The 57387-nt window shown below is 60.8% G+C and carries 56 protein-coding genes and 2 pseudogenes (1 of these 58 only partly in view); 41 read left to right on the top strand and 17 right to left on the bottom strand.

The window, feature by feature from the left end:
* The 3 genes from Q2941_RS01590 to Q2941_RS01580 form a co-directional block, all read right to left on the bottom strand.
* Positions 1–187: the beginning of a sensor histidine kinase gene (locus Q2941_RS01590; protein WP_458191376.1), read on the bottom strand. 1409 nt of this gene lie to the left of the window's left edge; only the first 187 of its 1596 coding nucleotides appear in the window; its start codon is at positions 185–187; its stop codon lies beyond the left edge, outside the window.
* A gap of 148 nt (positions 188–335) precedes the next feature.
* Positions 336–1613 (bottom strand): sodium:proton antiporter NhaD, encoded by a 1278-nt coding sequence (gene nhaD / locus Q2941_RS01585; RefSeq protein WP_458191375.1) that lies wholly within the window; start codon positions 1611–1613, stop codon positions 336–338.
* A gap of 24 nt (positions 1614–1637) precedes the next feature.
* Positions 1638–2507 carry an NAD(P)-dependent oxidoreductase gene (locus Q2941_RS01580; protein WP_458191374.1) on the bottom strand — a complete coding sequence of 290 codons (870 nt, stop codon included), beginning with the start codon at positions 2505–2507 and terminating at the stop codon, positions 1638–1640.
* 238 nt (positions 2508–2745) lie between these two features.
* On the opposite strand from Q2941_RS01580, the gene Q2941_RS01575 reads away from it, so the two are divergent.
* From Q2941_RS01575 to Q2941_RS01550, 6 genes are all read left to right on the top strand, one after another.
* Positions 2746–3183 (top strand): VOC family protein, encoded by a 438-nt coding sequence (locus tag Q2941_RS01575; RefSeq protein WP_458191373.1) that lies wholly within the window; start codon positions 2746–2748, stop codon positions 3181–3183.
* A 142-nt stretch (positions 3184–3325) separates the two neighbouring features.
* The gene (locus tag Q2941_RS01570; RefSeq protein ID WP_458191372.1) at positions 3326–4456 is read left to right on the top strand and encodes an Mrp/NBP35 family ATP-binding protein; all 1131 of its coding nucleotides are present in this window, start codon (positions 3326–3328) and stop codon (positions 4454–4456) included.
* A gap of 192 nt (positions 4457–4648) precedes the next feature.
* Positions 4649–5737 carry a TRAP transporter substrate-binding protein gene (locus Q2941_RS01565; RefSeq protein ID WP_458191371.1) on the top strand — a complete coding sequence of 363 codons (1089 nt, stop codon included), beginning with the start codon at positions 4649–4651 and terminating at the stop codon, positions 5735–5737.
* A 175-nt stretch (positions 5738–5912) separates the two neighbouring features.
* A complete protein-coding gene (locus Q2941_RS01560; protein ID WP_458191370.1) occupies positions 5913–7001 on the top strand; it encodes a TRAP transporter substrate-binding protein in 1089 nt (362 codons plus the stop codon).
* 482 nt (positions 7002–7483) lie between these two features.
* Positions 7484–8140: a VIT1/CCC1 transporter family protein gene (locus tag Q2941_RS01555; RefSeq protein ID WP_027526608.1), complete on the top strand. Its 657-nt coding sequence runs from the start codon at positions 7484–7486 to the stop codon at positions 8138–8140.
* A 39-nt stretch (positions 8141–8179) separates the two neighbouring features.
* On the top strand, positions 8180–9094 hold the full coding sequence (locus tag Q2941_RS01550; protein WP_458191369.1) for a TorF family putative porin: 915 nt from the start codon (positions 8180–8182) through the stop codon (positions 9092–9094).
* A 20-nt stretch (positions 9095–9114) separates the two neighbouring features.
* Here the strand turns inward: Q2941_RS01550 and Q2941_RS01545 are convergent, their stop codons facing one another.
* Complete coding sequence (locus tag Q2941_RS01545) at positions 9115–9420, bottom strand: hypothetical protein (RefSeq protein ID WP_458191368.1); 306 nt, start codon at positions 9418–9420, stop codon at positions 9115–9117.
* 166 nt (positions 9421–9586) lie between these two features.
* Here Q2941_RS01545 and Q2941_RS01540 point away from each other — a divergent pair, with 166 nt between their 5' ends.
* Positions 9587–12850, top strand: coding sequence for an AAA family ATPase (locus Q2941_RS01540; protein ID WP_458191367.1), 3264 nt, complete (start codon positions 9587–9589; stop codon positions 12848–12850).
* On the top strand, positions 12799–13194 hold the full coding sequence (locus Q2941_RS01535; RefSeq protein ID WP_458191366.1) for an NUDIX domain-containing protein: 396 nt from the start codon (positions 12799–12801) through the stop codon (positions 13192–13194). Before Q2941_RS01540 ends, Q2941_RS01535 begins: the two co-directional genes overlap by 52 nt.
* Before the next feature lie 115 nt (positions 13195–13309).
* Here Q2941_RS01535 and Q2941_RS01530 read toward each other — a convergent pair whose 3' ends face one another.
* Positions 13310–13792: a GNAT family N-acetyltransferase gene (locus Q2941_RS01530; RefSeq protein WP_458191365.1), complete on the bottom strand. Its 483-nt coding sequence runs from the start codon at positions 13790–13792 to the stop codon at positions 13310–13312.
* 279 nt (positions 13793–14071) lie between these two features.
* Positions 14072–14407 (bottom strand): GYD domain-containing protein, encoded by a 336-nt coding sequence (locus Q2941_RS01525; RefSeq protein ID WP_027526612.1) that lies wholly within the window; start codon positions 14405–14407, stop codon positions 14072–14074.
* Between the two features lie 1117 nt (positions 14408–15524).
* Between Q2941_RS01525 and Q2941_RS01520 the strand changes: the two genes are divergently transcribed.
* The gene (locus tag Q2941_RS01520; RefSeq protein ID WP_458191364.1) at positions 15525–16118 is read left to right on the top strand and encodes a DUF6647 family protein; all 594 of its coding nucleotides are present in this window, start codon (positions 15525–15527) and stop codon (positions 16116–16118) included.
* 275 nt (positions 16119–16393) lie between these two features.
* Here the strand turns inward: Q2941_RS01520 and Q2941_RS01515 are convergent.
* Positions 16394–17643: pseudogene (locus tag Q2941_RS01515) on the bottom strand (acyltransferase family protein).
* Positions 17644–18006: 363 nt separating this feature from the next.
* Between Q2941_RS01515 and Q2941_RS01510 the strand changes: the two are divergent.
* The 3 genes from Q2941_RS01510 (at position 18007) to Q2941_RS01500 (ending at position 21498) form a co-directional block, all read left to right on the top strand.
* Positions 18007–18681, top strand: coding sequence for a response regulator transcription factor (locus Q2941_RS01510; protein ID WP_254112947.1), 675 nt, complete (start codon positions 18007–18009; stop codon positions 18679–18681).
* Between the two features lies 1 nt (position 18682).
* On the top strand, positions 18683–20038 hold the full coding sequence (locus tag Q2941_RS01505) for a sensor histidine kinase (protein ID WP_458191363.1): 1356 nt from the start codon (positions 18683–18685) through the stop codon (positions 20036–20038).
* 188 nt (positions 20039–20226) lie between these two features.
* Complete coding sequence (locus Q2941_RS01500) at positions 20227–21498, top strand: site-specific integrase (RefSeq protein ID WP_458191362.1); 1272 nt, start codon at positions 20227–20229, stop codon at positions 21496–21498.
* 131 nt (positions 21499–21629) lie between these two features.
* Here the strand turns inward: Q2941_RS01500 and Q2941_RS01495 are convergent, their stop codons facing one another.
* Together Q2941_RS01495 and Q2941_RS01490 are read right to left on the bottom strand one after the other, a co-directional pair.
* A complete protein-coding gene (locus Q2941_RS01495) occupies positions 21630–22655 on the bottom strand; it encodes a Cj0069 family protein (RefSeq protein WP_458191361.1) in 1026 nt (341 codons plus the stop codon).
* Between the two features lie 78 nt (positions 22656–22733).
* Entirely contained in the window at positions 22734–23465 is a 732-nt protein-coding gene (locus tag Q2941_RS01490) for a sulfite exporter TauE/SafE family protein (protein ID WP_458191360.1), read from the bottom strand.
* 297 nt (positions 23466–23762) lie between these two features.
* Between Q2941_RS01490 and Q2941_RS01485 the strand changes: the two genes are divergently transcribed.
* The 4 genes from Q2941_RS01485 to Q2941_RS01470 all read left to right on the top strand — a co-directional run bounded on the left by Q2941_RS01485 (position 23763) and on the right by Q2941_RS01470 (position 29092).
* Positions 23763–24707 (top strand): hypothetical protein, encoded by a 945-nt coding sequence (locus Q2941_RS01485; protein ID WP_458191359.1) that lies wholly within the window; start codon positions 23763–23765, stop codon positions 24705–24707.
* A 179-nt stretch (positions 24708–24886) separates the two neighbouring features.
* Positions 24887–25540 carry a DUF6064 family protein gene (locus Q2941_RS01480; RefSeq protein WP_458191358.1) on the top strand — a complete coding sequence of 218 codons (654 nt, stop codon included), beginning with the start codon at positions 24887–24889 and terminating at the stop codon, positions 25538–25540.
* Between the two features lie 673 nt (positions 25541–26213).
* The gene (locus Q2941_RS01475) at positions 26214–26357 is read left to right on the top strand and encodes a hypothetical protein (RefSeq protein WP_458191357.1); all 144 of its coding nucleotides are present in this window, start codon (positions 26214–26216) and stop codon (positions 26355–26357) included.
* 362 nt (positions 26358–26719) lie between these two features.
* Positions 26720–29092 (top strand): 3-keto-alpha-glucoside-1,2-lyase-like domain-containing protein, encoded by a 2373-nt coding sequence (locus tag Q2941_RS01470; protein ID WP_458191356.1) that lies wholly within the window; start codon positions 26720–26722, stop codon positions 29090–29092.
* A 53-nt stretch (positions 29093–29145) separates the two neighbouring features.
* Here Q2941_RS01470 and Q2941_RS01465 read toward each other — a convergent pair whose 3' ends face one another.
* From Q2941_RS01465 to Q2941_RS01450, 4 genes are all read right to left on the bottom strand, one after another.
* Positions 29146–29610: a chromate resistance protein ChrB domain-containing protein gene (locus Q2941_RS01465; RefSeq protein WP_458191355.1), complete on the bottom strand. Its 465-nt coding sequence runs from the start codon at positions 29608–29610 to the stop codon at positions 29146–29148.
* Between the two features lie 34 nt (positions 29611–29644).
* Entirely contained in the window at positions 29645–30541 is an 897-nt protein-coding gene (locus Q2941_RS01460; protein ID WP_458191354.1) for a YncE family protein, read from the bottom strand.
* 207 nt (positions 30542–30748) lie between these two features.
* Positions 30749–31441, bottom strand: a complete 693-nt coding sequence (locus Q2941_RS01455) for a glutathione S-transferase family protein (RefSeq protein ID WP_458191353.1) — start codon at positions 31439–31441, stop codon at positions 30749–30751.
* A gap of 45 nt (positions 31442–31486) precedes the next feature.
* Positions 31487–31768 (bottom strand): DUF1127 domain-containing protein, encoded by a 282-nt coding sequence (locus tag Q2941_RS01450; RefSeq protein WP_458191352.1) that lies wholly within the window; start codon positions 31766–31768, stop codon positions 31487–31489.
* A gap of 83 nt (positions 31769–31851) precedes the next feature.
* Between Q2941_RS01450 and Q2941_RS01445 the strand changes: the two genes are divergently transcribed.
* The 5 genes from Q2941_RS01445 to Q2941_RS01425 all read left to right on the top strand — a co-directional run bounded on the left by Q2941_RS01445 (position 31852) and on the right by Q2941_RS01425 (position 35234).
* Positions 31852–32844, top strand: coding sequence for a transcriptional regulator GcvA (locus Q2941_RS01445; protein ID WP_458191566.1), 993 nt, complete (start codon positions 31852–31854; stop codon positions 32842–32844).
* Positions 32845–32942: 98 nt separating this feature from the next.
* Positions 32943–33266 (top strand): hypothetical protein, encoded by a 324-nt coding sequence (locus Q2941_RS01440; RefSeq protein WP_458191351.1) that lies wholly within the window; start codon positions 32943–32945, stop codon positions 33264–33266.
* Positions 33267–33370: 104 nt separating this feature from the next.
* Entirely contained in the window at positions 33371–33670 is a 300-nt protein-coding gene (locus Q2941_RS01435; RefSeq protein ID WP_458191350.1) for a hypothetical protein, read from the top strand.
* A gap of 274 nt (positions 33671–33944) precedes the next feature.
* The gene (locus Q2941_RS01430; protein WP_458191349.1) at positions 33945–34241 is read left to right on the top strand and encodes a hypothetical protein; all 297 of its coding nucleotides are present in this window, start codon (positions 33945–33947) and stop codon (positions 34239–34241) included.
* 402 nt (positions 34242–34643) lie between these two features.
* Positions 34644–35234, top strand: a complete 591-nt coding sequence (locus tag Q2941_RS01425; protein ID WP_458191348.1) for a superoxide dismutase — start codon at positions 34644–34646, stop codon at positions 35232–35234.
* Positions 35235–35463: 229 nt separating this feature from the next.
* Here the strand turns inward: Q2941_RS01425 and Q2941_RS01420 are convergent, their stop codons facing one another.
* On the bottom strand, positions 35464–35592 hold the full coding sequence (locus tag Q2941_RS01420; RefSeq protein ID WP_458191347.1) for a hypothetical protein: 129 nt from the start codon (positions 35590–35592) through the stop codon (positions 35464–35466).
* A gap of 126 nt (positions 35593–35718) precedes the next feature.
* On the opposite strand from Q2941_RS01420, the gene Q2941_RS01415 reads away from it, so the two are divergent.
* From Q2941_RS01415 to Q2941_RS01380, 8 genes and pseudogenes are all read left to right on the top strand, one after another.
* Positions 35719–36594 carry a DUF1259 domain-containing protein gene (locus tag Q2941_RS01415; RefSeq protein WP_458191565.1) on the top strand — a complete coding sequence of 292 codons (876 nt, stop codon included), beginning with the start codon at positions 35719–35721 and terminating at the stop codon, positions 36592–36594.
* Positions 36595–36856: 262 nt separating this feature from the next.
* Positions 36857–37243, top strand: a complete 387-nt coding sequence (locus tag Q2941_RS01410) for a hypothetical protein (protein ID WP_458191346.1) — start codon at positions 36857–36859, stop codon at positions 37241–37243.
* A 9-nt stretch (positions 37244–37252) separates the two neighbouring features.
* Positions 37253–38478, top strand: a pseudogene (locus tag Q2941_RS01405) (cytochrome b); the annotation flags it as partial.
* A gap of 72 nt (positions 38479–38550) precedes the next feature.
* Positions 38551–39729: a chromate efflux transporter gene (gene chrA, locus Q2941_RS01400; RefSeq protein ID WP_458191345.1), complete on the top strand. Its 1179-nt coding sequence runs from the start codon at positions 38551–38553 to the stop codon at positions 39727–39729.
* 21 nt (positions 39730–39750) lie between these two features.
* Positions 39751–39972: a hypothetical protein gene (locus Q2941_RS01395; RefSeq protein WP_458191344.1), complete on the top strand. Its 222-nt coding sequence runs from the start codon at positions 39751–39753 to the stop codon at positions 39970–39972.
* 13 nt (positions 39973–39985) lie between these two features.
* A complete protein-coding gene (locus Q2941_RS01390; RefSeq protein WP_458191343.1) occupies positions 39986–40405 on the top strand; it encodes a hypothetical protein in 420 nt (139 codons plus the stop codon).
* Positions 40396–41427, top strand: coding sequence for a YncE family protein (locus tag Q2941_RS01385; protein ID WP_458191342.1), 1032 nt, complete (start codon positions 40396–40398; stop codon positions 41425–41427). Before Q2941_RS01390 ends, Q2941_RS01385 begins: the two co-directional genes overlap by 10 nt.
* Before the next feature lie 497 nt (positions 41428–41924).
* Positions 41925–42215 carry a hypothetical protein gene (locus tag Q2941_RS01380; protein WP_458191341.1) on the top strand — a complete coding sequence of 97 codons (291 nt, stop codon included), beginning with the start codon at positions 41925–41927 and terminating at the stop codon, positions 42213–42215.
* 59 nt (positions 42216–42274) lie between these two features.
* Here Q2941_RS01380 and Q2941_RS01375 read toward each other — a convergent pair whose 3' ends face one another.
* Both Q2941_RS01375 and Q2941_RS01370 read right to left on the bottom strand, forming a co-directional pair.
* On the bottom strand, positions 42275–43690 hold the full coding sequence (locus Q2941_RS01375) for a sensor histidine kinase (protein WP_458191340.1): 1416 nt from the start codon (positions 43688–43690) through the stop codon (positions 42275–42277).
* The gene (locus Q2941_RS01370; RefSeq protein ID WP_458191339.1) at positions 43687–44370 is read right to left on the bottom strand and encodes a response regulator; all 684 of its coding nucleotides are present in this window, start codon (positions 44368–44370) and stop codon (positions 43687–43689) included. The genes Q2941_RS01375 and Q2941_RS01370 overlap by 4 nt, the downstream gene beginning before the upstream one ends.
* A 306-nt stretch (positions 44371–44676) precedes the next feature.
* Here Q2941_RS01370 and Q2941_RS01365 point away from each other — a divergent pair, with 306 nt between their 5' ends.
* From Q2941_RS01365 to Q2941_RS01345, 5 genes are all read left to right on the top strand, one after another.
* Positions 44677–45225: a hypothetical protein gene (locus tag Q2941_RS01365; RefSeq protein ID WP_458191338.1), complete on the top strand. Its 549-nt coding sequence runs from the start codon at positions 44677–44679 to the stop codon at positions 45223–45225.
* An 84-nt stretch (positions 45226–45309) separates the two neighbouring features.
* On the top strand, positions 45310–45678 hold the full coding sequence (locus Q2941_RS01360; protein ID WP_458191337.1) for a hypothetical protein: 369 nt from the start codon (positions 45310–45312) through the stop codon (positions 45676–45678).
* A gap of 8 nt (positions 45679–45686) precedes the next feature.
* Positions 45687–47084 carry a hypothetical protein gene (locus Q2941_RS01355; RefSeq protein ID WP_458191336.1) on the top strand — a complete coding sequence of 466 codons (1398 nt, stop codon included), beginning with the start codon at positions 45687–45689 and terminating at the stop codon, positions 47082–47084.
* A gap of 5 nt (positions 47085–47089) precedes the next feature.
* On the top strand, positions 47090–48340 hold the full coding sequence (locus tag Q2941_RS01350; protein WP_458191335.1) for an ABC transporter permease: 1251 nt from the start codon (positions 47090–47092) through the stop codon (positions 48338–48340).
* Positions 48337–49041: an ABC transporter ATP-binding protein gene (locus tag Q2941_RS01345; RefSeq protein WP_458191334.1), complete on the top strand. Its 705-nt coding sequence runs from the start codon at positions 48337–48339 to the stop codon at positions 49039–49041. Before Q2941_RS01350 ends, Q2941_RS01345 begins: the two co-directional genes overlap by 4 nt.
* Positions 49042–49145: 104 nt before the next feature.
* Here the strand turns inward: Q2941_RS01345 and Q2941_RS01340 are convergent, their stop codons facing one another.
* Positions 49146–50249 carry a DUF3182 family protein gene (locus Q2941_RS01340; RefSeq protein ID WP_458191333.1) on the bottom strand — a complete coding sequence of 368 codons (1104 nt, stop codon included), beginning with the start codon at positions 50247–50249 and terminating at the stop codon, positions 49146–49148.
* 226 nt (positions 50250–50475) lie between these two features.
* On the opposite strand from Q2941_RS01340, the gene Q2941_RS01335 reads away from it, so the two are divergent.
* The 7 genes from Q2941_RS01335 to Q2941_RS01305 all read left to right on the top strand — a co-directional run bounded on the left by Q2941_RS01335 (position 50476) and on the right by Q2941_RS01305 (position 57210).
* A complete protein-coding gene (locus Q2941_RS01335; RefSeq protein WP_458191564.1) occupies positions 50476–51069 on the top strand; it encodes an ABC transporter ATP-binding protein in 594 nt (197 codons plus the stop codon).
* Entirely contained in the window at positions 51066–51866 is an 801-nt protein-coding gene (locus Q2941_RS01330; protein ID WP_458191332.1) for an ABC transporter permease, read from the top strand. The genes Q2941_RS01335 and Q2941_RS01330 overlap by 4 nt, the downstream gene beginning before the upstream one ends.
* A gap of 799 nt (positions 51867–52665) precedes the next feature.
* Entirely contained in the window at positions 52666–52914 is a 249-nt protein-coding gene (locus Q2941_RS01325) for a DUF2933 domain-containing protein (RefSeq protein WP_458191331.1), read from the top strand.
* Positions 52911–53588 carry a methyltransferase family protein gene (locus tag Q2941_RS01320; protein ID WP_458191330.1) on the top strand — a complete coding sequence of 226 codons (678 nt, stop codon included), beginning with the start codon at positions 52911–52913 and terminating at the stop codon, positions 53586–53588. The genes Q2941_RS01325 and Q2941_RS01320 overlap by 4 nt, the downstream gene beginning before the upstream one ends.
* Positions 53589–53602: 14 nt before the next feature.
* A complete protein-coding gene (locus Q2941_RS01315) occupies positions 53603–54076 on the top strand; it encodes a hypothetical protein (protein WP_458191329.1) in 474 nt (157 codons plus the stop codon).
* A 58-nt stretch (positions 54077–54134) separates the two neighbouring features.
* Entirely contained in the window at positions 54135–54842 is a 708-nt protein-coding gene (locus tag Q2941_RS01310) for an ABC transporter ATP-binding protein (RefSeq protein ID WP_458191328.1), read from the top strand.
* A 4-nt stretch (positions 54843–54846) separates the two neighbouring features.
* The gene (locus Q2941_RS01305; RefSeq protein WP_458191327.1) at positions 54847–57210 is read left to right on the top strand and encodes an ABC transporter permease; all 2364 of its coding nucleotides are present in this window, start codon (positions 54847–54849) and stop codon (positions 57208–57210) included.
* Positions 57211–57387 lie beyond the last annotated feature (177 nt).

Raw genomic sequence — 57387 nt, 5'->3', positions numbered from 1 at the left:
GCCGCGTCTGCGCATATTGGCGCAGCATTTCGCTGTCGAAGGCGGGCCTTGTTCCGCTGGTCGACGTTAACTTGTCGCGCGCCTCGCGCACCCGCTGCGCTGCAGCTCGGCGACTGCTCGCCGATGGCACGCTCGCCGGCTCGGCCGGAAGCTGCACGACCTCGGGCTTTTCAGCGGGGTTACTCATCAAGCAACACGAATTCCTGCCCACGCCGACGCGGGCCTTCTGCATTCTCTATCTCTGGCAATAAATCCTTAAGAGCTGACTTAAGGAGCTAAAGAATTGCGTTAACGGGGAGTTAATTCGGCGGATCGAAGTGCGGCGAAAGGCCGGCTCAGTGCACCACCGCGTGCTGCGCGATATAAACCACGGCCCCGGCCAGATATCCGGCAAGCGCCGGTCCCGCGATGCGGCGGGCGTACCAGAAGAACTCGATCTTCTCGAGCCCCATGGCGGCAACCCCGGCGGCCGAGCCGATGATCAGGATCGAGCCGCCGGTGCCGGCGCAATAGGCGATGAACTCCCAGATGAAGCTGTCGGGCGGGTAGTGCGCGAGGCCGTACATGCCCATCGTCGCGGCGACGAGCGGCACATTGTCGATGATGGCGCTGAGCAGGCCGAGCAGGACGACGATGATGTCCTGCCGGCCGACGGTCGTATCCAGCCATCGGGCGAGCGTCGCCAGCAGGCCGGCATGTTCGAGACAGGCGACCGCGAGCAGGATGCCGACGAAGAACACGACCGAGGCCATATCGATCCGGGTTAGTGCATGCACCAGGGTGAGGGGACGTCGCACGTGCTCGTCCTTGTGGCGGTGGATGATCTCGCCGACCATCCAGAGGATGCCGAGCCCGAACAGGATGCCCATGAAGGGCGCAAGATGCGTGACCGCCTTGAATGCGGGCACCGCGATCAGCGTGCCGAGCCCGAGATAGAACATCAGGTTTCGTTCAAACAACTCGACGCCTTGCAGCCGATCTTCCCGCGGCGGCGGGGCGATGACCTTGCCGCGCACTGCAAAGCTGATGATGAGCAGGGGAACGAGGAGATTGACGAGGGCCGCCGGAAACACCGCCCACATGATGCTCAGCGGCGAAACCTGGCCGCCGATCCAGAGCATTGTGGTCGTGACGTCGCCGATCACGGTCCAGGCGCCGCCGGCATTGGCCGCAATGACGATCAGGGAGGCGAACAGCAGCCGGTCGGCGCGCCGGCCTATCAGCTTCTGGATCAGCGAGATCATGACGATGGTGGTCGTCAGATTATCCAGGATCGCGCTGAGGAAAAACGTCACGAAGCCGACCAGCCACATGAGGCGTGCCTGGCTCGTGGTGCGGATCAGCGAGGTGATGACCTCGAAACCGTCATGGGCGTCGATCACCTCGACGATCGTCATGGCGCCGATCAGGAAAAATACGATCTGTGCAGTGGAGGAGACGGATTCGTCGAGTTGCCGGCTGATCAGCGCGTGATCGCCGGTCATGGCCGCGTAGGCGGTCCAGAGCAGGCCGGCGCCGACGAGCGCGGTCGCGCTCTTGTTGATGCCGAGCGGATGTTCGAGCGCGATCGCCGCGTAGGCAACGACGAAAATGGCGGCGATCGCGATCAGCAAGACAGGTCCGGGTTTAAGCGGCCATCAGCGTTGCAGCCGCGCCAGCAGGCTCGAGGTATCCCAGCGCTTGCCGCCCATCTTCTCGACTTCGGCATAGAACTGGTCGACCAGCGCGGTGACCGGCAGGTTGGCGCCGTTGCGGCGGGCTTCCGCGATGCAGATCGAGAGGTCCTTGCGCATCCATTCGACGGCGAAGCCGAAATCGTACTTGTCGTCGTTCATGGTCTTGTAGCGGTTCTCCATCTGCCAGGACTGCGCCGCGCCCTTGGAGATGGTGTCGATCACCGCCGCAACGTCGAGGCCCGACTTCTTGGCGAAGTGAATGCCTTCGGAGAGGCCCTGGACGAGGCCTGCGATGCAGATCTGGTTGACCATCTTGGTGAGCTGTCCGGAGCCCGCAGGTCCCAGCAGTTTGCACATCCGCGCATAGGCCGCGATGATCGGCTCGGCGCCGGCATAGGCGTCCTGGGCGCCGCCGCACATCACGGTCAGGACGCCGTTCTCGGCGCCGGCCTGTCCGCCCGAGACGGGGGCGTCGACGAATTTGAAGCTGCCCTTTGTGGCGGCCGCATCAAGCTCCCGCGCGACTTCGGCGGAGGCGGTGGTGTGGTCGACGAAGGTTGCGCCCTTCTTCATGCCGGCAAACGCGCCGTCGGGACCGATCGTCACCGCGCGCAGGTCGTTGTCGTTGCCGACGCAGCACAACACGAAGTCCTGGCCTTCCGCGGCCGCCTTCGGGGTCGGTGCGGTCTTGCCGCCGAACTTGTCCGCCCATTCCTTCGCCTTGGCCGCGGTGCGGTTGTAGACGGTGACCTCATGGCCCCCCTTCTTGACGAGGTGGCCGGCCATGGGGAAGCCCATGACGCCGAGACCGAGGAAAGCGACTTTAGCCATATGGGTGACCTTGCTTGTGCTTGGGGTGTTCTTGCGGTTTTGACCGGCGTTTGAGGCGGCCGGGCCAGGATTTCAAGAGGTTTGGTCTCAAGAGGTTTTGGCGGTTCCGCCCCCAACGGGGCGGATCGGAGGCGCACCATAAACCCTTGAGGCCGGAGGGCAACGGCTTCGTTTGAAGGTCACCTGTGCTAGGATGATGAGCGAACAAGGACGCAAAAAAGAAAAGGGAGTGCAAGGCATGGCCGTGAGCGTCGGGGTGCTCGATCATTTCAACATCCGGACCCGGAAACTGGCCGAGACCGTCCGCTTCTATGAGGACGTGCTGGGTCTCGAGAACGGTCCGCGGCCCAATTTCGCTTTCCCGGGTGCCTGGATGTACAGCGAGGGCAAGCCGGTGGTGCATCTCGTCGATATTTCCGTGACAGACGAGGCTCAAAAGCCCGATTCAGGCGTTGTCCATCACGTTGCCTTCGTCAGTCGCGGTTTCGACGGCATGAGGCAGCGGCTGAGCGGCAAGGGCATGAAATTCGACTCCCGGCAGGTGCCCGGCGGCGACCTCTGGCAGATCTTCGTGCACGACCCCAACGGGGTCATGATCGAGCTGAACTACGAGGCGGCCAGAGAGCAGGGGGCAGCGGCCCCGGTCGAGACGGCCGGCGATATCGGCAGGCAGTAGCCTTTTGGGCGTTTCCGCTCTAATGGGTCGCATCGCCCTGAGGCGCGATCAGGATCGCGCGTTAGGGTCTTATAGTTGAGCATGATCTTACCGGAAACCGCTGCACGCTTTTCCGGATCATGCTCCGTTCAGGAGATGCGCTTTGAGCGTGACGCAGCAGCAGGTTCTCGACAGCCTCAGCCGGATCAAGTCGCCGCGCGGGGTCGCGCTCACCAATGCCAATGTGCTGAGCGCGATCAGTGCCAGTGACGGCAAGGTGTTCTTTTCGATCAATGTCGATGCCGCGGAGGCGCGGGCCTGGGAGCAGGTCCGGGCCGAGGCCGAGGCGGCCGTGCGTGCCATTCCCGGCGTCACCACCGCCATGGTGGCGCTGACCGCCGAGCGCAAGCCGGGCAGCGCACCACCACCGCCGCCGAGCCGCGGCGCGCCGGGGGTACAGCCGGCCCATGCCCATCGGCCGCCGCAGGGCGGCACCTCGCCGATGTCGCGGCAGTCCGAGATTCCCGGTGTCGCCGCCGTCATCGCGGTTGCCTCGGGCAAGGGCGGGGTCGGCAAATCGACCACCGCGCTCAACCTCGCGCTGGGCCTGCGCGATCTCGGCCTGAAGGTCGGGCTGCTCGATGCCGATATCTACGGTCCCTCGGTGCCCCGGCTGACGGGCCTGCGCGACAAGCCCGAGCTGAACGCGGAGCGGAAGATGATTCCGCTGAAGCGTTTTGGTCTGTCGATCATGTCGATCGGATTCCTGGTCGAGGAAGAGACCGCGATGATCTGGCGCGGGCCGATGGTGATGTCGGCGGTGACGCAGATGCTGCGCGACGTCGAGTGGGGCAAGCTCGACGTCCTGGTCGTCGACATGCCGCCGGGCACCGGCGATGCGCAGCTCACGCTCGCGCAGAACGTGCCCCTGAAGGGTGCCGTCATCGTGTCGACCCCGCAGGACCTATCGCTGATCGACGCGCGGCGGGGCCTTGCCATGTTTAAGAAGGTGAACGTCCCCGTGCTCGGCATCGTCGAGAACATGAGCTATTTCCAATGCCCGCAGTGCGGCACGAAATCGGACATTTTCGGCCATGGCGGAGCGCGACACGAGGCCGAGAAGCTCGCCGTCCCGTTCCTGGGCGAAATCCCGCTGCACATGGCGATTCGCGAGACCTCGGATGCCGGAAAACCGGTGGTCGACAGCGAGCCGAATGGGCCCCATGCGGCGATCTATTGCGCCATCGCGGGCCAGATCCGGGACCAGCTCAAGTCCGTAATTTCCACGGGCTGAAGCCTCCCGCGGAAGGCATGCGACTTTCGTACAGTTCCGTCATGCCATTGTCGCGTTCCGAAAGCTGGGCTTCCGTGCTAAAGGCCCCGGCAGTCAAGCGCCTTCGGTTCGACGCGGCCATCACGCATCGCCGAGACTAGCGGCGGCAGAAGAGACGTCGGGGAAAACGCCCCAGCAAGGAGAGACCTGAAGATGAAGCGTCGTGATTTCTTGAAAGTGTCGGCAGCAGGGGCAGCGGCAACTGCGGTGGCCTCGCCGGCGATTGCGCAGTCCTCGCCCGAGGTGAAGTGGCGCCTGACGTCGAGCTTTCCGAAATCGCTCGATACCATCTATGGCGGCGCCGAGCAGGTGGCGAAGTACGTCGCCGAGATGACCGACAACAAGTTCCAGATCCAGGTGTTCGCGGCCGGCGAAGTCGTCCCGGGCCTGCAGGCGCTGGATGCGACCTCCAACGGCACGGTCGAGATGAGCCACACCGTGTCCTACTATTACGTCGGCAAGGACCCGACGTTTGCGATCTACGCCTCGGTGCCGTTCGGCCTCAACGCGCGCCAGCAGAACTCCTGGTGGTACCAGGGCGGCGGCGCCGAGCTCGGCAACGAGTTCTTCAAGAAGTCGAACGTGATCGGCTTCCCCTGCGGCAACACCGGCACCCAGATGGGCGGCTGGTTCCGCAAGGAGATCAAGACGGTCGCCGATCTCTCGGGCCTGAAATTCCGCATCGGCGGCATCGCCGGCCAGGTGCTCCAGAAGGTCGGCGTGGTGCCGCAGCAGCTCGCCGGCGGCGACATCTATCCGGCGCTGGAGAAGGGCACCATCGACGCGGCCGAGTGGGTCGGCCCCTATGACGACGAGAAGCTCGGCTTCGCCAAGGTCGCCAAGTACTACTACTATCCGGGCTTCTGGGAGGGCGGGCCGATGGTCCACGCCTTCGCGAACCTGGACAAGTGGAATGCGCTGCCGAAGAGCTACCAGGCGATCCTGACCAACGCGACCGCGAACGCCAACAGCTGGATGGCTGCGCGTTACGACATGCAGAATCCGGCCGCGCTGAAGCGCCTGGTCGCCGGCGGCACCCAGCTTCGTCCCTTCACCAACGAAGTGCTCGAAGCCTGCCTCAAGGCCACCAACGAGCTGTGGACCGAGATCTCGGCCAAGAATCCCGACTTCAAGAAGTCGATCGACGCCATGCAGGCCTACCGCTCGGATGAATATCTGTGGTGGCAGGTCGCCGAATACACCTACGACAGCTTCATGATCCGCTCGCGCACCCGCGGCTGATCAGGGCAGAGGCCCCCCGGGGCCCAGTCCTAAGTCCTAAGTCTTAGTCGGGAAGCCCGGCCTCGTTCGCGAGGCCGGGCTTTTGCGTATGGAAATCGGTAACGGGTTGTTCCATGCTGGCCGGAAGGCCTCGTCAAGAAGGCGCGCACAGTCACAACCGTCAGGGTAGGAAATCATGAAAAGACGAGACTTCATCAAGGTCACCGGACTTGGCGCCGCCGGCGCCGCCACGCTTGCCACTCCCGCCATCGCGCAATCGATGCCGGAGATCAAATGGCGCATGCCGACGAGCTGGCCGAAATCGCTCGATACGCTCTATGGCGGCGCCGAGATGATGTGCAAGATGGTCGCGGAGGCGACCGACAACAAATTCCAGATCCAGATCTTCGCGGCCGGCGAGATCGTGCCGGGCCTGCAGGTGCTCGACGCCGTTCAGAACGCGACCTGCGAGATTGGCCACACCGCGTCCTACTATTACTTCGGCAAGGACCCGACCTTCACCTTCGGCTCGTCGGTGCCGTTCGGTCCCAACATGCGTATCAACCAGGCCTGGTACATGCTGGGTGGCGGCCGTGAAGTGCTGAACGACTTCTACAAGAGCTACAACGTGATCTCGCTGCTGGCGGGGAATACCGGCTGCCAGATGGGCGGCTGGTTCAGGAAAGAGGTCAACACGCCCGACGACCTCAAGGGCATGAAATTCCGCATCGGCGGCTTTGCCGGCCGCGCGCTGCAGAAGCTCGGCGTGGTGCCGCAGCAGCTTGCCGGCGGCGACATCTATCCGGCGCTGGAGAAGGGCACCATCGACGCCGCCGAATGGGTCGGTCCCTACGACGACGAGAAGCTCGGCTTCTACAAGATCGCGCCGCACTACTACTATCCCGGCTGGTGGGAAGGCGGCCCGATGCTGCTCGCCTTCGTCAACCTCGACAAATGGAATGCGCTGCCGAAGTACTATCAGAGCGTTCTGGAGCAGGCCGGCCACTACGCCAACAACTACATGATGGCGCGCTACGACCAGGCCAATCCGATGGCGCTGCGCAAGCTGCTTGCCAACAACACCAAGCTGCACGCCTTCCCGCCGCCGATCATGGACGCCTGCTTCAAGGCCGCGAAGGAGCTGCACGCCGAGGTCAGCGCGACCAACCCCAACTTCAAGAAGGTCTACGAGTCCCTGACCAAGTTCTCGAACGACGGCTATGCCTGGTTCCAGGTCGCCGAGGTTGGCTACGACATCTTCATGGCGCGTCACGCGCAGGGCTGATCACGCTCGCGCGTTGAGGCGCGATCATCCATCAAACAGCGAAAACCCGGTCTCGCATGGCGAGGCCGGGTTTTTGCATTGGGAGAGACCAGCCTGACGCGCGTAGCGGACGTCCATCAATAATCCCGAAAACAACCCCATGCAAAGTAGAGGATTGCGGCATGGTGCCCGTCTGCCTTCTGCGAAATCATTTGACACGTCGGGCAAACCAGTGGCAAAAGATTATTATCGAATAATCCGAAATCGACGAACGTCGCGCCGGCAGTTGCGCAACAGAACTGCAGGATGGGTCAAGCGAAGCGAAACCCATCATCCCTCCCAGGGTGAGCAAGCGCGCAACGACCAGCGTCGTCCGGGTCCGACCGCGCGATGAGTTTCGCTTCGCCTTACAGATCGTACGAGCTTCGATCGTGCACGCGATACTTCGCTTTGCGATCATGTCGAGAAAGGTCTGCTTACTCTAGTCAGTGAGGTCGACCCTGATGTCAGCAGATATTCGTTTTGGCCGCGTGCTGGATCCGATGGAACGGATCTCCGAGGCTTTGTTCGGTCTCATCATGGTGCTCACCTTCGTCTGCAGCCTCGGTGTCGCGACCGCGGACGATATCAGGAGTCAAACGATGCTGGTCGGCGCTCTCGGATGCAACCTGGCTTGGGGCATCGTTGACGGAGGTCTTTATCTGTTGGCCCGCATCAACGATCGGGGAATCAATATCCTGACAATGCGCGCATTACGGCAGTCGCCGGATCCCGAAACGGCGCGGCGCGTCATCACCGACGCGTTGCCACCGGAATTGGTGTCGGTCCTGCCTCTGGAGCAACTGGAACTGACACCGCAACAGTTGCGGCAGCTGCCCGAGCCCCCCGAACGTCCGAGGTTGACGAAACACGATTGGATCGGAGCACTTGCTCTTTGCTTGCTGAGCTTCGCTTCCACCTTTCCGATCGTAATCCCTTTCATATTCCTGAGCGACGCCAAAATGGCGCTGCGGGTTTCCTACGCCGTTGCCATCGTGATGCTGTTTTGTTGTGGTTACGCGTTCGGATATCGTAGCGGACTTCGGCCTTGGGCGGCCGGCCTTTCGATGGTGGCCATGGGTGGTGTACTGGTCAGTGTGGCGGTAGCTCTCGGAGGATAGGCAACGGTGCGGCGAAGAGGCGCAGCAACGGATTGGCAGTTGGGCGGCGTCTCGATTGCAGCGTTCGTTGGATTGTGGCTGGCACCGGTGGCCGGCAACGTGGCGCGCGCCGAGACCGCCGAGACCAGCGCTAGCGGCGCGATCGGCCTTGGCAATCGCGCCTGGTCCGCAGCCGAAACGAGTCACGCAACGTCTGTCAATGAGCTCGAATTCAGCGCCCGCGCGGGGGTTGCATCCGACTATGTCTATCGCGGGACGACGCTGTCCGGTCGCGAGCCCGCGGCCGGAGCCGCCTTTGAGGCAAGGTTTGGCTCTCTATACGCCGGCGCCACGATGGCCACCGTCAGGCTGCCCACCGAACCAGTCGGAGAGTTTACGGTGGCAGGCGGTATCCGCCCGAAGATCGCAGATATCAATTTCGATCTCGGCGTGACCTATTTCGCCTATCCCGGAGAAAAGTTTCCCGGCGTGACGAACGGCATCAATTATTGGGAGGCGGCGGTTCGCGGCGACAGAAGCATCGGCGAGTCCTTTCGCATCGCCGCCGGTTACGCCTATTCTCCGAACGTCTCGAACACCGGCGCCTGGAGTCAATATTTGGCAGCCGGGCTGGGTTGTGCCAACCCGCCAGCTTCCGAAGAACCTGGGCGTGTCGTTCACGACGGCTGTCGGCTATTCCTGGTTCGGCAATCAGGCTCCGCAACTCGGCAGCTTCCCGTTACCTGCCTATCTCAACTGGCAAGCGGGCGTGACCTTTACCTACAAGGCCGTCAACTTCGATCTGCGCTACTACGACACCAATCTGTCGAAAGAAAACTGCTTCGTCTTTACTGGCGATCCAAATGCGCGGGCGGGTGGCCGCGTTTGATCCCATTACCAACCCCGCTGGCCTGGTCTCGAACTGGTGTGGTCCGACGATCGTCGCCAAAGCCTGGTTCGCTTTTTAAACTGTAGGACGGGTAGGGCGAAATCCATCATCCCTCCCGGGGGGCGAGCGGCGTGACAACCAGCGTCGTCTGGGTCTGACCGCGCGATGGCTTTCGCTCCCGCCTTCGCTCTTCGAGCCACGGCGGACGGTCGTTGTTGATGCGCAGATCTGCCTGCTGGACGGCGCACCCAGGCACGATTTGCCGTGCGTCGTTGATCGCATCAATTTGCTCTCTGAGAAGGTTCGGAACGAGAGGGGTAATGTCATCTGCAGCCGACGCTGCGGTAACGTAGGCGATGGATTTGAGCGAGACACAATGGGTTAGGAGTGTCTCACCGAATTGGTTCGACATACCAGTGATATCCTAGTCGAGAAGACCTTGAGCGATCTGTACGTCGGTACCTGCGATCGCAACAGAAGTTTTAGCTTGCCTACGGGAACATCCATGCGCAGGATAATCGCGCAGTCTCGCCGTGCCCGGTCGGCGGATCTTGGCGCGGCCGCCTGAAGCGTTCGGGTTGTATGCCAAGATGACCGATCTACAGCACTGGCTGGAAGAGATTGGACTGGCTCAATATTCCGAGTTGTTTGCCAGGAATGATATTGATTGGGAAATCCTGCCGGATCTGACCGAGAGCGAGTTGGAAAAACTCGGCGTTTCTCTGGGGCACCGGAAAAAACTGGTTAAGGCGGTACGGGCTCGTTGCGACTCGTTGCAAGTGTCCAACCGGTCGACTGATGCCCGGTCGACGCCGGCGACAGCCCAGAGTGCTGAGAGGCGCCACCTCACTGTGCTCTTTTGTGACCTCGTAGGTTCGACTTTCTTGTCTGCGCAGCTCGATCCCGAGGAGATGCGTAAGATCCTTTTTGATTTCCAGCGCTGTTGTGGTGACGCCATTCGTCGCTATGACGGGCACATAGCGCGTCTTATGGGAGATGGAGTTCTCGCCTATTTCGGCTTTCCATCGGCCCATGAGGATGATGCCGAACGTGCGGTGAAGGCGGCTTTGGAGATAGTTGAATCAGTTCCAGCCGTAGCCATACCGATCGCCGGAAAGCTCGAGGTCCGGATCGGTATTGCAAGTGGCCTGGTGGTTGTCGGTGATCTGATCGGAGAGGGGCCTTCGCGCGAGTTCGCGCTCGTCGGCGATGCACCAAACCTGGCGTCGCGCTTGCAGGCCTTGGCCGAGCCCAGCCAGATATTGATCGCTCCACGCACTCGGCTCCTGCTTGGCGGGCTGTTTGAATTTGCCGACCTTGGTGATCGCGATTTAAAGGGAGTTGAGCGGCCGGTTCGTGTGTGGCGAGTCGTCGCGCCGGGGTCGCTATCGAGCCGCTTTGAGGCGCGCACCTCTTCGCACCTGACGCCCCTGATCGGTCGGCAGGATGAGGTGCGCCTGTTGCACAAACAGTACAGCAAGGCGAAGCAGGGCAAGGGCCAGATGGTCCTGATCTCTGGCGAGCCTGGAATAGGCAAGTCTCGACTCATCCTGGCCCTGCGACACCGACTGGCCGAAGAGAGATACGGTTTCCTGCAATTTCAGTGCTCGTCGTATCATACGAGCAGCGCGCTGCATCCAGTCATTCATTACCTGGAGCATGCCGCGGATATAACTCGCGATACCTCGCCTGCGGTTCGATTGAACAAGTTGGAGGACCTGGTACGCCGGACGACCGAACAAGCCAGATCAATCGTTCCGCTGTTGGCCGCGTTGCTGTCGATTCCAATCGGAGATCGCGCCCCCCAACGAGAGCTCACGCCCGAGCAGCTAAAGGGCCAAACCTTCAGTGCTCTCCTCGCTTTGCTGCGGGCCGGTGCCGAGCAGCAACCGGTTGTCCTCGTATTCGAAGACATACATTGGGCGGATCCGACCTCCCTGGAGCTACTTCAGCGCATCCGCGACAACGTAAAGAACTGGCGGATGTTGGTTGTGCTGCTGCATCGTCCGGATCTTACTCTGCCTTGGGCCGAACAACCGCACGTGACCTCGTTGACGGTCAATCGATTAGATCGGCAGCAGGTGTCTTCGATGCTCCAGTCCCTGACCAAGGGCAGGGACTTGCCGCGGACTGCAATCGATCAAATTCTGGCCAAGACGGATGGCGTGCCACTCTTTGTCGAGGAAATCACGAAGGCAGTCCTCGAAAGCGGAGGCGTTGGATCGCGCGAAGATCGCTCTGGCGCACACTCTACGCTGCTGGTGCCAGAAACATTGCATGATTCGCTAATGGCTCGCTTGGACTTGCTCGCGCCAGCGAAAACTGTCGCTCAGATCGCGTCCGTGATCGGTCGCGACTTTTCCCTTGATCTGTTGAAGGCGACAGCCCCGTTCTCGGAAAGCGACGTTCAGGCAGCCGTCGATCGCTTGCTGGCATCTGGTCTGGTGTTCCGAACCGGTCACCTGAGCGATCAGAGCTTCTCCTTCAAGCACGCACTCCTTCGAGACGAAGCCTATGCGAGCATACTTAATGACCAGCGCCGAAAGCTTCATGGAAGAATCGCCGACATTTTATGCAGAGACTTCCCGGAGGATGCTCATACGGCTCCTGAAATCGTTGCGCAGCACTATGCCGAAGCGGGCAGAGCCAAACTGGCGATCGACTATTGGATAAGGGCTGCTCGGCAAGCCAGTGCACGATCTGCCTTTGTCGAAGCCTGTACTCACCTTCAATTGGCTCTCAAGCGACTGGCCGAGTTTCCATCGGACATGGAGCGCGATAATCTCGAGTTGCAGTTGCAGCTGTCGCTGGGGAATGCCTTTGCGGCGTCAAAGGGGTTTGCCGCGACAGAGACCGTTGAAGCCTATAAACGGGCGCTTGACCTGTGCAGCACCGCCAAGAGTTCTGATCAGAGATTTGCGGTGCTCAACGGGATAATTGCCTTCCATGTCACGCGAGGCGACTTCGAGCAGTCTCGGACATTGGCAGAAGAGTTGTTGGCGAGAGCCCAGCAGCAGGACAATCCGATGCCCAAGCTGATCGGTCATCGTGCTCTCGGCCAGGCGCTGTTTCTGATCGGCGAACTGACCTCCGCGCGGGACCATCTGAGCGACTCGCTCAGATTGTACGATGAAACGCACCACGCACCGCTTACCCCGATTGTCTCGCAAACCTATTTGACGCTTGCATCTACGCTGCTCGGGGACATCGATCGCGGGCTGGCATTTGGCCAAAACGCGGTACGCCTCGCCGAAAAGCAGCGGCATCCGCATAGCCTCTGTAATGCGCTCGCGTTTCTGGCGGGAGCCCACGTACTGTGTGGCGACCCAGAGGCAGGTTATCCGATCGCCGAACGAACGGTGGAGCTGGCCTCCGAATATGCCTTTCCGCTTTGGCTGGCTGGTGGCCGGATGCTGCGAGGTTGGGCAAGTTGTCATCTCGGGAACGCGGAAGAGGGCCTTCCCGAGCTTCGCAAGAGCGTAAGGGCGCTGGAAGCGACTGGTGCGCTGATCTGGGTGCAGTTCGCCCGCTATCTCCTGGCCCAGGCCCTCGCGAAATCAGAACAGGTCGTCGATGCCATGAAGCTCGTGGATCAGACGTTGCAGACCGTAGCTGGAACGAGCGGGCGCTGGTACGAGGCCGAGCTTCATCGGTTGAAGGGAGACTTGCTGATCGGTGGATGCGGCTCTCCGGCAGCTGCAGAAATCTGCTACGAAAAGGCGATCGCTGTTGCCGCGCGGCAGGGAGCGCGGCTGTGGCAATTGCGCGCCTCGAATGCCCTTGCCGGGCTATGGTGTACGCAGGGCAAGATCCCGGAAGTGCACGCCTTGTTGGCCCCATAAAATGGGCTCTACCGTCCGGGCATGCCGTCGAAGGAGAAGATGCGCTCGCGGCTGCATCACGCGAACTGCTTGAGGAAACAAGCCTGATCGTAGAGCCGGAGGACTGGCGGTTCGTTTGCGCCATGCATCGTCGTACCGACCGAACTATTATCGATTTGTTCTTTACGGCGGACAGCTTTCTCGGGACCCCTCGCATTTGTGAACCTACCAAATGTGACGGGCTTGCATTTTTCCCGATGGATGCATTGCCCCAGCCTTTGGCGAGCTATATCGGTGTGGCAATCGACTGCCTCAAAGGCATCAACCCTCGTCATGGCTCATACCACAGTGAAGGATGGTCGTGAGTTGAGCGCGATGACCTGTTTCTCGATCCTCGGCGTCGGGCAAAATCGGCGGGAAGTCCGGTAAATCAGTAACGCCGTTTTGACTTTAGGGCGAAGCGAATCCCATCTTTCGAATTTACGTTTCAGCCAGCTCTGTCAGCTTTGCGCCGGCCATGCGGAAGAACCGTTTTTCGGGCAGCGCCCGCCCGCCGAGCATCTCGTAGAACTCTTGGAGCCCTGGATCATCTGCATCGACAGTCCAATCGATGCGATCGTGGCCTTCGTGCCGAGCCAGTGCGGCCAGTTGCGCCATAAGCCGTTTCCCTAATCCACCCCTGCGTCGATCGTGACGAACGTAGAGCTCCTTCAAGAAAAAGCCCGACGTCAAACCGGGCCCAGGATAGATGGCGCTAAAGCATGCGAAACCAGCGATCCCATCGTTCTCGCGAGCAAGCAGAATTCGCGATCCCGCGGGCCTCGACTTCAGCCCGTCGATGATCGAGTCCCGAGCTGGGCAGCGGGCGCGATAATGAGCTTGCATCTCGATCAGCACATCGGCCATGTCATCGAAATCTGTTTCGGCAATCTCCCTGAAAGCCGTCGGAGCAGTCTGGCCCATGGTCCATCGATCCCTGTGGTTGCTGAACGTCCGCTCATTTCCGAGCGGTGATCATCCGCCTTTTGCACCGGGTTCTGCTTCGTGTCGAGGTGAATGGAGGCGCGCTGCTGAATGACAGATTGTCGCCCGTCACGGGCGAGGGCGCGCTGTGGGCCAAGCGCGGCGAGACGCGGCAGCGCCTGGTTTTCGGCGGAACAAGCAAAAGACCGGCTCGGAGCTAGCCGAGCCGGCGGACGACTTCACTCGTGACGTGCGTTCGCATTCCAGCGTTTCGGATATTTAGCTGCCCGGTGCGCTATACGAGGAGCGCAACTTGGCCGCGTTCTGCCGAACCTGCTTGATCTCGTCCTGCGTGAACAGGCGTGTCAATTTCACATTCTGAAGAGTGCCGGCCGTGACGGTCAGGCCGGAAATGGCTGGAGCCGCACTCGGATCAGGCACGTCGAAGATCACCAGAACGCCCGGGCCGTCCGATGCAGAGCTATACATCGACACCAGCTTTCCGCCGGCCGCTTCGATAAGCTTTCTCGCCGCTTCCTGGCGATCAGTCGTCGGGTTTTCCAAAATGGCATTGAGAGCACGTGGCGTATATTGTCCTGTCAGACAGAAATGCATGGAATGTCCTCCCTAAAAAGAATGTGGCAATAATTATCGTCCCGTTCCGAGTGAGTCGTCACGGTCGTCCACGTCCGAATGAAACTGTCGCAAGTGCAATGCCCGCCGCAGGCATAAACGCCGCCAATCACCACCGAGATTTCGGCACATCGCGGTAGCGGCTCTCCTGGCAAGATACATCACACACTGAGCGCACGGAAGTGGACTACATGCCGTTCGTGACTGCCACTGTCGAAGAGCGATGTGGTCAGAGTGTGGCGTCGGCTTTCGTGACCTCGCATTGTAGGCCAAAGCCTGCGCGACTAGTCATTTCCAAGCGCATTGATCCACATCAACGCCACGGGCCAGTGGCACAGCGGCATCATAGTGCCGGCGAGATCGCTCAGTTGCGGGACGGGATTTTCGGTGCCGGCAATCAGGAGATACAGGCGATTTGCTGAATGTGGCCTGTTGGGCCTGCTGCAGCCGAAACGTACTCACATTGGCGGTAAAATTCGCTCGGGAGAGCAGGGGCGTCGCGGTGCGGGTGATGCGCAGGATTCCGCTAATCGCCGACCCAGAGCTGAAGAAACTCAAAAAATCACGCTTGCCCGCCGTCACGGGTAGATCGCACTTGGCTCGGGCTGCCCTCGACCACCACTTGTGACCCCGAGCGGACCTCGCCTTGCGGCAGAAGCACGCCCAATTCGCGGGCCCGACGTTTGACGGAGGCGATGTGACGTCCAAGCTCCCTTGCTATCGTTCGCACACTTTCCTTCCGGTGTGCGAGTTCTATCAGCAGCTTGGTCTCCTCGTCGGCCCATTTGCGGGGTTTTGCAGACTCCATTGCTGTCCTCGCTTCGAGGATCGAAACCAAGATGACTTACGACCGTGATTCGAGCACGATGAAGGCGGCCCACCAGTTTACGCTTAGGATTTGCGCGAACAGCTGCCGTATCTGCCACGTCTCCTTGTGGGTGCTGCAACAGGCGTTCCTATATCGCGGCGTGCAATAGTTGGACTGTGAACGGGTTCACAGCAGCGCCAGAAATGACATGCTACGTTTTCGATAGTTGCCGGGACTTTTTTGAACAATCTCCATTCCAGGATTGAATAAGCAACCTCTTTGGAGGTTCTGATGTTCAAGCAATTCCTTTTGGCCGTAGCCATTTCTGCTTTAGCGTTACTTGGCTCATCCAAAGCCGATTGTCGCGATGATCTGGAGCCTGGCGTCGCCGCCGGGTCGGGTCAGCCCCGACTCGATGCAACCCGAGTCGCGGAAGACCTGTTGGATGAAGTTGCGGGTTGGCTCTCATCGAATTTCGATCTGCCCGCGATCAAGGATCGCCCAGCCATCGAATTTACCTCGAAAGCAAGACTTGCGACTATGCGCGCTTCGGATCGTGCGCATTGGCAGGGTCTCGCGCGGGATGAGGGCATCGATCGATTAGCGCTGCGCACGGTTGTCGCGCTTTATGACAACAATTCGAAAACCATCTTCCTACCGGACGACTGGATTGGAAAATCACCAGCGGACCAGTCGGTCCTGGTTCACGAGATGGTCCATCACCTTCAAAATCTTGCGAAGTTGAAGTTTGAATGCCCGATGGCGCGAGAGAAGTTGGCCTACATGGCTCAAGACAAATGGCTGCGGTGGTTCGGAACGAGCCTGGAGAGTGAATTTGACGTCGACATGTTCACGGTGCTGATTTCCTCTGCATGTATGTACTGACCATGATCGTGCCAACATTGTATTCTCAGAGCGAGACTGCGTCTCCCTGTTGAAGGCATCGTCTCCAGATAGGTACCGATTTGAAGTCTCGTCCGTACACGAACGCAGTGCGCGTGATGGTCAGATGCCTGGCTGCCCTTGCAATTGTCTTGGCGCTCTGGGCGATGGCACGGGGGCAGCAGCATCATTTTGTCCCGCTGCCAACGGGCCCCATGCCTGCCGCGCTTGTGCCGTGAAGTCTCTGCCCAATGCGGTGATCAAATACGCGCCTGGCATCATGACGCGGCGGAGCCGGTGACCGCGGCGGCGGGGGCCGCTTCGCGTGGCGCGCGGCGGCCATTGAGCACCACGCCGATCATGGTGAAGCGCACCAGCAGGCGATAGCTCGCCAGCATCAGGGGAAGCGCGACGCCGAGAATGGTCGCGAACTTGATCGGCCAGGGCCAGTCGAGTTGCGACACCGCGACCTGCAACGCCATCACGATCGGCATTTGGATCAGATAGAGCCAGTAGGATGCGTCTGCGAGATAGCGGCGCGTCGGACTGAACGTGGACATGAAGCGGAGCGCGAGTCCGATGACCGCGAACGTTGAGGTCCATATTGCCGGTGCATAGAGAACGGCGGAGACAAGCCTGAGCGTGTCGGAGCGGATCGGCAGCTTTGGCGCACCCGGCGCGGACGTCACCACGCCGGCGAGGACGAAACAGATCAGGATCAGGCCGAGCGCCAGCACGAGGTGCGACAGCCAGCGTCGCTCCAGAATCCGCAGCAGGTCGCGCTGCCGATGCAACAGCCAGCCGATGCGGAATGCGGTGCCGAAACCGATCCAAGACGGCAGGTTGGTGATGAGCGATTGATCTGGCGTCCTGATCCCCATCACGCTGATCCATTTCTGGTCGAGGCTGAGGTCGATGCCGATTGGGATCGCCAGAACCAGGTGAGCCAGCGGATTTCGTATGGTCCATGCGAAGAGCCGGTCGAGGGCCGTTCGCAGAGCGCCGGACGCATCGAGCCGGACGATGACGCCGCGCAGCAAAAGCATGGCGACATAGAGCTCCAGCAACACATAGAGAAACCAGAGATGGGCGGGGGGGGGAAATTCGGCAGCACCGGCGGCCAGCCACGCGCGCCGTGGACCGGACCGCCATTCGGAAAGCTGGATGCCCAGATCACGACCATCGCCATAGGCGTAAACACGATCGGCCAGCCGATCACGAGCGGTAGCCCGATCCTCTGCAACCTGTCCCTTACAAAGCCCCAGGCTCCCCGGCGATGAAAGCTCATGCGGGCGAAGAAGCCCGCCATCAGGAAGAAGGTCGTCATCCGGAAGACGTGGATGGCGAAGAACAACAGGCCCAGGGCCGCGCTTTGATGGGTGTCCTGGATGAACCAGAACCCGGTCGGGGCAGGGACAAATGACAATGTCGCGTGCAGGGCAATGCCGAGCAGCAGGGCAAACCCCCTCACCGCATCGAGGGCGTGCAGCCGTTCAAACGCGGAGGGGGCGGTGGTCAAGCGAGACATGGACGGGCTCGTGCTCGCTGGAGAGGGCCTTCTGCCTGACAATCTGCCCGACCTTGCCAGGGCCCTCTTGCCCGATCCGGAAATCGGCTAGCCGATTTCTCGACGCCGCTGGCCGATTTTGCGATCACGGTCGGCGTCCCCGCGTTGATCGTCTGGCGAAGATGATATTGCGGAACGCCGTCGGGGCACCAGCAGGCGTGAGCGATTTCTGCTCAAGCGACGGACGCTCATTCGCAAAGCTTACGTGAAGCTTACAGGAGACGAAAAGGCGGATGGCGCTCGCCTTTTTGCTGGCCGAAACCCGGCGGATAGTGGAAGAAATCGGCGAAGCGGTACGAGCCGCGGGTTTCCGGCGGGACTACAATGCGTCTTCTGATCGTCGAGGACAATGTCGAGCTGTCGCGGCTGGTTGCGAACGGCCTGACGGTGGCGGGCTATGAGAGCGACATCGTCAGCAGCGCGGCCGAGGCGCGCGAGGCGGTGCGCAACGTCAGCTATGCCGCGATGATCCTCGATCTCGGCCTGCCCGACGGGGACGGTCTGGCCGTGCTGCGCGAGCTGCGCCGCCACATGGACCCGTTGCCCGTGCTGGTGTTGACCGCGCGGGGGGGCTTGCAGGACCGGGTCAACGGCCTGCGCAGCGGCGCCGACGATTATCTCGCAAAGCCGTTCGCGCTGGAGGAGCTGGTGGCGCGGCTGGAGGCGATCCTGCGCCGTCCCGGCCAGTTGCTCGGCCGCTCGCTGCGGCTTGCCAACCTCGTCTATGACACCGAGAGCCGGCAGATCTTCGTCGACGACCAGCCGCGGATCATTTCTGCGCGCGAGACGTCGGTGCTGGAGATCCTGCTGCGGCGGCAGGGACGGGTGGTGCCGAAGAAGAATGTCGAGGACCACATTTTCGGGCTCGAGGGCGAGGTCGCGTCCAACGCCGTGGAAGTCTACGTCTCGCGGCTGCGCAAGCAGCTCGCCGAGCACGGCGCCAGGGTCGTGATCCACACCATCCGCGGTGTCGGCTATCTGATGGCCGAGGAGAAATAGCGTGCCGCGCCTGAGGTCACCGACGTTCAAATCGCTGATCTGGCGCATCGTCTTCCTGCATATCGTCGCGATCGCCGTGGTGGCGATCTTCCTGCCGCTGGTCCTGTTCTGGCTGTTGAACTCGGAGATCGGCGAGTTACATCGCGCGGCCATGCGGGCGCAGGCCGAGGTTCTCGCCGAGCGCATCGCCGTGCAGCCGGATGGCAGGATCACGTTCAACCTGCCTGACAGCCTCCGGGGCCTCTATTCGGAGGCTTATGGCCGCTACCAATATGACATCAGCGATGCCGACGGCAGGGTGCTGTTCTCCTCGCACAAGAAGACCGGCGCGGCAGCCTCGGAGACCATTTCCGGCGCGGGCGTCACGCGCACCATCGACGACAGGACCGTGCGCATCCAGGTCGCCGAGGATCTCGCGCACCGCGACGTCATCATCGACGACATCGTCGCCAATTTCTTCCGGCGCGTCGGCTGGATCACGATTCCGATCCTCCTGGTCCTGCTCGCCACCGACATCATCATTTTCCGCCGCGCCATCTCGCCGCTGCTGAAGGCTTCGGAGGAGGCGAGCAATATCGGTCCGGCGCGCACCGATATCCGCCTTCCGACCGAGCAGATCCCGCGCGAGATCCTGCCGCTGGTCACTGCCGTCAACCAGGCGCTCGACCGGCTCGAGGACGGTTTTCGCGTGCAACGGCAGTTTACCGCGGACGCCGCGCATCAGCTGCGCACACCGCTCGCGATCCTCCGCACCCGGATCGAGACATTGGGCGATGGCGCGGCCAGAAAGGCGCTGCACGCCGACATCGAGGGCATGAGCCGGATCGTCGCGCAGCTGCTGGAGATCGCCGAGCTCGATACGCTGGTGCTCGATCCCGGCGAGACCGCGGATCTGCGTGCCGTCTGCGCCGAGGTGATCGGCTCGATCGCGCCGCTTGCGCTGGCCCAGCACAAGGACATCGCGCTGAGGGGCACCGATGCACCGGTCCTGATCCACGGCAATTCCGAGATGCTGCAACGGGCGATCTTCAACCTCGCCGAAAACGCCATCAAGTTCACCGCGAAGGATACCGCCGTCGACGTCGAGGTCAGCGGCGACGGCGTGGTGCGGGTGCGCGATTGCGGCCCCGGCATCGCGGAGGCCGAGCGCGAGCTGATCTTCCAGCGCTTCTGGCGGGCCGACCGCCAGCGCAGCGACGGCGCGGGCCTTGGGCTGTCGATCGTGCGCGGCGTCGCGGAGGATCACGCGGCGAGCATCGCCGTCGAAAATCTCCCCGGCGGCGGCGCCCAGTTCACGCTGTGCTTCAAGCTGGCGGACGGAGCGGGAGACGCTGACAAGAAATCGGCGCGGCATTGACGCTGCACCCTCTCTCCTTGTGGGAGAATTTTGCATTTCCTTGCAGCGTCTTGCATTATCCAGAGGCCTTCTAAACCCCTGATATCCATAGTAAATTCTGCACAGTCCTGAAGCGGGGCGCAAGAGGTTGCACCCCGCACTTCCCGACACCGGACCGGACACTAAAACAAAAAGGAATGTGCAAGACCATGGCTAAACCCCGCAACTATTCTCTTGAGAGTCCCACCGCGCGATTGAAGCTCGATATTCAGAAGAAGCCCCATTGGCAACGGCTCGGCCCGGGCCTGTCGCTAGGCTATCGTCGCAACGAAGGCGCAGGCACTTGGTCGATCCGGGCCGCTGACGGCCAGGGCGGCGAATGGTTGAAGAAGTTTGGCGTCGCCGACGACTTCGACAAGGCCGATGGAAAGACGATCTTCAACTACGGCCAAGCCGTCACCGAAGCCCGCAAGCTGGTGCGCGGCGGCGACGAGGACGAGGTCGAGGAGGAACAGGGCAACAAGCCGGTCACTCTCGGGATCGCAATGGACCGCTACAAGGACGATCTGGTGTCGCGCGGGGCTGGCAAGAGCAACGCGACGACCCCGAAGGGCCATCTGCCCGCCAGCCTCCTGACCAAGCCGGTCCCGCTGCTCGACTCCCAGGAGCTGCGCAAGTGGCGCGACGGGCTGCTGGCGAAGATGGCCCCGGCCAGCGTCAACCGGTACTGCAAGGTGGTCAAGGCCGCGCTCAATCTCGCCGCCAAGAGCGACCGGCGCATCAAGAACGAGCACGCCTGGACGACCGGGCTCCAGTTGCTGCCCGATGCCAACGAGGTCAACAACGTCATCCTGACCGATCCGCAGGTCATCAGCTTTGTCGCTGGCGCCTATGCTCACGACGAGAAGCTGGGCGAGTTCACCGACGTGCTGGCCCAGTCCGGCGCGCGGCCCTCGCAGGCTGCTCGCCTCTATGTGCGGGACCTGATCGCGCACAAGACCGAGCCCCGGCTGATGATGCCGAAGTCGGCCAAGGGCGGCGGCCTCAATCGGACGAGCAAGAAGGTCGAGCGCTATAGCGTCCACATCACCCCGGCCTTGGCCGAACGGCTGGCAAAGGCGGCGAAGGGTCGGCCCGCGAGCGCGCCGCTCCTGGTGCGCAGCAACGGCAAGACGTGGGGCGTGGATGGTAAGGGCGTCTCCGACGACTATCGCGAGGACATCGCGGATGTCGTCATGGCCATCGGCCTCGATCCGGACGAGGTCACGCTATACGCGCTGCGCCATAGCTCGATTGTCCGCAACCTTCTGCTCAACGTCCCCATCAGGGTCGTCGCGGCAAGCCACAACACGAGCGTCGTGGAGATTGAGCGGACCTATTCAAAATTCATCACCGATCATTCCGGCAACCTCTCGCGCCGCGCCTTGCTCGATCATGAAGTCGCACCATCTGACAACTTCATCCCTCTGGTAGCGGCCTAAATGGCCTGTGACTGTGCTCAGGTCGGGCTCCGTCGGCTCGGTCCCCAACAGCGGCGCGAGGCAGACATGGACCGCCGCTTTGGACCACGAGCAGACGTCCGCAGCGCCAAAATTAGGGCGGAAGCGGCCATTCAGAGCTTCGATTGCAACCGGTCGGCAACCCGGCGGGCGATCTCCGCCGGCGCCTCATCAGGGATCGGGAAGACTGAACTCACGTTGATCTCGCCGAGCACGTAACTGTCAGTCCCGTCAGTGCTGGGCGGTCCGAGCATGAAGTCCGCATCCCAGATGATCGGAAGATCGCGCCTCGGGATATCCAGTAAGGAGGTCAGCTGCGGCGTCCACTCGTCTTCCATCAACCGGCGCAGGCGCTGGAAGCGCGGGTCGGCATTGGAGGTGTAGAGCCGCGGTCCGGCTTCGGCGCGCGCTGCCGGTGACGCGACCAAGGCCTTGACCTTGTGGTGGCCAAAGCCGGCGCAACGATCGCCTGCCATGTAACAGCGCATCACACCTTCGCTCAGGCGCGCCTGGAACGGCTGATCGATCACGCTGCCGTCTTCGAAATACTCGATGCACCGATCGAGAAACTCGTTTAGCGCCACTTCCTCGGATGTGTCCTTCGTAGCGTCAAGCACGCTTACCATCGGCCCGGCCAGCGCCTCGACCTTCCACACACCCTGACCGCCATTGCCGCGATTGCGCTTGATGACGCGCGGCCCGGCGGCGAGCCGCGACGGCAGTTCGGCGCGCATCGCCTCGGCCGTTCGATAGAGGGCCGTGTCGCAGCCCCAGCTCATCGTACGGGTACGATGAAGCACCTCCTTGGTGCCCATTTTCAGGATTACATCGGGATGGGCGCTCACCCATACGCCGCGCGCCGCGACCTCGCGCAGCAGCGCGTCGAGGTTGGCGCGGTTGCGCCCCTCGTGAATGGGATTGACCCAGACGAGCACGCCATCGAACGTGGCAAGCTGTGCGCGCACGGTGTCGCGCACATCGTCCTCATACACCACCGGTTCCGCATCGACGTCGATATCGTTGAGCGCGGCGAACACGTCCTTGAACCTGCTGGTCTCTGGCGAGGCACTGCGGCGCGCTTCTTCATCACCTCGCCAGAGGATTGCGATGCGGCCGAGGCGAGCTGTGGACTTAGACATGGAAACAACTCCAGATTCATTGGTCGATTGGGTATTCGTCAGATGTCCAGCATCGGGGCGGATGCCCCAGCTCGAACGTCAGATGATCAGGACCGCGCCTGAAGCCAGAAGCAGCACCAGTACAATCTTGCGGAATGAAGCCTCGTCGAGGCGGCCGTACAATTTGAGACCGAGCCAGGTACCAGCGAACAGGGCTGGCAGTCCGATCAGAAAGAGCTTGAGCGTATCAGCGCTGAGTGCGCCTTTCGCGCCGATCCACAATGCACTCACCAGGAACGTCGCCACGGCGACCGGCTGAAATACCGCACGCTGCACGTCCTTCGGCCAGCCGCGCAGTCCGCACCAGATCGTGACCAGAATGCCGGCGAGCCCCGTAATGCCGCCTAACACCCCGTTGAGAAATCCGACACCGGTATCAACCGCAGCGCCTGCTGATTTCCAGGGGCTGATCGCGGGACGAAACAGCGCATAGAGGCTGTAGAGAACGAGAAACACACCAACACCGGTGCGGACGTGGCTGGGATCGCCCCAGGTCAATATGGTTACACCAACCGGCACGCCGAGTGCTGCGCCAAGGATGAACGGCCAGAGCCGTCTCCAATCCAGCGCACCACGCAGTTTCCACACCGAGTAACCCTGCACGATCAGCCCAAAGGCAATGATCAGGCTGGCGCTCTGCAAGGGAGTAAGGATGTAGAGCCAGATCGAGGCGGCGACCAGACCGAATGCAAAGCCGGAGAGACCCGCGACGAGAGCGCCGGCAAAGGTCGCAACGATGAACAGCGGAAGCTCGAGAGATATCCCACCCATGTGTTCGCTCCAGAACCAAGCGAACAGCTCTTGCATGGGATAACCCACTTCACGGGGAGGCTGCTACGTCCCCAAAAGGACACTAGCCCGACCGCCGAAAAAACTCAATTGGCGTCTGCCGCCCCAAACATTCACCGCGACCTGGCTGGATGGAGCACGGGAGTAGAAGCGTGCCGCAAAAGCCGCGAGCGCGGTCCTCTGAGCCAAATATGCTATGTTGGAACGCGAAGCGAGAGCGCCCGAGAACATGCCTACAGGACAGCGATAGCCGTGACCCCGATGCGAATCATCCGATGGATGCTGCTCGCTGCGCCGCTCCTCTGGGGACCGTTCGCGCACGCTCACGGCATCGCCGGAAACCGCTATTTTGCCGGTACGATGTCCTTTGATGATCCGGCTGTCGCCGATGAACTCATCCTTCCCAACCTCAGCTATCTCAACCTCCCGGCGCAGGGCAGTAATGTCGGAGAGACCCGCATCAACGGCGCCTTTGCTCGGCTGCTCACACCTGCACTGGCCTTTACCCTCGATAGTTCATGGATGCACCAGAACTGGCCCACGGGGCACACGACGGGATTCGACAAGACCAGTGTCGGCCTCAAATACGAGGCCTATCGCGATAATCGAAACGAAGCTCTGGTCTCGGTTGGCCTCGCATGGGGCATCGGGCACTCTGGCTCCGTGGCGACCGGCGCCGATGCGCCTCATACGCTTCAGCCTGGTGTCTTCGTGGGCAAGGGGTTCGGAGACCTCCCGGACCAGCTCTCCTGGCTAAGACCCTTCGCCGTTACGGCCTCGTTCGTGGATGAAATCCCGATCGGCACAGGCGGAAGGGCTCTGGCGCCCAGCCTCGCAAACGGCGGTTTTGAGACGGTTATGTCTCCAGCCGTCGAGACGCTGCACTGGGGAATCTCAATTCAGTATAGCACCCTGTACCTCACGAACCGTTTCAACGGCGGCGCCCCCAAAGAAGAGCCGCTCAATCAGCTTGTGCCTCTGGTCGAGTTCAGATTTGACAGCCCTCGCGGTCAGTACACGGTGGCAACCGCAAACCCCGGTTTTGCTTACGTGGCCGTGACCTGGCAGGTGGCAACTGAGGTGATTATTCCGCTCAACCGCGCCGGCGGAAGTGGCCCGGGATTTCGAACTCAGCTTCTTCTGTTTCTCGATGATCTCATCCCAACCGTGTTCGGAAAGCCTCTGTTGAGCAATCGACCGGAGCGAAGCCAGATCGCGTGGTAAATCGGGCGGTCGCGCTGGCGGTTGCATTCAGGGCGATGACTGCAGGGGGCTCCTTCATTCGATCCACGCAAAGGCGGCGCACTGGACCCGACCAGGCCCTTCGACGAGCCGCTTGCGCCACATCAGGGTCTCTCAGTCGCGCTGGTGAATATGTGGGCTCCGGGACAAAGGAGCTCTCCATGCTGCCCTTTACGTCCGAGCAATTCCTAGCAGACTTTGTGACTTACAATAGCGCCATCTGGCCCATCCAGATCCTGGCCTATTTGCTGGGCGGCGTCGCGGTTGCCTTTGTATTTCGTCCGCCGCGAGGAGGAGGCCGCATCATTTCTGGGATTTTGGCTGCGATGTGGCTTTGGACGGGCCTCGCTTACCACGGAGTTTGGTTCTCAGCCATAAATCGAACCGCATCCCTCTTTGCTGCGCTGTTCGTAGCTCAAGGCTGCTATTTCCTCTATGCAGGCGTCTATGGTGATCGAATTCGCTACGGCCGCCGATCGGGCCTGGCAGCTTGGGTGAGCGCAACTTTCATATTCTATGCGGCAATTCTCTATCCATTGATTGGCGTGGCCACCGGCCATCATTACCCGGAAATGCCAATGTTTGGCGTCACGCCATGCCCGGTGACCATCTTTACGTTCGGGTTGCTTCTGTTGACGGTGCGGCCCGTCCCCCGCTCACTTCTTGTCCCTTTTGCTTGGTCACTGATGGGCGGCAGTGCCGCTATTCTTCTCAACATATCGCAAGATTGGCTTCTTCTCGTAAGCGGCTGCATCGCCGCTCCACTGATCGCCTTCCGAAATCACAAGCCGGTGCAGGATATCCAAGCGGCCTGAACTGAGCTGCGGCACTGCGCCTGGGCCCCGATCTAAAGCGCACCGGCCATCACCATCGGTAGCCTTGCCCGGCTCGCAAATCCCATCTACGCTGGTTAGTGGGGACCAGCGGACTCCCCGTCAGACGGTCACCGTCCAAGATTCGCGCGGCACTCGCCTGTTCGAGGAGATTGCGCGTGGACGAGAAAAGATCACAGGCAACCTCCCAGGATAGTTGCGAGCCCACGCGCGACGTCGGCGGCAGGTTATCACCGAACCAACCCGCCAAATCGCTTGAGGAAACCGGCAGGGATTCTGCCAAACTCTCAAGCCGCACAATCACGTATTGCGGGGATCCGGATACAGTGGCCGCGGGTTTCGCCATCGCACTCGGGATACTAGAGGCTTGTGCGGACCAGCTTGTAGCCGAAGCCGACTCTCGGACACAAGCGCCTCCTCGTGGGACCGACCACTAGAAGCTAAGATTTAGTCTAGCTCGCGATCACCTCGCGGCCAGCGTTCGATGGCGGAACCGCCCCGTCGAACGGGCGTTGCGATTAGCACGGATACTTCCGTGACCTGCACAAAACACGGAGCCAAGATCATGTCGGCGCGAACACTCTCTCAGGCTGTGCTCTGTTGTCTGGCGGTCTCCTTCGTCTCGCCGGCCCACGCTCTGACCCAGGAGGAGCTCGTGGCCAAGCTTCAATCAGCGGGCTACTCGCAAATCCGGGACATCAAATCCACCGCCGAAGGCATCGCTGTGAAGGCGACGAGGAATGGCAAGGAAGTGTCGCTCGTCGTCGACAGTAGCGGCCAATTCAAGGAACGGCAGTAACGGCCTGTTTCTTCGTTACGGTGTCTGTTTTGCTGAGAAGCTGCAGGCGGCAGCTAACTTGGTCGCGGCCGTAGCGGCGGACGGCTTGGTTGCTGGTGCTCTCCCGCAACCGACTATCGTTGTCAGATAGACCGGGTCAATCGGTCGCACGCTGGCACCTCGAGCGAGAGAGAGGTGCTCGTGCGTACAGCGAGCGCTCTGCCTCTTCAAAATAATCTAGGAAAATGTGGCACACTTCACTCGCCGTGACACAAATCGGTAGTCTTATGATTGCAACTTAAGGTCGATCATGGTTTCGCGCCGATCGATCAACTCTCGGAAAATTGGAAGCAAGTCCAACTGCCCAGTGAGGAGCTGCAATCATGGCATTGAACGAACTGCTTGCCGGGTCCAATCCGGCCCGTGACGACGTTCAACAGACCGATTTCGGTTACGACGTCGTTCCCCGCTATATCTGCAATAACTGGCAGGAAGTCGCCGCGGCACAAGGCGCGGGCGCCTATCCGTTCGATGCTATCATCATCGGAGCCGGCATGTTCGGCGGTTATTGCGCCGAGAAGCTCTATCGTGCGGGCGGTGCCGCTGCCTACCGAATCCTGCTGCTCGATGCTGGAGCCGTTCTCCTGCAATCGCACATCCAGAACCTGCCCCAGCAGCTCGGCGGGTCGATCGGCGGCGCCAAGTACAACCGCCAACGCGATGATGCGAGCGGGACCCAGAACGTCATCTGGGGAATGCCTTGGATCAGCAACCAGAACTTTCCTGGGCTTGCCTATTGCATCGGCGGGCGATCGTTGTTCTGGGGCGGCTGGTCGCCCCAGCTTACGCCGGACGATCTCGCCAATTGGCCTGTCGATGTCGCGGCATATCTGAACAGCGCGATCGGCTATGCGTCGACGTCGGCAGAGATCGGCTCGGCCTTGACAACCGATTTCATCAAGCAGACAGCATTGTTCAGCGCCCTGCTCAACGGCATCAGGGGTACCCTGCCGCTGTCGGGGCTCAGCGAAGCTGGTGAAGCACCGCTTGCAGTCGTTGGCGCAGCGCCGCAATCTGGTTTGTTCGCGTTCGACAAGTTCAGCAGTGCGCCTTTCATCATGGATGCGGTACGCAATGATGTCGGTGCAAGCGGCTCTGGTGGAGACGCGCGGCGAAGGCTCTTTCTCATGCCGCGCGCCCAGGTCCATCGTATCAATTGCAGCGGGAGCCGGGCTGTCTCCCTTGACATAAGCCTCGCCGGAATTCGCCAGCAGATGCCGGTGCCGCCCGGCTGCAATGTGGTCCTGGCGAATGGCACTATCGAGGCAACGCGGCTCGCTTTGGAGTCGTTCGGGATCGGTTCGACGCAGTTTGGTTCGCCGCGGGTCGGTAACCTGATGGGACACCTGCGCAGCAATATCACGGTGAAGATCAAGCGTTCCGCGCTGGGGCTTGCTGCACCTGCGGAACTCGAAACCACCGCCCTGATCGCCCGGGGCAACGCGTTCGGCCGCCGCTTCCATTTTCAGATTACCGCGGCCGACGTCACCGGGCCAAATCCGGAAGTGCTGATGTGGAGCATGGTGCCGGATATCGATCTGCAGGGCCAGATGCTCGCGAACCAGGACCCTAATTGGGTGACGATCACTTTTCGCGGCATCGGTGAAATGGAAGGTCAGCCGACTTTGGCCAATATCAACCCAGCGCATAGTTGGATCGATCTGAGTTCGGAGACCGATCAATGGGGAATGCGGCGGGCTTACGTCAACCTCACCGCGACGCAAAATGACAACGATCTTTGGCAGGCGATGGATAATGCGGCGTTCGACCTCGCATTCACGCTCGCCGGCAAGGATCCCGCAAACATTCAATACTGGATCGCGCCGAACAGTGTGTGGGTGTCGACGCGACCGCAACCGGGCGCTGGTGGCAAAGGCTTCTGGCAGGACGGCCTTGGCACCACACATCACGAAGCTGGCACGCTCTTCATGGGCGATCCGGGCGCGTCGATCACTGATACCAATGGAAAGTTCCACAATATTGACAATGCCTATGTTGCCGGTCCTGCGCTATTCCCTTCGCTCGGGTCGGCAAATCCATCGCTGACCGGACTTTCTCTTGCGCGCAAGACCGCCAATGCGCTGATCGCAGCGACGCAACCGGCGGCGCCCGCAGGATTTGCGGCGATGTCGCTGGCTCCGTCTGACTGGCAGATGGTCAAGCTGGCGCAGAGCCCGGCCACAATGATCCACTACGGTTCGGTTCTCGAAACGTCTGGCTGGTATGGGCTCTACTGGTACATGAAAGAAACCTTCAGCGATTTCATTTTGTCCCTGCAGTGGCGGATCAGCCGAAGGGAGGAGAACTCGGGCGTCTATATTCGTATCCCTGCGCCGGATGTGCCAAGCGCCCTGCAGGCCGCGGATGCGCTTGGTCACGAGATTCAGATCGACCAGCGCGGATTCGATTCTATCACCGGCACGGAGGGCCACCCCTTAAAGGTGACGGGCGCGATCTACGACCTGCAGGCGCCCTCTGCTTCGACACAAGTTCAGATCGGCGCCTGGAACGATCTGGTCATTGAAGCCGTGGGACCGCGTATTAAGGTCACTCTAAACTGCACGCTCGTGAACGACTATATGAGCTCGCGGCAGCAGTCGGGTCACATAGCCTTGCAGGCGCACGATTCGCTCTCACGTACGCAATTTCGCAATCTCTTGATCAAGAAGCTGGATGCGTCGGTGCCGTCGGTCTGATCTCGTCGCGGCTGGGCGAACCTCAGAGCTCGCCCAGCCGGGGCACCGCCGAGTCAATGTGCAAATTGGCCGGCCGGCTTGCCGCGCTTGACCATTTCCTTCGCGTAGGCATAGAGCGCGTCGTAGACGATCCATTCGGCGGCATTGAGCTCGTGATCATCCTTGTAGCCGAGATGGCGAAAACCCTCGGCGAGCGCCTGCAAGCCGGGTCCTTCGGCTTGATGGTAGAGCGTGTTGTCCGTGTCGGCGCCATTCACGATGCGGCCGAGCAACATCAGGGCGGGATCGCCTGTAAGCTTGTACTTCTTCAGGATCGCCTCGAAGGAGCATTCCTTGCCGTGATGACCGAGCTCGACGTCCTTGACGTCGTATGGGATGGCGTTCTGGCGCTTGGCTTCCTCCATCACTCTATCGCCCGGTACGAACAGAAACTCGGCCTCCTTGTCGACAAACTTCTTGATCAACCACGGGCAGGCAACCCGATCGACCTTGACGTGCTCTCGTGTAATCCATTTCATGTCGCTCTCTCCTTCAGATTGGTTGTCTTTGAAGTCACGCGTTGCCTAAGACGAGGACGCCGCCGTGTGCGGGCGAAATCACGTAGAGTTGGTCCGGCGGAACCAGGACCGTGGTGTGGGCACCTGGACCCGTTACGGTACGATCGATCGTGCCGGATCGCGGATCGATCGTTTCGACAACGCCGGGTTCGCCAATCGCAACATGAACAAGGCCGCTGGACGGGTTGAAGAACGTGACATCCGGCGACGGAGGGATCGGCCACACATTGGTGATGTTGCCTGACCTGCTGCCGATTTCGACGAGTGCGCCGTCGTCGCAGGCTGCATAGAGCCGGCCGCGGGAGTGGTCGATGTCGAGTCCATGGGCACCGCCCGACGGGAGCCTCCACTCAGCCATCGGCATTAGGTTGGACAGGCTCGCCGCCAGAATCATGGAAGGTTCGCGGATACACAGGAATAGCCGCTCGGAAGTTGCATCCGTAACGCACCACCGCGGTCGGCCGGGCAGCTCGAGCTTGGCCAGTCTACCGTTCCTGAGATGGAAGCTTTGGAGTGTCGGCGTCTCAGTGTCGTTACCAATGCAGGCTGCGATTCCGAGTGCCAAACGTTTCACGACGGCAGCGCCGTTTGGCCGGATGCCGGTCTGGAAAACCGCGGCAGTCTTGAAGGACGCGGCGCTCATCCAGGCGATAGACCCAGAGCCGCGGTTGGTGAGCAGCACCTCGCCGTCGTCCACCACGGCACCGGCTACGCCAGGAAACCCCGGCAGCGTGGCTATGTGCCTCCGCGTGTCATGGTCGATGACTTCGACACAGTCTCGTCGCGTATGAGCAATGAAGACGCGTCGAGTCTTCGGATCGAAGGCGCCATGATCGAAGGAGCTGCCTTCGGCGTTCGGAATTGTGATGGTTCCAACCGGTTTCAGCGGCATGGCGACCTCATGCCTCTGCGCTTCATGATCGACCGGAATGGCTTCAAGACGCGTTCGTTGGGACCGTCCATGCGCAATCTCCTCGAAACATCGAGCGTTGCGCAGAGCTTGGACGTTTCCGTCTAATGGGGAGCCTGCGTGTCCCCTACGATTAGTGTAGTCGCCTTGGATGCGCGCGGCAAGCTCGGTCGGCCGAGTGTCTTGCGACTAATACTTCGGCCTATGTGAGTGCGCCCACTCACGTGCGTGCAGGATAGGTTCGCGCGGCGGGAGCGCTGCTCGCAGCTTTCGGGTCGTCGGCAGGTCCTCCATCGAAGCGCGCCAGCGGCAGAAGGCTGGAAAGTTGCGGTACATGGACTGGCCTTCGTCGGTCAGGCCGAAGGCAAACGTAGCGGGCAACAAGTAGAAATCGGCAAGCGTAAGCTCCGATCCGAGCAGATAGTTGCCGCCGTGCGCGAGTTCACGCTCGATCACCGAAAGCGCCAGCTCCACCTTCGGCAGCGCATGCGCCACCACCTTTTCGTCGGAAGGGATCCCAAGCTCCGGGAAGACCAGCCGCTCATGCGTCACGTGATAAATCATGTACGGGTAGACGTACGAATTGACCACGCTGATCCATTGGTTCATGCGCGCTTGCGATCTCGGGTCTTGCGGTGTGAGGCGCGGGCCGTCGAATACCTCATCGATGTATGAGACGATCGCGCTCGTCTCATACAGGATGAAGTCCCCGTGCCTGAAGATCGGGACCCGATTGAAGGGATGCAGAGAGAGATGCTCGGGCTTGCCCATCACCGGTTCGAGGTCCTCGAACCTGTAGGCAACGTCCTTGTGGCTGAGGACCAGCCGGGCGATGTTGACAAACGTACTGCGCGGAAAGCCGTAAACGACGGTCTCTGACATCTGACTATCTCCAGTCAAAATCGATCAATTCAGCCGGGTCGCGCTTCATCGCCAAAACGGCGTATCGGCCTGCTCGAAGGCCTCTTCGCGGGTGAGCCCGAGGTCGGCAAGCAGATGTGGGTCATCTGCGATGGCCCGCAGACCGGCGCGCTGATGCATCCGCTCGCTGCAAGACAGCAGCCGATCGAGCAGAGCCAACCATGAATTGGTTTGATGACCCTTGGACGCCGTGCTGCGCCAAAGTCGGGGAAAATGCTCGCTGTTGGCAAAAAGCGTTGACATTGAACCGCTCATAAACTCATGATTTCGAATTGTCGCTGTCTCCATACGGCCGGCCGGGCAAAGTCCGCAAAGCATCGTTTCTCAGGCCTGCCCCAATTTTTCTCATGAACTCGCTGGAAGCACAGCCTATGCGCCCACATTTGCCGCCGTTGAATGCACTGAAAGCCTTTGAGGCTGCAGCCCGGCATGAAAGCTTTACGCGCGCGGCGGAGGAGCTGTGCGTTACCCAAGGGGCCGTCAGCCATCAGGTGAAGGCGCTGGAAACGGAGCTGGCGATCAAGCTGTTCAATCGCGAACGGCAGCGGTTGATCATCACCGAGGCAGGACGGGACTATCTCGCTGTCGTGCGTGATGCGTTCGATCGGATTGCGGCCGGCACGGAGCGCCTGCTGCAACGACAAAGCGCGGGCGTTCTGACGGTTAGTACCTCGCCGGATTTCGCCGCCAAATGGCTAGTGCACCGGTTGGGCCATTTTGCCGAGGCTCACGCCGGAATTGACCTTCGCGTCTCGGCAACTCTCCATCACGTCGATTTCGCGCGCGAAGAAGTCGATCTTGCTGTGCGTCATGGCGATGGCAATTGGCCGGGTCTCGATGCTGTCAGGCTTGGCGCGGAACGACTCTTTGCCGTGTGCAGCCCAAAGCTCTTGTCCGGTCGACGGCGCCTTGGCGGAGCAGCCGATATTCTGAAGTTTCCGCTGATCCATCTCGACAGCCGCTCCGACTGGGAGAAATGGCTGCGCGGCGTTGGCATAGATGACGCAGGCGTCACCCACGGTCCGGTGCTCAATCGGGCCAGCATGGTGATTGATGCCGCAATCAATGGGCAAGGCATTGCACTTGCGCGCACCACGTTGGCGGCTTGGGATCTGATCAATGGCCGGCTTGTGATGGCCTTTCCAGAATCCCTTCCCGTGTCAAAGACCTATTGGATCGTGTGCCCGAAGGCGACTGCGGCGCTGCCGAAGATAGCGACGTTTCGGGATTGGCTGTTGGCGGAAGCGGCGGCGGACTTGCGGCAGCTCAAAAAGCTGGCGTCTCAGCACAGTGATCGGAAGCCGGCGCACGCCGGTCGCTCAGACCGATCGAGGGGGCGCCCTCTCAGGCGGGAAACCGTCTGATTGAAAATGACGGGATACGACGAAATAAACTGAGCAGCCGAGCGCAATCATGGTTTGAACACCTGGCCCGGTTTTGTGTGCGTAATACGGAGTAACCGATGGATGCATGGACTGTGACAATTGCTGCCGCCGGAGTGCTCTGCGCCGAGGCGCTTGCTGTCGCCGATGCAACTGCCGAGACGCTTGTGCTCAAATGCTCGATTAGCGGTCAAGAGGCATCCGCGCCTTTCGAAGTAGACTTGACGAACAGAACCATCAACACAGGAAAGGGATTCGTATCGGCGGAGGTGACGAGCCGCGCCCTCAGATGGCACGAGGAAGGCGTGTTACGAACCATCAATAGGGATACAAACGCAGTGTTTCGTCAGTTGCCCGATGGCTCTTCTTTTCAGATCGGGATGTGCCGCCCATCAGATGGATGACGACCCCGTTTGTGGTCGCTGACTGCATGCCCGCAAGGAGCGCGAAATCTCCGAACCGAAGCTGAAGCAAATCGTTAGCGTTCGTCCAAATGGAGGAGGAACGCATGCGCAGTTTCGCGATGATAACGGCAATACTGCTGTCCTGTGGTCTCGGTCCCGCCAGCGCAGAGGAGATGGGAAGGACTAACCAGGCGCAAACGGTTCCAGTGCAGCCGGACCAGCCCCCTCAACAAGCGGAGCAATCGCGCGCGCAAGAGCGGGCGCGCGGGGAGGACGTGCAGATCGGCCGTGATTGGAAAGCCCAGGAGAACGACACCAATCGCGCAGCGCGCGTGGACAAGACGGACGAGGATCATCAAACGGTCGGCCGCGATTGGCGAGCGCATCCCGACGACAAACGCTGAGATCACTCCGTTCGACAGGTTTGGCGCGACCTGCGAGAGCGGGCGGCGCTACAAGAAAGGCGATCTACGCCGTGGCGCAGTTCGTTGCTGCCCCAGCTTCCTGACAGGAATTTCAGAAACTCTTCAGTGGTGAGGCGCTGAGAGAAGGGCAAGATCAACTTAGCCAGACCGGTTCAGAGATCCGCAAGAGGTTCTGGGAAGAACCTCAAGCGCCACGACTGATGATCGTCGGCGGGGAGCTCGAGCAATTGAAACCGCGAAGAGGAGAAATGCGATGGATCGAAGAAGATGGATGCTGGCCGGTGGTGCTCTGTTGCTGTTGGGCATAGCCGGCGTAGCCATGGTGACCGCGGAGCCGAGCAAGGGCCCAGCCTTCATCGCGGGAGATCAACCGGTCACTGAGGATCAGGTACGGCAAAAGCTCCAGGCGGATGGCTGGTCGAATGTGCAGATCGTGCGCGATGGGCAGTATTTTGAGGCAATCGGGTCGAAGGATGGGCAGACCACGAAGGTTGCCGTCAATTCGCAAACCGGTCGGCTACGGGCCGTCGATGACGATGACGATGACTGATTCGTAGGCTTTCCTTGTTATGACGTATCGGTGACATCGGTGATCCCAAAGCGTGTAACCTTCCGCACCTAACGCGAGGTTCTGCTTACGCAATTCGTGCCGGCCCCGAGGAACTCGTAAACTTGGACGGCGTTGACAAGCCCGTTAGTCGCGCCTTATCTGCGTGTTCGGGGAAGCGATCTCCCCGTGAGGCGACATGCCCAAGAATCGCGTCCAGTTTTCCGAGAAGGAAGGACGCTGCATGTCTGCTCTTTGCCTACCCCCTCCCCAAACGTCTCTGTCGCTCTCAATCGCGCCGCGATTCTGCGGAGAGCGGCGGCTCGACCCCGCTGACGAAAGCCTGCTCCAGTATCGGGACGCGTCAAATCTGGAAATCACCGACAGTCTTAGCGGAGGACGATCATGACCTACGCCATGAAGCCGCTTTCCTGCGACCCGAGCCGCATCCGCGGCATGTCGGAGCGGATGATTGTCAGCCACTACGAGAACAACTACGGCGGCGCAGTCAAACGGCTCAACCTGATCGACGAGCAACTGGCCGGGCTCGATTTTACGAAAGCGCCGGGTTTTCTGATCAACGGTCTGAAGCGCGAGCAGCTTATCGCGACTAATTCGATGATCCTGCACGAGGTGTTCTTTGCCGGCCTTGGTGACGAGAGCGAGCCCGACGCAGGTCTGAAGGAAGCGCTGGCGCGCGACTTCGGTTCGTACGACCGGTGGCGCGACGAATTCGTCGCAATGGGAAAGGCGCTCGGCGGCGGCTCCGGCTGGGTGCTGCTGACCTGGTCGCCTCGCGACCGAAAACTCGTCAACCAGTGGGCAGCCGATCACTGCCACACGCTGGCCGGTGGGGTGCCGATACTTGCTCTCGATATGTACGAGCACTCCTATCACATCGACTATGGCGCCAAGGCGGCGAACTACGTGGACATCTTCATGGCGGCGATCAATTGGCCGGCCGTGCAACGTGCCTATGACGGGATGCAGAAGTGATGCTCTTCCGAGGATACGCCCTGCGGTGGATTGTTTGTTGCGCCGCGCTGGGCGTCGTGGTTGACGCGCACGCAGAAGATCAGTTCCGGATGTTGGACGGAAAGCAGATACGCGCTCGCGTTGTCGGCCAGGACATCACGGATGGGCCGCATTGGTCCATGTACCTTCGGCCGGATGGCGCCCTTGTCAGTTCGGAATCGGGGAGCTCCTGGGCAGGGAGTTGGAAAATTCAAAACGACAGGCTGTGCATGACCATGCCGAGCAGCACGTCGCTCGTGTGCAATGAAGTCTGGATGTCTGGAGCATACATTCGGATGCGCGCAAACAGGGATGGGGAGACCTTCGACGCAAGGGTCATGGCACATCCGGCCAAAAAATAGATGCGGGCAAGTCGCGCCCGACAGAGGAGGATGCAATGCAGAAAAAACTATCGATAGGTGTTCCGATTCTCCTAGCGCTGTTGGCCACCGTTGCTGGCGTGGAGATGACGAACTGGATGAAATACGGCGGGCCGTTTATCTCCAGCGCGCATGCGCAGACCATCGATTGGCAAAAGGTCGACGAGACGCTCGGCCGAAAGCCCGCCATCTCGGACGATGTCCACCGATACGGGTTCCCGCGCACAGACCTCGCGGTGACCTTGGATGGGGTGGCCATCAAGCCCGCGCTCGCGCTGGGCGGCTGGATTGCCTTCAAGCCGGTGCACGGCAGCGCAATGATCATGGGCGACCTTGTGCTTCTTGAGACCGAGATCAATCCAGTTATGGCGAAGATGATCGCGAGCGGGCTCGAGATCACCGCCGTGCACAACCATCTGCTTCGCGCGAGCCCCGCGACGTTCTACATGCACGTCGCCGGCCACGGTGATCCCGTCAAGCTGGCCTCGGCCATTCGCGATGCGCTGGCCGAAAGCAAGACCCCGCTGACGGTCGCGGCGCCGGCGAACCCGCCGCCCGCCGTCGACCTCGATACGGCACAGCTCGACCAGATCATCGGAGTTAAAGGCCAGGCCAACGGCGGCGTCTACCAATACAACGTGAAGCGGCGCGATCCGATCACGGAAGGCGACATGCCGTTGACCCCGGTCGGCGCAATGGGCGTCGCGATCGGGATCAATTTCCAGTCAACGGGTGCAGGCAAAGCAGCAATCACCGGCGACTTCGTGCTGACCAGCGACGAGGTCAATCCGGTCATCGTGACGTTGCGGGAGCACGGCATAGAGGTGACGGCGCTGCATAGCCACATGCTGGACGAGCAGCCGCGGCTGTTCTTCATGCACTTCTGGGCCAATGACGATGCCTCGAAATTGGCGAAAGGGCTTCGTGCCGCCCTCGATAAGACGGCCAGCATCAAGAGTTAGCAAACTTGATTGGTCCGTGCGCCAGACAGGCTGGCGCACGCGATCAGATAACTTCACGAAAGGGAAGATCGAATGCGAAATGTTGCTCTTACTCTATCGGTACTAACTGGTCTCGTTGCCGTGCCTGCTGCGGCGCAGGCTCAAACATCCTGCAAGGTTTGCGCGGAGCAGCAAAAGGCTTGCATGAAGAACTACGCCGGACCGGCCTGCAAGACCGAGTACCAGATGTGCCTCAAAGCCTGCAAGAAATGAAGGGACCGACTTGATCAGCTTACGCGAACGTAGGTTCATCGCGGTACTTGCCGGCGCCGGGAGTCTCGTCGCTCCCTGTGTCGGATCCGTTGCTGCGGAAAATCTCCGAAAATTATCGGGTGCGCAAATACGCGCCAAGTTGTCGGACAAGGAAGTGACCGATCAGGTCCACTATCGCGAAGTCTATGAACGCGACGGCACTTTCCGCAGCTATTCGATGGGGAGCAAGAAGCGAGGCAAATGGACCATTCAGGGGGATGACCTGTGCATTGATCTGCCGGAGCCCGATGGCGGCTGTTTCGAAGTGGCCGCGGCAGGAAAGAATGTGGTTCTGACACCAAAGGGACTGGGCTCCCCATATGACGGCACTATCCAGGCGATCTCCGATCCGGAGTAGGAGGCCAAGATGTCATCGCAGATCACCGAAAGAGTGCCTGAGGCGAAGACAGAGTTCTCCAATCCGGTCATTCGCTGGATCGATTATCGACTTCCGGTTTTCACGTTTCTGGATCACGAGCTGAACTCGTATCCGACACCTCGAAATCTGAACTATCTCTGGAATTTCGGATCGCTCGCGGGCATCGCGCTCCTGATCATGATCGCCACGGGTATCGTTCTGGCAATGCATTACGTGCCGACAGGTGCGGGTGCTTTCCGGTCTGTCGAGCACATCATGCGCGACGTCAATTACGGATGGCTAATCCGGTACATTCACACGACGGGCGCATCGATGTTCTTTGCCGTGGTCTACATCCACATCTTTCGTGGGCTTTATTACGGGTCTTACAAGGCGCCGCGTGAGCTGCTTTGGTGGCTCGGCGTTATCATCCTGCTGTTGATGATGGCGACTGCTTTCTTCGGCTACACCTTGCCATGGGGGCAGATGAGCTTTTGGGGCGCGACCGTTATCACGAATCTGTTTTCAGCCATTCCCGTGGTTGGAGTATCGTCACCTGGTTGTGGGGCGGGTTCACAGTGGGAGACCCGACGCTCAACCGGTTCTATGCCCTACACTATCTGTTGCCTTTCGTGATTGTCGCAGTTGCCGGGCTTCATCTTGTGGCACTGCACCGATTCGGCTCAAACAATCCGACGGGGATCGATACGAAGGATCCGGGCGACACAATCCCATTCCATCCCTATTACACGGTGAAGGACCTGCTCGGGCTTATGGTCCTCTTCCTGGTGTTCGCCTGGTTCGTGTTCTACGAACCGAACGCTCTCCTCAACTCCGATAACTACATTCCAGCGAACCCTGGGGTTACACCGCCGCACATCGTACCCGAGTGGTACCTGCTGCCGTTCTACGCAATTCTGCGATCGATCCCCAATAAGCTCGCCGGCGTTATTGCCATGCTGACATCGATCCTTGTCCTGTTCGCGTTGCCATGGTTGGACACCAGCCCCGTTCGCTCGGGCCGGTTCAGGCCTCTGTTCAAGCAGTTCTATTGGGTCCTGGTCGCGGATTGCGTGTTGCTGACCTATGCCGGCGGGCAGCCACCTGAAGGCACATGGTTGATCATGAGCCGGATCGGAGCCGCGTACTATTTCGCCCATTTCTTCATCGTTCTACCTCTTGTAGCGAGGATCGAAACCCCGCATCCACTCCCGAGCAGCATCAGCCGAGGCGTGACCAGCGACCGGTTCAGCGAGGTCCTGACGCACGTGATCACCAATAGCCGAGTTCTCTGAAGGATTTTTCGAATGACAACAACTGCCACCCCCGAGCGTAGCCGCATGGTTGAGCTTGCGCTTTACTTCTTGCGTCTCGGCTTTCTTGGCTTCGGCGGTCCGGTTGCCCTGGTGGGCCAGATGGAACGGGAGCTGGTCAACGACAAGAAGTGGCTCAGCAAGGAGCAGATGAAAGAGTCCATCGCCATCTGTCAGTCGCTGCCCGGTCCGCTGGCGATCCAGGTCGGCATCTACATCGCCTGGCTCCGTTGCGGCTTCTGGGGTGCCTGGCTCGGCGGATGGTGCTTCATTCTGCCTAATTTCGTCATCGTTGCCGCTCTTGGTGCGCTGTACGTCTATCTCGGCGATCTCCAGCCGGTCACCGCCATCTTCTACGGCGTGAGCCCAGCGGTCATCGCACTCATCCTGCACTCGTGCTACCGGTTGGCAAAACTCGGCATGGAAGACTGGCTGCAATGGGCGATTGCGGCTGTGTGTTTCGCAGTGACGATCATCCTGCAGGCTGAGGTGGCGCTGCTATTCATCGGCGCAGGTATTGTCGGCATCATCTACTATGGCAGTCTGTTCAAGCGTACACCCGCTGTCTTGCCGGTTGTGGTTGTGCCGGCCGCGGCGGCGCCAATCGCGCCAGTTGCGACTGCTTCCACGCTTAGCAAGCTCATGCTGTTCTTCCTGAAGGCCGGTTCGCTGACGTTCGGCAGTGGGCTCGTAATCGTGCCATTCCTTGAGCAGGGGCTGGTGCAGCAATATGGCTGGCTCGACGAGCGGCAATTCCTGATCGCTGTTGCCATTGGCATGATCAGTCCCGGGCCGGTCGTGATCACGGCGACCTTTGTCGGCTATCTGGTCGCGGGATTCTGGGGCTCGCTGGTTTCAACGGTCGGCATCTTCCTGCCGTCCTTCCTGTTGGTCCTCATCGTGGCCCCGATCCTGGCGCGCCACCGAGGTAACGCCAACGTGCAGGGCTTCGTGAAGGGCGCTTATGCTGCAGCGATCGGCACCATTCTGGGCGCCTGCGTACTGCTCGGAAAGATCGCGATCGGCGACTGGCTGACGGTCGCGATCGGCATCGTGTCTCTCGCCGTGCTGTTTCGCTGGAAAATCAGCAATCCCGTTCTGATCGCGGCAACGGCGGTCGTCGGCCTCATCAGCTACCCGCTGCTGCAGCCAGCGTGGGTGATGGTGAAATAGGAGCTACTAGAGGAGCGTTTTATGGCCATCCAAATCGTAATGGATCACACCGGCCATTCCCGCCATGAATTCGATGCTGACGATATTGAAGCGCTGGCCAAGGCGGAGAGGCGATTCGGAGAGTTGATCAGTGAAGGGTTTACGGCCGCGGTACGGACCGCGGAAGGCGAATCGTGGCGAGTTTTTGCTTTCGATCCCGCCGCGAAAGAAACACTTTTCTTCCGGCGTCTTAGGGGTGGATAGAACGGCGGCCGCTGTGTCTCTGATCGGCAGATGGGCAGTTCAGATTTCGCGAGTTCGAGCGCTACGGGAGCTCTATCGCAGCTTTGTCAGGGAAAATTCACCTGAGGCGAAAGGACGGACGCTCCTACGCGAATGGCTCACGTCAAGTCAGAGAAGGCAGTTTGAGGAGCAGGGGTGCTTCGACGTCGTCGGCTGCGCGACCAAAAGGCGGTACCGAGTGCAATACGGGTCCATTGCCAACGTGCAAGAAATCGATCTTGAGGGGCAATCGGGATGGTTCTTGTGCTTCGCTCCTGAAGGTTATCTCGTCCCAGGCGACGTCATGCTTGCTCAAAAAGTTGCCTTGGAGACGGATGAGCTTGGCGCGCTGGCGGTAGCGCATCGCGTTGCACCGGTGGTGAGGCGCGTTGGTCCGGCGCAGTCGTGGACCTGATCGCGGTAAGGGCAGGAGTGGCTATGTGCCGAACGTTACCCGCTATTTTGTTGGCGGTTCTCGCCGGGGTTGTTGTCGCGGAAGGGCCGATCGCGTCAGGCGCCGAAGCCCCGCCGCTGCAGCTTGAAGACACGATCCCGCTTGGCGATGTGCGCGGTCGGATCGATCACATGGCGGTTGATCTGGCCCGGCATCGCCTGTTCGTAGCGGCGCTCGGCAACGACAGCTTGGCCGTGGTCGATCTGACCTCCAAACGGCTCGATCGGCTCATCGGTGGACTGCCAGAACCCCAAGGCGTCGCTTACGACCGGGCAACTGACACGCTCTACGTTGCAAATGCGGGCGATGGGTCGGTGAGGTTCTTCAACAATGGTGATCTCTCAGCTATCGGACAGATCGAGCTTGGCAGCGACGCTGACAATATACGTATCGACCCGAAGGCAGGGCAGGTATTCGTCGGACACGGTGATGGGGCATTGGCCGTCATCGATGCTCCCACGCGTAGCAAGATCGCAGACGTGTCCTTGAAGGCCCATCCGGAGAGCTTTCAACTCGACGCAACTCGGATCTTCGTCAACGTGCCCAGTGCTGGCACCGTCGACGTCATTGATCGTATCTCACGTCAGAAGCTCGCATCTTGGCCCACGGAAGGGCGGAGCGCGAATTTCGCGATGGTGCTGGATGAAGCTCGTCAGCATCTTCTTGTAGCCTTTCGGCGCCCGGCGGAACTTGCAGTGGTGTCTATGAGCGATGGAGCTCTTGTCGGGGCAGTGCCGACCTGCGGAGATGCGGATGATGTCTTCCTCGACGCGAAACGTGATCGGATCTACGTCAGTTGCGGTGATGGCGTCGTCGACGTGCTTGCCGTGGATGGCATTACCCACCGGCAAATCGATCGCATCTCGACGGCACCTGGCGCAAGAACCTCGCTTTTTGTGCCTGAGCTTGATCGTCTGCTGGTGGCAGTTCCGGCCAAAGCGGATGGCGGAGCTGCAATCTTTGTCTTTCGACCATCACCATGAGGACGGCACTGACCATGCTTGCCGGAAATTCGATGTTTGTGCGGAGCGTCGCGGTTTCCTCAATCGCTCTCGTCAGCGGCGTGGCCTCTGGGCCTGCTTTCGCATATCGGCCATTTGACGGCACAGATGCGGCCGTCGCCGCACCGGGCGAGCTTGAGGTCGAATTGCAGCCGGCGGGCGTTCAACATGAGCAGGGTACGCGTACGCTCATAGCGCCGTGGACCGTTCTGAACTTCGGATTGAGCGAGGGATGGGAGGCGGTCTTCGAAGGGCGAGGTGAAACGCCCTCTCTTCCTTCGGCGCGACCGATCTCATGGATGCCGGCGCGTTCCTCAAACATGTCGTCGTACCTGGGAGTCTTCAAGAAAAGATCGGGCCGAGCGTGGCGACCGAATTCGGCGTGTTAACTGCCGGACAGCACGGGTGGTAGCGGTGCTGGCCTTAGTTGGGCGGGCATCGTCTCCCAGCGCTGGGATTGGGGCACGCTTCATTTCAACGTGGAAACCTTGCTGACGCGGGAACATCGCGCCGATGTGTTCGTCGGAACCATCGTCGAAGGGCCGTCGAAGTGGAAGCTGCGACCGGTCGCAGAATTCTTTTACGAGAAGGAGTTCGGCTTGGCGGAGACCGTTTCGGGGCTGGTGGGTCTAATCTGGCAGGTTAGCGACAAGCTGTCCTTCGATGTGGCGTACCGCCACGCAGCGATCAACGCTCATCCAGTTAACGAAATTCGCGCCGGGTTGACCTTCGCTGTTCCGCTTCGGTTCGAAGGCGCCCACAACCGGTGATTGACTGATGCCAAGCATGAATTGCTTGAGTGCCGGCACCGACCTGTGGCAGCTGTGCCTCACGGTGACGCGATGCCTTGTTTCGCCCTGCGCAGTCCGTTCGGCAACTGTCGATCCCCGCCGACCGCGTATGAAGCATCGGGTAGAATGATCCGGAACAAGCTTCCATCTGTCACATCTTTTGCGATTTCGATTTGGCCGCCATTCGCCTCAACCGCCCACCGAGCGATTGCGAGTCCCAGTCCGACCCCGCCCGCTTCCCTGGAGCGGCTGGTATCGACGCGATAGAACCGATCGAATATACGATCCTGGTGTGTGGCGGGAATTCCCGGTCCCGTATCTCGTACTTCGATCATTGCCCCCCTGCCGGCTGCATTCACTTCGACACTGATCGTGCCGCCATTTGGGGTGTATTTAATCGCGTTGTGTATCAGGTTCATGAGCGCATGCCGAATGAGCGCGGCGTCTCCTCTAACATGGACTCGGACGGGAGCGCGGAACCTGAGCTCTTGGTGCTTTTCGTCGGCGAGCACCCGGAGTTGATCGATGACATGTCCTACCAACGCACCGAGGTCCAAGGCTTCGGGGGTCAGCTGGACCTTTCCCGAGTCGGCGCGCGTGAGGATCAGAAGGCTCTCGACGAGCCGCGTGAGCCTGTCGACCTCCTCGAGCATGCTGCCGATGACGTCGCGATACGCAGCAGCATCAAGCGGGTTTTGCAGCGCCACCTCGCCCACGCTGCGCATCGCGGTGAGTGGGGTGCGGAGCTCGTGCGAAGCATCGGCAGTGAAACGACGCAATCGCTCGAACGCGTCTTGCAAACGGGATAGCGTGTCATTGAATACCGTCGCGAGCCGCCCAAACTCATCCTCCGCGTTATCGACCGGAAGCCGTTTGGCGAGCGATTCAGCGGTGATCTCGCGAGCCTTTTGCGCCATGGCGCCGACTGGGGAGAGTACGCGGCCAGCAAGGAAGTAACCTCCCGCGATTGCCAGGCCGGCGGCGAAGGGAATACCCGTCGCGAGGATAATTGCGAGCGTCCAGAGCGTGTCCCGCAGCGAGGTTTCATCAATAGCGGCAGCTACCCGATAGGACGATTCAGAAGCGCTCTGGACGCGATAGCGACGACCGTCTGGCGCTGTCCAAGACAGCGGCGACGTCGAACCGCCGTCTTGCAGCGCGCGCGATAGTCCTTCTCGTTCCCATGCCTCGCTCTGCTGGCCGGCGTCGCCGCCGTCCACTTGGAACAGTGTAATGCCCCAGTCGGGGGCCAAATCCCTCAGTTCGTCCGGCTCCTCGCGATAGATCTTACTGATGGTCGCGATCTCGCGACTGAGTTGTGCGTCCAAGCTGGCGTAGAGCCGAGCCTGGACAAACAGCAGAATGCCCACCGAAAACACACACACGATGAGGGTCAGCACCCCAGCATGCCAGAACGTAAGCCGCGCGCGCACGCTTGGCGGACGGATCCTCATCCCTGCCTCCCGCTCAGGAGGTACCCAAGACCGCGGACGGTGTGGAGCAGCTTTCTTTCGTAGGGTTCGTCGACCTTGCGGCGCAGCCGCGCGATCGTAACGTCAATGACGTTATCGAGTGGCGTCGCCCTGGCCGTCGCGTGCCATACGTCATGTGCAAGCATCTCCCGCGACACGACGCGGCCGCTGTGGCGCAACAGATATTCGAGCAGGTCGAACTCCTTCGTGGTCAGGTCGAGAGGCTGAGCTCCCCTGCAGACTTTATGCGTGACGAGATCCATCTCAAGATCCTCGTGCTGTAGCTTGAGGATCTGGTCCATGCGTCCACGACGAAGTAGCGCCCGGATGCGAGCAAGCAGCTCGGAGAATGCAAACGGTTTTGTGAGGTAGTCGTCAGCGCCCTGGTCGAGGCCGACAACCCGGTCCTGGACCGTGTCCTTCGCGGTGACGACCAGGATCGGCGTCTGATTACCACACCTGCGCAATGTCGCGAGGACATCGAGACCGTCTCGGCGGGGCAGCATAAGATCGAGCAACAGAAGGTCGAAAGAACGCTGGCTGGCGAGAAAGAAGCCCTCTTCTCCAGTCGGAGCGATCGTGACTTCATAGTGCTCTGCTTCAAGGCCCTCGCGTAACGCATTCGCGACCTTCGTTTCGTCCTCAATGATCAGGATACGCACGATCTGCTCCGTTAGAGAGCTGCTCTCGAGCCGCCATTATAGACCGGTTCCTTCCTGTCGCAGCCTTCCTGACAGGGATTTCAGAAACTCTTCAGTGGTGGCAGCGCTGAAGGACGACCAAGATCGAATCGCTGATCGAAGCGCTCGGAAGCGGTCTCGGGCACCGAGCCAGCGGAACCCAATCGCGACCTGAAACTCTGGACGAAATGCCGCGACCAAGACCACACAATCACTGTAGCCGACACGCGTGACGGTGCGAGAGCGGCGTCGATTCCACGGCACCTCGATTAATGGAGGAGGTACATCATGACTAGACGGCAAATGCTACTGACGTCCGCCTATGGGTTCGTCATCGTTGCTTTGGCGGTGTCGCTTCCCGGTCATCGATCAGCTCTTGCGATCGGTCCAGACCAGGAACAGGCCGAATTGGCGAACGCGTTGAGTGGCGTGAAGGTCAGCCTACAGCAGGGCTTCACGGCCAGCGAACGGGAAGGCCAGCCGATTTCCGGAAAATTCGAGATGGATGAGGGCAAACTCCAGCTCTCCGTCTATACGGCAAAAGAAGGAAAATTCTTCGAGGTGATTGTCGATCACATGACCGGGGCTATCACCAAGGTCGAGCCGATCACCGAGGGCGAGGACCTTGCCCACGCTAAATCGCAAAAGGCCGCAATGGATAGGGCGAAGGCCAAGCTGGCGGATGCTGCGACCAAGGCGAAAGGACAGGCGAAAGGAGAAGCAGGGGAGGTGCTCGTTGTGAGTGCTTTGCCGGAGCTGAAGGACGACCGTCCGGAGGCCACGATTGTTCTGCTGCAAGGAAAGAAGTTCTCAACTGCTTCGGAACGACTCGACTAGAGCTCAACGACGGCTCCAGTCCACGTGCTGACTGTCATCTTACAGGAGGATGCGATGAGAACTGCCCGAAGATGGATTAGCTTAATGCTGGCGGCCGGTGTGGTGACGATCGGCCTCGGAATTGATGGTGCCGGCTGGAGCGGCGCCGCTGTCGCGCAGAAGAGGTCCCAAGGTCGGGAATCCGTGGATAGGATCGTGGGCTCGCTGCGCGCAGTAGATACAGCCTATGCCTCAGGCAACGCAGCTGAAGCTCAAACCCGGTTCGCGGAAGCTCGTGCGGCCTGGGACACCGTGGCGCCGAGAATTTCAGCGCGTGAGGCTCGCGAGCAACAGCTGCTGTTCGATTCGCTGGACAAGCAGCTCAAGAGCGGCGCCCCAGCCACCAAGGTGAAATCGACCGTTTCCGGCATGATCGGCGAGCTCCACGAAGACATCGAGCGCGAACTGAGGTAGGAGCGATCGTGTATCGCGGGCTGATTTGGCTCGCCTTCGTCGATCTGAGAAGGGCGTGGCTGCGGTCATCGGTAGCCGCACTGGCGATCGCGCTTGCACTGATCGCAGTCACGTTCTTTCTGGGACAGATAGGTCTTCGACGGGCGGAGCTCCTAGCCGGATATGAAGCCTCTGGAGCGGCGACATTCGTTATTGAGCTCGGGAGTGTCCCTCCGGACGAAGTCACAAACCTCGCCCAGTCGCTACGTTCGGCCGCCGGCGTCGCGTCGGTCGAGGCTCCCTACAACGGGACGCAACTCGGCCTCGTGGCCGATACCTCGTTTGTGGTCTTTGAAAACGAGAAGCAGCAGGAATCTCTCGGCGCCCGGACAACTGTGCTAGGCATCGATGGGTCATTTGATCCAGTGCGCGACTATTATGTAAATTTCCACGATCTGAATCCGAATGCGCCGTCGGCGGCTCTCGGAGCCCCCTTGTTTGCGACATCTGGAACGGTGCGTCCGCCGGATCGCATTGAGGTCGTTGTCCCATCGGGAGTCACTGACTACGTCGGAATTCGACCTGGTGCCGAAGCGACCGTCGATCTGATGTATGTGAACGCAAATCCACCAATCGTTCGTCGCTTCGACAAGCTGCGTCTTATCGGCACATTCGACCTCGTCGGGCCGGATCAGGGTCGATTTGAGCCATTTTGGCGCCTTGCTGCGCGCGGTAGCGAAGTCCTCACTGTCCGCCGTCCGGACGCGCCAGAGGGCGTGGCAACCACGTTGCCCATTCTCTTGAACGAACAGTTGCTCAAGGAATTTCTCGGATTTGTCGACGAGCAACTGGCTGCTCGCGGCATACCACCACCAAAGCAGGCGGCAGCCAAAGAAATGGTCGTGCGGGCGAATTCAGTTCGCGCCGTGCCTTCGGTCGAACGCGAGGCGATATCCTTGCTCGGTCAGCGCGGTCTTAAGCAAGACTGCAGCGCTGCTAGTGAAGCCGCCTTCTGCCTGAAGGTGCCGGAGCGAAACAACTTTGAGGCGGCACTCCGAGAGCAAAGGAAACTGGAGACGGGTGGCTCGTTCTTCGTCTTTCTCCTGCTTGTATTGGTGGCAGCCGGGGCAGCCGGCCTGCAAATCCAGTGGGTCCTTGCCCGTTGGCGCGAGTTTGGAATTCTGCAAGCCGTTGGCTTTTCGCGGAGCCAAGTGCTCCTCTATTCCGCGCTGCGTCTCTACGTTGTCCTTGCCGCTGGCATACTGGTTGCGGTAGCGATGATAGCCATTCTGCCATTCGCGCGAACCGTTTCAGGGTTCACTCTTGCTGCCAGCATCGCGCTTGCTGCGGCAAGCATCGCAGCGGTGCCAGTGTTACTCTGGCCGCTCGCGCAACGCCCGGCGCAGTTGTTGCGGGTATCGGCATGATTTGGGTGAAGCTCACCTTCGGAGGTATGGGACGACGGTTTGTCGAGGCAATAGCTGCGATCATGATTCTAGCGGCCGCCAGTGCGACTGTGGCTGCGTCACTGATGGTGGTCGAAGGTGCCAGGAACGCATTAGACCGAGCCATACGCCAGGACCGCCCCGACATCATTCACGTGAAGAGCCGGTTCAATCGGGCGCTGTTCGAAACGCCGCGTAGCGGAAATCTGCCGCCCCTTACAATACCGGTTTATGAGCCGCTGATTGATCCCGCTGACCTGGAACATGCGGCGAGCAACGATCGCGTTATAAGGCGACAATCGCTTTTTCGAAACGTCGTTTCCGGTGATAGCTTTCTTAACGTTTACATCTTTGGCATCGATCCGGATCTTGAGCGGAAAGTGAGCAGCTTTGAACTCGCGCGCGGTCGATTTCTCCGCAAGGATGATCGCGCGGCCGCGGTTCTCGATCAGGCGTCGGCTCACGCGCTTGGCGTCGACATCGGCGGCACTTTCCCGATTCGTAAGGCGGATGGCGAGGATCTGCAACTTACGGTTATCGGGATCCTCGACAAACTGGACTTGCGGGGAGCACCGCCGAGATCGGCGGAGACTCCTTCGCTAAACCCTGAGGCGACCGACGTGTCGAGCGGGGCGTTCGTGAACATTCCGACAAGCGAGGATATTTTCGGTCGAGCGACGCTGACCGACGCGCTCGTCGTTGCAAGGAGCGTGTCCGATGTGCCCTCTCTTGTTGCCAAAATACAGAAAGCCTTCCGGCTTGAGCCGGGCATCTTCGTCACAGAGCGATACAGCCAGTATGAACGCAAGGTGCGCGATTTTGCCCTGACACTTGCAGTGTTCACGGCCGTGAGCGTCGCAACCGTATTGCTGGCCGGAACATTCGCCGCAAACCTCTTGCATGACATCTACGTTGATCGCAGCAAGCAATACGCCACGTTGATTGCGCTCGGTTTTTCGCCTGCAGTGGGTATTGCATCGGCTGTTGTGTTCGGGTTGGTGTTGGGCGCGGCTGGGTCTGCTATCGGTGGTCTTGTCGCAGTTCTATTTGTGCCGAGGTCCTTCGCGATACCGTCGCTAATGGCTGATCTTGGCACTACACAGCCGACGCTTGATCTGATGGTCGTTGGGTCGATCATCGCGATCGGGATCGCGGCCGTTATCGCCGGTTTTGCACCAACGGGCTTCCGTGTTCTGCGACATGCCCTGGCGACAAGCCTGTCGGAGGGACGCTCATGACCCAAGATCCATTCGTATCGGTGCGCGGGGTCTCGAAGACCTATCGAGGCGAGCGCTCCACCGTTGGCGCGTTGAGCGACGTCTCTTTCGACATTGAGCAGGGCGAGTTCGTGCGCGTCAGCGGTCCGTCCGGATCAGGCAAAACGACACTTCTGAACCTTATCGCGGGCCTTGATGGCCCGGACCAGGGGGACATTGTTGTCGCGGGGATCAATATCGGCCGCCTGTCGATGACCCAGGCCTCGAAATACCGGGCCAAGGAGGTCGGGATCATTTTTCAGTCCTATAATCTGATCCCACAGCTCACCGCTTTGGAGAACGTTCTGCTCCCGATGATTGCCTTGGGGTGGGCCAATAGCGATCGAGCCCGCGAACTGCTCGATCTTGTTGGCCTCGCCGCTCGCGGTGATCACAATCCATCTCAACTCAGCGGTGGAGAACAGCAACGAGTTGCCGTTGCCAGGGCCTTGGCGAACGATCCTGCGCTCGTCCTGGCAGACGAACCCACTGGCAACCTCGACGACCAGAGCGCAGAAAGCGTGATGGTATTGCTTACGAATGCAGTCCGTGAACGTGGCAAGACACTGCTGCTCGTTACCCACGAGCGTGACAGGGTGCAAGCGATTGACAGGTCACTCGAGCTCAGGAATGGAGTGCTCAGCTCTTACCAAATTGAGCTTTCCCAAGAGGGGGTCTCTTGAGATTGCGTCTTGTGCCGGCCCTCGCGTATTTTGGATAGTCACGGCGGGAAGGAAAGTCGTTGGGCGACGCCGTCACTGCCGAACAGCCAGTAGCCTTCCACAGCTTACGCCACTTGGCGCAATGGCCTTGCCGCTGTCGTGTATCTGATCAACGGCCCCTCGTCAGGATCATCATCATGGAAATGAATGGCAGCGCTAACCGGGATTTTGCACGGTCTGCCATATTCCTTGACGGACGCGGTCTCGACCACCTGCAAGCTCGGATTGTTGGCGAAGGCAGTCAGAGCGGCGAGTTCGGCAGTGCTCGCGCCACCCGAGCGCCACGAAGCCTCAAACACGCCGGATCGCCACTGTCCGCGCTCATCAATGCCTTGTCCGACGTCGTAGTTGCGGCGCGAGGCCAGGAAGCCGGGAAATTTGGCAGAGTTACGGTCATATATTCGCGCCTGGTTTACGGCGAGCCTGGCTTCGGCTTCCATGGGGAGACCATCAAGTGCTGACCAGTCGCCTCGAACACAGATGAGATGCGAGCCCCCGTACACCGGGACTCCGTGGTTGTTTGTAATTGTCCGCTGTGTGCCGTGATAAGCGATCGAGCGATTTCCGATGCTGGTGAAGCCGACGCTTCGGGTTATGACGTGAAGCAGGTAAGTCTCGAGCACGAGGCCATGCGAGGCAAGCTTGTCAGCAGGGAAACTCTCCAGATACGCTTCCAGTTCGGACATGCTCGCGACAGTGGTTTGCCCGTGACCGCCGTCGCCCAGTGGCTCCTTGAGGCGAACTGTCCCAAGCGCCAAAAGCCGTTCGGCGGCCCATCTCGCGTCCTCAGTGCAAAACGCCGTGTAGCCCGGAAGAACCGCACTTTGGATGCTATCCGCGAACGCAGATGACCAGCCAGAGGGGCGCGCCGCATGCGTGCCGACCAGACGATGCGTGATGGCTTTGGTCTTGACGAAGGGGTACGGCACGACCGCGCCATAGAGCTGTTGAGAAGAATGAATTCCAAGATCCTGCGCCTCAGAGAGCATCAGCGTGTCGCTGGGAACGAAGAAAAGACGGGCGGCGACATGTGCCCTGGGATCGAATTCACCCACAAATCGGTGCCCGACCAGGCGCGCAACGCTCTTCGCGACCACGGACAGGGTGACCTTCTCGTGGGTGTACATCGGGCCGCCCAGATCCGGGAAATGGATGGCGACTGCCTCCATGGCGTGCTCTTCACACCGGATGCGGCGAAGCGCAGACACCTCTGTAGGGCTAAATTTGTCGTGGGAGGGGAGCTTGGGTCGGTCCATGCGCGCAACCATCTCAACAAGTGAGCATTGGTCAGTGCTTGGACGGAACCCGTCTGACGGGGAGACTGCACATCCCCGTTCAATTAACCTAGTGATCAGGATTGGCCACCGCAAGACGCTCCAAGGGGCGCTTAACACGATGCTCACCATCAACGCGCTGAAGCGCCTGCATGTTTCGGTTTCTTTTGAGTTGGCCGATGGAGAATGTATTGCGCTGCAGGGCCCGTCGGGCGTCGGTAAGAGTTTGCTGCTCCGCGCCATTGCAGATCTTGATCCGAATGAGGGCTCCGTCGAGTTGGACGGAATGCCGCGCGAAGCTATGCCGGCCCCCGTTTGGCGAAAGAAGGTGACTTACGTTGCCGCTGAGCCCGGTTGGTGGGCGGACACCGTCCAGGAGCACTTCATCGCCTGGAATCAGGCGCTAATGCTGGTCAAAAAAATGGGGCTGCCGTCCGATTGCGGGACTTGGCCGATCCGCAGGCTCTCGACCGGCGAGAAGCAGCGGCTCGGACTTGTGCGGGCTCTTCTGCTGCAGTCGCGCGTGCTCTTGCTGGATGAGCCGACGTCGGCACTCGATCCGGCATCGACCGCCTCGGTCGAAGCGATCGTCGCAGAGCGTGTGTCAGCCGGCACAAGTGTCCTCTGGAGCACTCACAACAGTGCCCAGGCGCGGCGCGTCGGATCGCGCTTGTTCATGATGTCCAGCGGTCGGATCGAGGAGCATTTGCTTTGAGCTATATCCAGCTCGGCTACAACGACCTGATCCTGCCTGCGTTCCTCGTGGTCATGAACGGCGCACTCTCGCTTGCGCTGCATCTCAGGCTCGAATGGCAGCTTGCTGTCGCGAGCGCGCGAATGGTCGCTCAGCTTGTACTCGTCGGTTATGTGCTGACCTTCTTGTTTGCTGCCGTGTCGCCACTCTGGACTGCACTCGCCGCCTTCATCATGGTCTTGTTTGCGTCGCGCGAGATCGTTGTTCGTCAGAAGCGACGCTTGCTGGGTATTTGGACCTACGGCTTGGGTGCGGGGTGCACGTTGCTCGCTGCCGGTACGGTCACGATGTTTTCGCTTCTCACGCAGCTGCGTCCCGAGCCCTGGTATCATCCGCGCTACGCGCTGCCGCTGTTGGGAATGATCCTCGGCAACACCATGACCGGGGTGAGCCTGGGCCTGGACGTGCTCGTCAACGGTGCGATGCGCGAACGGGCTGCGGTCGAATCCTGCCTTGCGCTGGGAGGCACGCGCTACCAGGCACTTCTCCCCGTGATCCGGGATGCGCTGCGAAGCGGTTTTATGCCGACCATCAACGGCATGGCGGCGATTGGTCTTGTCTCTCTGCCGGGGATGATGACCGGCCAGATCCTTGCGGGCGTTGAGCCGGTCGACGCTGTCAAATATCAATTGCTCATCATGTTCCTGATTGCGGGCGGCACGGGCCTCGGAACGCTTGCGGCAGTCCTCGGGGGCGGACGTCTGCTGACTGATCATCGGCATCGATTGCGTCTCGACCGGATCGCGAGCGAAAAATAGTCAGAGTCACCGCAAATCAAGGAAATTGCGCAGCAGGTTCGGGACGCACTGTTTGCGCTCGATGTGATCAGCCAGGCAGACGCTCTGGCTTATGAGCACCGGCCCTGCGCCGCTGCGGCGGAGCTTTTTTTGCGTTCTGCGGTCGCGCGCTTGACCCGCTCGCGGTGGCATTCCTTGCAGACCGTCATCGTTGCGTCCTGGAGCTGGGCGCAATACGTCGCGGGCATGATCTCATGGGTCTACGCCCACAATGCGCTGATGTCGCTCGGCTATCGCGACCCCGCGCTCACCATCGAGCTTCTCGAATTGGACAAGGCGCGTAACCACGCATGCGCACGGGGCTCTCTTTTTCGGAAGTGCCCCCCGGCCTCTTTGAACGTGTCCGCTCTGCCCTCAATAGCGGCGTCAAAGCGCACATCGCATGAGGTCGCAGATGGGAAGCAAAGGGACCTACAGGACCGATCTCGGTTCAGACCGGACGTGAGGCATCAGCCTAGGTTGTGACTTCGTTTGAGCGGATGGCCCTCGGCCTTCGTGCGCTTCGTCGGCAAAAGGCGATCGGCTGATGCATCCTCGTTCGTCCGCCAGTTCACGACGGCCAGCGCCATCGTGGACCGGAGAGGCGCCGGATTACTTGTTCTTGTCGCCGATGTGGTGAGGTGTCGAAGTGCTCGGCCCGCCGAGGAAGCTCAAGGAACGAACGTTTAATGGCGGTGGTTGCGGGCTGGTGCCCTTGATCTGCCTCAACAATGATGGCAACGGCGCCTCTATGCTCCGAACAACTACAAGGAGCGCGCCAATGTCGGTGCAGGACCATTCCGATTATCGAGAGCGACCTCAAGAGGGCATGTCCACCAAAGCCAAGGCCGGCTTGGTCTTGATGGGATTTCTGGTCATCGCCGGCGCGCTCTTGTTCACTGAGCACAGGGCCCACGTGCTCGGATTGCTGATCTGGCTGCCGCTCCTCGCCTGTCCGCTGATGCACTTCTTCATGCATGGAGGACACGGGCACCATCACGGCGGCGGAGCCGAACGGAGGAATCCATGAGCGATGCAGCGCCTGCTTACGGGCTCTGGAGCCTCGTCGTCGTCAATTCCGTCGTCTTCATCCTATTCGCCTACAGCTTCTTCAAGCCGCAGACCTCCCGCGACTGGCGCTCCTTCGGCGCCTTCAGCGCCTTCCTTGTCGCGCTGTTCGTGGAGATGTACGGCTTCCCGCTCACCATCTACTTCCTTTCCGGCTGGCTGCAGTCGCACTATCCAAACGTCGACTGGTTCTCCCATGACGCCGGCCACCTGCTCGAGATGATGTTCGGCTGGAAGACCAACCCGCATGCAGGTCCCTTCCACATTCTGAGCTTCATCTTCATCGCCGCCGGTTTCATCCTGATCTCTGCCGCCTGGAGGGTGCTGTACGACGCGCAGCAGACCCGCAGCTTGGCGACTACCGGCCCCTACAGCTATGTCCGGCACCCGCAATACGTCGGCTTCGTCCTGGTGATGTTCGGCTTCCTGCTGCAGTGGCCGACCATTCTCACACTGGCGATGTTTCCCGTGCTGACCATCATGTACGTGAAGCTGGCGCGCGATGAAGAGCGGGATGCCCGGACCGAGTTCGGCGAGGCCTATGCGAAGTACGCCCAGGAAGTGCCTGGCTTCATACCGCGCCTGAGCCGAATTCTCGGGCAGGGCTCGACCGGCAGCAGCTATCGTCACGGCTGATCTGGGCGGCCACGGTGCGTGACACTCGGGACCGCTGGCATCTATCCTCGATGCTCCTGGCGGCTTCTGGCATTCTGTTGGTCGGTGTCGGCACCTACTTCCTTTTCCTCCGGCCGCCATTGCTGCCGGAGGACATCCGGTACATGAGCCTCACCCAGGCCGAATTGCAGTCGATCGGGCCCAGACTGACATCGTGGCTCACCCACGTATTTCGCGTCATGGGCGGCTACGTGGCGGCTACGGGAGTGCTCGCGCTCAGCCTGGCCGTGACGAGCTTCCGTGACCATCGGGGCCTGGCTGCGGCCGGCGCCGGGCTTGCCGGCGGCCTCTCGATAGGGTTGATGGCCGCCGTCAACTTCATGATCCATTCGGATTTCAAGTGGGTCCTGCTCGGTATGGCGCTCGTCTGGCTTGCGAGCATTGCAATGTTCGTCCGTGAATCCGCGGTTACTCCGAAGGCCGCGGTCGAGCCGGGCGCGAGAACCTGACCTACGTCAATACCGGAACGGCGGATCCGGCCGACAATCGCGTCCCGAAAGGGCAGCCATGAGCGCAGCCGTGTTCACAGCAAAGGGACTGACGAAGACCTACGTCTCCGGCGAGGTGACGGTGCGTGCCCTCAACAACGTGGACCTCGAAATCGCCGAGAAGGAAGTGGTCGTGCTGCTCGGCCCCTCCGGAAGCGGCAAGACGACGTTGCTCAACATCATGGGCGGCCTCGACCGGCCGACCACCGGCAGGCTGTTTTTCCGAGATCTGGAGCTGACGGATCTTGGGGACCGCGAACTGACGAAGTACCGGCGCGACCACGTCGGCTTCGTCTTCCAATTCTACAACCTGGTGCCGAGCCTCACTGCGTACGAAAACGTCGCGCTGGTCACCGAGGTCGCCAAGAACCCGATGCGGCCCGCTGACGCCCTCGCACTCGTCGGGCTCGAACAGCGGATGCATCACTTCCCCGCCCAACTATCGGGCGGCGAGCAGCAGCGCGTGGCCATAGCCCGCGCGATCGCGAAGCGACCGGCGGTTCTGCTGTGCGACGAGCCGACCGGGGCACTGGATTCGAAGACCGGCATTCGCGTCATCGAGGCGCTGCTCGGGGTGAACCGGCGGCTCGACACCACGACGGTCATCATCACGCACAACGCCAGCATCCAGGAGGTCGCCGACCGGGTGCTGTTCTTCGCCGACGGCCGGATCTCCAGGATCCAGAAGAACGAGACCCGGCGGGAAGCGGCCGAGCTCACTTGGTGACGGCATGACAGCGCTCGACATCAAACTGTTTCGGGACGTCAGGCGGCTCTGGGCTCAGGTCCTCGCCGTCGCGTTGGTCGTCGGAGGAGGCGTCGCGACCTTGGTACTCGCCGTCGGATCGCATCGCTCCCTGGAAGAGACGCGGATCGCATACTATGAACGTTATGGCTTCGGCGACGTGTTCGCTCAGGCGAAGCGGGCACCAAATGCGCTCGCCGACAGGATAGGCGAGATCCCCGGCGTCGCCGCCGTCAACACCCGTATCGCCAAGCTGGCGCTGCTGGATATTCCCAGCTTCTCCGAGCCCGCCAGCGGGCAGTTCGTTTCGCTGCCCGACAACGGCGAGCCGCATCTCAATCGGCTCTACATGCGTTCCGGACGCCTTCCGGAGGCCGGGCGGACGGAAGAGGTCGTCGTCAACGAGCCGTTTGCCCGAGCCCACGGTTTCTCGGAAGGGGCGCGGTTCTCCGCCATCCTGAACGGAAAGAAGCGCGAGCTCGTCATCGTCGGCACGGCGCTGTCGCCCGAGTTCGTCTACACCGTCGGCCCCGGCGACCTGATGCCGGATGATCGCCGCTACGCCATCGTCTGGATGTCGGAAAAGGCGCTCGCCAGCGTCTACGATCTCGACGGCGCCTTCTCGGCGGTGTCGGTCAAGCTGCAGCCCAATGCTTCGGAGCGCGAGGTGATCGCGCGGCTCGACGCGTTGCTCGATCCCTACGGCGGGCAGGCGGCCCATGGCCGGAAAGACCAGACCTCGCACGCCTGGCTCGATCATGAGCTCGATATGCTCAACAACATGAGCCGCACGCTGCCGCCGATCTTTCTGCTGGTGGCCGCGTTCCTGGTCAACCTCACCCTGACCCGACTGGTCGCGCTCGAGCGCGAGCAGATTGGCCTCCTGAAGGCGCTGGGCTATTCTGATGGCAGCATCGTGCTTCACTACTTCAAGTTCGTGGCGCTGATCGTCGTGGTCGGAATCGTCCTGGGCGGCGTCGCCGGCACTTGGCTCGGATTGCGCGTCACCGCGCTGTTCGGTGACTTTTTCCACTTCCCGTTCCTGGTGTTCGCGAAGGCGCCGGACCTGTACGTCACCGCAGGCGCGCTCAGCGCGGCCGCCGCCGCGATGGGCGCGCTGCGGGCGCTACGCGAAGTGGTGAAGCTGCCGCCAGCCGTCGCTATGCAACCGCCGGCCCCCCCGGTCTATCGGCGGCTGCTGCCGGCGAGCATCCAGCTCGACCAGATCGTGTCGCAGCCGACGCTCATGATGATCCGCAACATCGCGCGACACCCGGTCCGGGCTGCGTTCACGGCGCTCGGGATGGCGCTGGCCACAGCGATCCTCGTCGTCTCGCTGTTCACGCGGGACAGTATGGAGCAGCTGATCGACGTAACCTACTTCCTCGCCGACCGGCAGGACGCGACCATCGGCTTTTCCGAGAAGCGGATCGAGAATGTGGTGGAGCAGGTGAACCGGCTTCCGGGCGTTCTCGCCACCGAGCCGTTCCGCGAGGTGCCCGTCCGGATCCGTCATGGCAACGTCGAACGGCGGATCACGATCAGCGGCCGGCCCGCCGATACCGATCTCAGGCGCATCATCGATGCCGACCTCCGGCCGGTCGCGCTTCCTGAAACGGGCCTCGCGATCTCCAGCATGCTCGGTCAGATACTCGGGGTGGGGGCCGGCGATGACGTCGAGCTCGATCTGCTGGAGGGAGCCCGTCGCACCGTGACGATGCCGATCGTGGCCACTGTCGAGGACTACTTCGGCATCAGGGGAATGATGGACATCGAGTCGCTCCGGAAGCTGATGCGCGAGGCGCCCGTCGTGAACAGCGTGAACCTCAGCCTCGACGAGAACCGGAAGGAGGACTTCTACGCGGCGGTGAAGTCCATGCCGACGGTCGGCGGCGTGGCGCTGCAGCGCGTGTCCCTGGCGAACTTCCGCAAGACCGTCGCACTGCTCGTCACCACGATGGCGAGCATCTATACCGGGCTCGCCGCCGTGATCGCGTTCGGTGTCGTCTACAACAACGCCCGGATTTCGCTCTCCGAACGCGCCCGGGAATTGGCCAGTCTGCGCGTGCTGGGCTTCACGCGCGGCGAGGTGCTGCGCATCCTCCTGCTTGAACTGGCTATCCTCACCCTGATCGCCCAGCCGCCCGGCTGGATCATGGGTTACGGGCTCGCGTGGGTCATGAAGACGAACCTGGCCGGCGAACTGATGCGCGTCCGTCTCGTCGTCGAACATTCGACCTATATGATCGCCACCTCCGTCGTGGTGCTGGCGGCCATCGCCTCCGCAGCCGTTATCCGCGAACGCATCGACAAACTGGACCTCGTCGCGGTCCTTAAGACGCGAGACTAGCCATGCCGGCAAAGTGGACCAAACGTATCATCGGTGCTGCGGCCCTGGCCGCGATCGCGGGAGGACTGGCCTGGTTCGCCTGGCCCCGGCCGGTACTGGTGGACCTCGCCACCGTCTCGAAAGGGCCGATCGAAGTCACGGCAGATGACGACGGCAAGACGCTGTCTCTTATACACA

Source organism: Bradyrhizobium sp. UFLA05-153 (genome assembly GCF_054185185.1).
Note: the sequence above shows the minus strand (reverse complement) of the source record. Positions and strands in the feature narration are given on the sequence as shown.

Coding starts and splice junctions, on each gene's coding strand:
- Q2941_RS01490 (WP_458191360.1), bottom strand. CDS start 23,465: ATGGGTGGGATATCTCTCGAGCTTCCGCTGTTCATCGTTGCGACCTTT.
- Q2941_RS01520 (WP_458191364.1), top strand. CDS start 15,525: ATGTTCAAGCAATTCCTTTTGGCCGTAGCCATTTCTGCTTTAGCGTTA.
- Q2941_RS01470 (WP_458191356.1), top strand. CDS start 26,720: ATGGCATTGAACGAACTGCTTGCCGGGTCCAATCCGGCCCGTGACGAC.
- Q2941_RS01500 (WP_458191362.1), top strand. CDS start 20,227: ATGGCTAAACCCCGCAACTATTCTCTTGAGAGTCCCACCGCGCGATTG.
- Q2941_RS01445 (WP_458191566.1), top strand. CDS start 31,852: ATGCGCCCACATTTGCCGCCGTTGAATGCACTGAAAGCCTTTGAGGCT.
- Q2941_RS01335 (WP_458191564.1), top strand. CDS start 50,476: ATGCTCACCATCAACGCGCTGAAGCGCCTGCATGTTTCGGTTTCTTTT.
- Q2941_RS01545 (WP_458191368.1), bottom strand. CDS start 9,420: ATGTCGAACCAATTCGGTGAGACACTCCTAACCCATTGTGTCTCGCTC.
- Q2941_RS01375 (WP_458191340.1), bottom strand. CDS start 43,690: ATGAGGATCCGTCCGCCAAGCGTGCGCGCGCGGCTTACGTTCTGGCAT.
- Q2941_RS01535 (WP_458191366.1), top strand. CDS start 12,799: ATGGTGTACGCAGGGCAAGATCCCGGAAGTGCACGCCTTGTTGGCCCC.
- Q2941_RS01510 (WP_254112947.1), top strand. CDS start 18,007: ATGCGTCTTCTGATCGTCGAGGACAATGTCGAGCTGTCGCGGCTGGTT.
- Q2941_RS01425 (WP_458191348.1), top strand. CDS start 34,644: ATGACCTACGCCATGAAGCCGCTTTCCTGCGACCCGAGCCGCATCCGC.
- Q2941_RS01465 (WP_458191355.1), bottom strand. CDS start 29,610: ATGAAATGGATTACACGAGAGCACGTCAAGGTCGATCGGGTTGCCTGC.
- Q2941_RS01415 (WP_458191565.1), top strand. CDS start 35,719: ATGACGAACTGGATGAAATACGGCGGGCCGTTTATCTCCAGCGCGCAT.
- Q2941_RS01495 (WP_458191361.1), bottom strand. CDS start 22,655: ATGTCTAAGTCCACAGCTCGCCTCGGCCGCATCGCAATCCTCTGGCGA.
- Q2941_RS01580 (WP_458191374.1), bottom strand. CDS start 2,507: ATGGCTAAAGTCGCTTTCCTCGGTCTCGGCGTCATGGGCTTCCCCATG.
- Q2941_RS01525 (WP_027526612.1), bottom strand. CDS start 14,407: ATGCATTTCTGTCTGACAGGACAATATACGCCACGTGCTCTCAATGCC.
- Q2941_RS01560 (WP_458191370.1), top strand. CDS start 5,913: ATGAAAAGACGAGACTTCATCAAGGTCACCGGACTTGGCGCCGCCGGC.
- Q2941_RS01420 (WP_458191347.1), bottom strand. CDS start 35,592: ATGACCCTTGCGTCGAAGGTCTCCCCATCCCTGTTTGCGCGCATCCGA.
- Q2941_RS01360 (WP_458191337.1), top strand. CDS start 45,310: ATGCTGGCGGCCGGTGTGGTGACGATCGGCCTCGGAATTGATGGTGCC.
- Q2941_RS01310 (WP_458191328.1), top strand. CDS start 54,135: ATGAGCGCAGCCGTGTTCACAGCAAAGGGACTGACGAAGACCTACGTC.
- Q2941_RS01325 (WP_458191331.1), top strand. CDS start 52,666: ATGTCGGTGCAGGACCATTCCGATTATCGAGAGCGACCTCAAGAGGGC.
- Q2941_RS01565 (WP_458191371.1), top strand. CDS start 4,649: ATGAAGCGTCGTGATTTCTTGAAAGTGTCGGCAGCAGGGGCAGCGGCA.
- Q2941_RS01340 (WP_458191333.1), bottom strand. CDS start 50,249: ATGGAGGCAGTCGCCATCCATTTCCCGGATCTGGGCGGCCCGATGTAC.
- Q2941_RS01440 (WP_458191351.1), top strand. CDS start 32,943: ATGGATGCATGGACTGTGACAATTGCTGCCGCCGGAGTGCTCTGCGCC.
- Q2941_RS01575 (WP_458191373.1), top strand. CDS start 2,746: ATGGCCGTGAGCGTCGGGGTGCTCGATCATTTCAACATCCGGACCCGG.
- chrA (WP_458191345.1), top strand. CDS start 38,551: ATGACAACAACTGCCACCCCCGAGCGTAGCCGCATGGTTGAGCTTGCG.
- Q2941_RS01305 (WP_458191327.1), top strand. CDS start 54,847: ATGACAGCGCTCGACATCAAACTGTTTCGGGACGTCAGGCGGCTCTGG.
- Q2941_RS01320 (WP_458191330.1), top strand. CDS start 52,911: ATGAGCGATGCAGCGCCTGCTTACGGGCTCTGGAGCCTCGTCGTCGTC.
- Q2941_RS01555 (WP_027526608.1), top strand. CDS start 7,484: ATGTCAGCAGATATTCGTTTTGGCCGCGTGCTGGATCCGATGGAACGG.
- Q2941_RS01430 (WP_458191349.1), top strand. CDS start 33,945: ATGGATCGAAGAAGATGGATGCTGGCCGGTGGTGCTCTGTTGCTGTTG.
- Q2941_RS01530 (WP_458191365.1), bottom strand. CDS start 13,792: ATGGGCCAGACTGCTCCGACGGCTTTCAGGGAGATTGCCGAAACAGAT.
- Q2941_RS01450 (WP_458191352.1), bottom strand. CDS start 31,768: ATGGAGACAGCGACAATTCGAAATCATGAGTTTATGAGCGGTTCAATG.
- Q2941_RS01345 (WP_458191334.1), top strand. CDS start 48,337: ATGACCCAAGATCCATTCGTATCGGTGCGCGGGGTCTCGAAGACCTAT.
- Q2941_RS01455 (WP_458191353.1), bottom strand. CDS start 31,441: ATGTCAGAGACCGTCGTTTACGGCTTTCCGCGCAGTACGTTTGTCAAC.
- Q2941_RS01480 (WP_458191358.1), top strand. CDS start 24,887: ATGCTGCCCTTTACGTCCGAGCAATTCCTAGCAGACTTTGTGACTTAC.
- Q2941_RS01460 (WP_458191354.1), bottom strand. CDS start 30,541: ATGCCGCTGAAACCGGTTGGAACCATCACAATTCCGAACGCCGAAGGC.
- Q2941_RS01365 (WP_458191338.1), top strand. CDS start 44,677: ATGACTAGACGGCAAATGCTACTGACGTCCGCCTATGGGTTCGTCATC.
- Q2941_RS01435 (WP_458191350.1), top strand. CDS start 33,371: ATGCGCAGTTTCGCGATGATAACGGCAATACTGCTGTCCTGTGGTCTC.
- Q2941_RS01395 (WP_458191344.1), top strand. CDS start 39,751: ATGGCCATCCAAATCGTAATGGATCACACCGGCCATTCCCGCCATGAA.
- Q2941_RS01485 (WP_458191359.1), top strand. CDS start 23,763: ATGCTGCTCGCTGCGCCGCTCCTCTGGGGACCGTTCGCGCACGCTCAC.